Genomic DNA, 55735 nt, shown 5'->3' on the forward strand with positions numbered 1-55735 from the left:
CTTAAACCCCTTACCCCCACTCCCTGTTGTGTTTTGGTTGTGGGGGGTTCTTTTTTGTTTACACCCCCCCGCGGTGGGGGTTTCGGGGCCGGGCGGGGGGGGCGCCCCCCCCTCAGTGAGGGCGCGCGGCTGCCTCCCGGCCGTCAGGGCCGGGGAGGAGTCACTTGACGGTGACCTTGGCGCCAGCGGCCTCAAGGGCAGCCTTGGCCTTCTCGGCAACGTCCTTGGCAACCTTCTCCAGGACCTTGGCACCAGCGGTGTCAACGAGGTCCTTGGCCTCCTTCAGGCCGAGGGAGGTCAGGGTGCGCACCTCCTTGATGACCTGGATCTTCTTGTCGCCCGCGCCATCGAGGATGACGTCGAACTCGTCCTGCTCCTCGACGGCCTCAACGGCGGCGGGGCCACCGGCGGCGGCAACGGCGACCGGAGCGGCAGCGGTGACGTCGAACTTCTCCTCGAACGCCTTCACGAAGGCGGCGAGCTCGATGAGGGTGAGCTCCTCGAACTGCGCGAGCAGCTCGTCCTGGGTCAGCTTCGCCATGATTGGCGTCCTTCCACTAATTCGGCAGGTGGTGCCGTATGTACGGGTTGGCGGGCGTACGGGCCCGCAGCGAGGCGTGAGCCTGCGGAATTACTCCGCGGCCTCGTCCTCGGCGGCGGGAGCCGGCGTACCGGCACCGCCCTGCTCGACCTTGTCGCGCAGCGCGTCCACAGTGCGGACGAGCTTCGACGGCAGGGCCTGGAAGAGCGCGGCAGCCTGCGACTGCTTGCCCTTCAGCGCGCCGGCCAGCTTGGCGAGCAGCACCTCGCGGGACTCAAGGTCCGCGAGCTTCTTGATCTCATCGGCGGTCAGCGCCTTACCGTCAAGGACACCGCCCTTGATGATGAGAGCGGGGTTCTCCTTGGCGAAGTCACGCAGAGCCTTCGCCGACTCCACCGGGTCACCGGTGACGAAGGCGACAGCCGTCGGACCGGCGAACAGGTCGTCGAGCTCCGTGATCCCGGCCTCGTTGGCCGCAATCTTGGTCAGCGTGTTCTTCACCACGGCGTACTGGGCGTTGTCACCCAGCGAGCGACGCAGGGTCTTAACCTGCTTCACCGTCAGACCGCGGTACTCGGTCAGCACGGCCGCGTTCGAGGCACGGAACTGCTCCGTGATCTCGGCGACGGCGGCAGCCTTGTCGGGCCTAGCCATAGGCTTACGCCTCCTTCCGTGATGTCGAAGTCAGGCCGACCGCGAAAGTCGACCATTCGAGCCTCGGACCACCGGACGGAAGGAAAGCTCCTGCGGGAAAGCAGATGAGCCCCGGTGCGCAGGCGCACGGGGCTCAGTTCGACCTCGACAGATCCACGTGCGAACACGGGACCCGGAAGTCCAAGCTCCAAACAATCCTGCGCGGGCTGCCTGCGACGAATCGCAGATCCTTCGGCCTCCGCGTCCCTTGCGAGCGCACGGCGACAACCAGCGGTCTTTGGCTTCGGTAACACTAGCCGGACTCCGCCGTCCGGGGCAAATCGCCCACGCCCGGCCTCGGCGGGCCGGGCCGGCGGGCACCCGGAAGCCCGGCGGGGCGGGCCTCAGCGCGCCAGTGGGGAGACGTCGCGGGTGCCCGCGTCGACGGTGTCCGCCTCGGCCGGGGCCTGCACCGAGAGGGTCCCGGCGAAGTCGCTGTAGAGCACCGCGTCGTCCGTCCGGCCGCTCGCCCCGGTGCCGGTCCGCTGCAGCCTGACCAGCTGGTCCTTGTCGTTGAGCCACAGGTCGAGGGTCAGCGAGACCGACCCGCCGGGGGCCAGCGCGGCGCGCAGGCCGTCCCGGCGGGTCTGGCCGAGCTGGGTCTGGGCGGCCGCGTACCGCTCGGCGTCGGTGGTGACCCGGTAGTGCTCGACCGCCGAGTCCTCGAACTTCTCCTCGCCGAGGTACTGCGCCTCGACCCCGTCGGCGGTCGCGGCGGCCAGCGCCTCGACCGGGTTGAGCAGGTCGATCAGCCCGGCGTACGGGATCTCCCGGTGGCCGTCCGCGCCCGGCGGCACGGAGAACCGCTCCCAGTGCCGGCCGCCCTGCCGGGCCGCGGTGGCCGCGTCACCACCCTGGTAGGCCACGGTGTCCACGACGATCAGCTGCTCGGCCTCGGTCGGGGTGGAACGTTTGACCTGGAGCGCGGTCTTCGGCTGCCAGAACAGCGGGCCGGAGCCGGCGTCCGCCCCCAGCCGATAGCTGACCTTGGCCCGGCGGGCGGTCTGCATGGCGAGCTGGGCGGAGAGCAGGACGCCGTGCGGCGACCGGTCGGTGGGCTTGGCCGGCCTGGTGGAGGAGAGAGCGGTCGGCGTCGGGCTGCCGGACGCCGCCGGCGGCGCGCCCCCGTCACTGCCGCAGGCCGTGAGACCGCTCGCCAGGAGCACCGCGGCCGTGATGGCCGCCAGTCGCTGCCGCACCGCCATGCCCCCTTCCCTTCCGTCCGGTCACCGTCGCGGCGGTCCCGCCGCGACGGTGACCGCCCTGTCATCGGCCGCCGGGTCCTCGGCCGCGCCGTACCGGCCACCTTGCCACCAGCACCCCGGTCAGCCGGCGGCGCCCCCCTTGGCCTGCTTGGCGATCTCGGCGAACTCCACCACGTCGGCCTGGTCGGGCGCGGTGGCGGACACCGCGGTCCCGTAGTCCGAATAGCCGACGGTGACCTTGAACGGGCCGGCCTTGGTGTCGGCCTGCTCGGTCCGCTTGACCACCAGGTTGTCCGCGTCGACCCAGACGTCGATCTGCTCGCTGCTGATCCCGGCGGTCTTCAGCTTCTTCTTCATCGCCTGGACCTGCTCGTCGGTCACCCCGCTGCCGGCCGCCGCGGTCATCTCGTCGACGGTGAGCTGCCCGGTGTAGTGCGTCGCCGGCTTGCCGTTCACGGTCTCCTGACCGGCCTCGGCGACCTTGCCGGAGGCGATCAGGGACCGCACGCCCTCGACCGGGTCGGCCTGCTTCAGCTGGTCGGCGGTGGCGCCGTTCATCGCGGCCATGTCGGCGTAGCTGTAGTGCAGCCAGTGGCGGCCGCCCACGGCCTCGACCACCTCGCCGCCGAGCCGCAGGTACATGCCGTCCTTGAGGTAGCGGATCGGCACGGTCTTGCTGCCGGTCAGCTTGGCCATCTGCTGCCCGACCGGCAGCTGCGACATGTCCATCGAGAGATCACCCTGGAGGCCGTCGGACCAGCCGATGGTCCCGGTCGCGGTGATCGTCGCGCCCCCGGTCAGGATCTCCTCGGTGATCTTGGCGGACTTCACCGAGCCGGTCTTCTCGGTGACCAGCTTGAGGTAGGCGGCCGGGGTCAGCTTGGCCGGCGCCTCCTTGGTCGGCTCCGGCGTGGCGCTGGGCGCGGCGGAGGTCGGCTGCGCGGCCGCGGCCGTGGTCGGCGCGGCGGACGCGGCGCCGGTGGACTTCTCGTCGTTGTTGCAGGCCGTCGCGGTCAGTGCCAGCGCGGCCACGACGACGGCGACGGCGGTCCTGCGGTTTACAGCCATGGTTCCCCCTCGAAGAAGACCGGGGCACGCGGTGCCCCGGGGTGATGAGCCGGTCTGCGCGGAGCCCGGTGGGCTCAGCTGTGGAACAGCCCGGCGAAGTCGGTGCCCGTGCCGACGTCGCTCGCGGCCGGTGCCTCGATCGTCGGCGCCGCGCCCAGGCCCGTGTAGGCGACGGTGACGGCCGATGCCTCGCCCGCCTTGTCGCCGTACTCCTTGAGCTGGACGAGCTGCCGGCCCTCGTTGATCCAGAAGTCCACGGTCAGCGTGGAGCCGCCGGAGTCGAGGGTCTGCCGGACGGCCGCGCGCTGGTCGGCGCCGAGCGCGGTCATGCCGTCGGCCAGCTTCGCGGCGTCCTCGACGGCGCGGTAGTGGGTGGCCCGGGCCCCGGCCACCGTCTCCGTACCGATCCTGGTGACCTTGCCGCTCTGGGCGGCCGCCCCCAGCTGGAGGACCGGGTTGGTCAGCTGCGCCATGGTCAGGAAGATCACGGACATCGAGCCGACGATCGGGTCCTTCGGGCCGATCCTGGCCCAGTGCCGCCCGCCCAGGGCGGCGGTCGTCTCGGTGCCGCCGCCGAGGTAGACCTCGTCGCCCAGCACCCGCGCCTTGGTGCTCGACTTCGTCGCGCCGGCCAGGTCGACGACGGTCCGCTGCCGCCACTCGCCGGCGCCGGTCAGGGTGTCGCCGCCGGTGGTCAGGGTGAGGGAGCCGTTGCCGGCCCGCTGCATCACCGCGGCCGACGCGGCCAGCGCCGCCCGGGGGTCCGGGTCCGCCGCCTTTCCGGCGATCGCGTCCCCGGCGGCCTTGACGTCCGCCGTCCCGCCCCCGCCGTGACCTCCACTGCCGCAGGCCGTCAGCCCGGCGGCCAGCACGGCCGCCGCGACACCGGCGGATACAAGGCGCGGAACGCGCATGAAGAGCCCCCCATTGACCGATCATCAGGAAATACCCAGCGGACTCTAATGGATCGCCGGGCCCTCCCCCACCGCATATCGGCGGCCCCGGTCACCCGGCCGGAGCCGGGCTCTCGGTGCTCGTCCCGGGGTCGGAGACGTCGGTCGTGGTGACCACGGTTCCGGCACTGCCCTCGGCGGTGGCCCGCAGCCGGAGCAGCCGGTCGCCGGGAGCGACCCAGAAGTCGTAGCCGATCGCGGTGACCCCGCGGTCTCGGTAGTACCCGAGCACCACCGCGAGCCGCTCGGGGGTGAGGCCCTGGTCGGCGCCGAAGAACTCGGCCACCGGCGCACTGCCCCGGTAGTGCGCCACCGTGGTGCCGGCCAGCTGTTCCCCGCCGAGCGAGCCGAGCCGGCCGGCCAGCGCCATGCTGTGCGCCGAGTCGGCCGGGTTGGAGACCAGCCTGCTCATCCAGCCGCCCGCGTAGCCGCCGGCGCCCGGCGCGGCGCGCGGGTCGAGCGACTCGACCTCGGCCCGCCCGGCCCGGAGCGGCGGAGCGCCCTCGTACCCGAGGTCGACCGTGCCGTCCTGGCTGTGCAGGCGACCGGTCCCCCGCTCGTCGGTGACGGTCAGCTCGGCCGCCTCGCGGGCACCCCAGAACACCGTGCCGGTGGCGGTGCGCCGGCCGGCCGGGCCCTCCTCGACCACCTCGACCCGCGCGCCGCCGGTGTCGTCCAGCGCCTGCACGGCCGAGAGCAGCACCTGCTTGGGCGCCCGCACGGTCGCCGGCGTGCCCTGCGGGGTGCGGTCCCCCGAGACGGCCAGCAGGCTGCACGCGGTGAGGCCGCTGGCGAGCACCAGGAGGGCCGCCCCCCAGGCGGCGGGGCGAAGGGCGGGCGGCACGGCACACTCCGGCGGGTCGGCTGCGGTCACGCCTCGATCGGATGATCGGACCGGCCGAGCGTACGACGACCCGCCCGGGAGTTCCCCACCGCCGGGATCTCGATCCGGACACGACGACGGGCCCGCACCCCCGGTGAGGGGGGTACGGGCCCGTCGTACGGACTACTGCTGCGCCCAGGACGCGGCTACCGGTCGGAGCTCAGGGCTCAGAGGGCGGCCGGGTCCTCCTCGACCAGGAGGTTGCGGGTGCGGTTCGGGTCCACCTGGATGCCGGGGCCGATCGTGGTGCTGACCGCGGTCTTCTTGATGTAACGACCCTTGGCCGCGGACGGCTTGGCGCGGAGCACCTCGTCCAGCGCGGCGGCGTAGTTCTCGACCAGCTGCTCGTCGGTGAAGGAGGCCTTACCGATGATGAAGTGCAGGTTCGAGTGCTTGTCGACGCGGAACTCGATCTTGCCGCCCTTGATCTCGTTCACGGCCTTGGCCACGTCCGGGGTCACGGTGCCGGTCTTCGGGTTCGGCATCAGGCCACGGGGACCGAGCACGCGGCCCAGGCGGCCGACCTTGCCCATGAGGTCCGGGGTGGCGACGACGGCGTCGAAGTCGAGGCGGCCCTTGGCGACCTCGTCGATGAGCTCGTCGGAGCCGACGATGTCGGCGCCCGCAGCACGCGCGGCCTCGGCACGCTCGCCGGTCGCGAAGACCAGGACCCGAGCGGTCTTACCGGTGCCGTGCGGGAGGATCACGGTGCTGCGGACCATCTGGTCGGCCTTGCGCGGGTCGACGCCCAGACGCATGGCGACCTCGACGGTGCCGTCGAACTTGCTGGTGCTGGTCGCCTTGGCGAGGCGGATGGCCTCGAGGGGGGCGTAAAGGCGCTCGCGGTCGACCTGTGCGTCCGCGGCCTTCAGAGCCTTGCTGCGCTTCACTGCTGCTCCTGAATGGGGAATGGAGTCGTGGTATGGACGGGCCGCGCAGGCCCTACCACATGGACGAGAAGGGTGATCAGCCCTCGACCGTGATGCCCATCGACCGGGCGGTGCCGGCGATGATCTTCGACGCGGCGTCCAGGTCGTTGGCGTTCAGGTCGGGGAGCTTGACCGTGGCGATCTCGCGGACCTGGGCGGCCGTGAGCTTGGCGACCTTGGTCTTGTGCGGCTCGGCCGAGCCCTTGTCCACGCCCGCGGCCTTCAGGATGAGGCGCGCGGCCGGCGGCGTCTTCGTGATGAAGGTGAAGGAACGGTCGTCGTAGACCGTGATCTCCACCGGCACGATCATGCCGCGCTGCGACTCGGTCGCGGCGTTGTAGGCCTTGCAGAACTCCATGATGTTGACGCCGTGCTGGCCCAGCGCGGGGCCGACCGGCGGCGCCGGGTTGGCCGCACCGGCGTTGATCTGGAGCTTGATAAGCCCCGTGACCTTCTTCTTCTTGGGAGGCATTTCTCTCCGGGTCCTTCCGAGAGGTGATTGCTGGTGTGTGCCGGGCCGGGGCGACACCCGACCGTCAACACACACATCGGACCAGGCTAACGCGGATGCGCCGCTGGACCAAAACGACTTCGGGGTGGGGCCGCGGCCCCACCCCGAAGTCGAAGACTCGTACGCGTTCTTCCGGCCGTACTAGTTCTTCTGGATCTGGTCGAAGGACAGCTCGACCGGGGTCTCGCGGCCGAAGATCTCGACCAGGCCCTTGACCTTCTTCGAGTCCGGGTTGATCTCGTTGATGGTCGCCTGCAGGGTGGCGAACGGGCCGTCGGTGACGGTGACCGAGTCGCCGACCTCGAAGTCCAGGACCTGGATCTCGCTCGGCTTGACCGGGGAGGGCTTGCCGGCCTCCTTGGCCGCCTGGCGCTCGACGTCCGGGGCGAGCATCTTGACGACCTCGTCCAGGGTCAGCGGGTACGGGTCGTAGGCGTTGCCGACGAAGCCGGTGACACCGGGGGTGTTGCGCACGACGCCCCAGGACTCCGGGGTGAGGTCCATGCGCACCAGGACGTAGCCGGGGAGCTTGTTCTGGCGGATGGTCTTGCGGTCGCCGTTCTTGATCTGGACGACCTCCTCCTGCGGCACCTCGGCCTGGAAGATGTACTCCTCGACGTTGAGGGAGACCGCGCGCTGCTCCAGGTTCTGCTTCACCCGGTTCTCGTAGCCGGCGTAGGTGTGGATCACGTACCACTCGCCGGGCATGAACCGCAGGTCCTCGCGGAACTTGGCGACCGGGTCGACCTCGGCGTCGTCCGCGGCCTCGTCCTCGGCGGCCTCGGCGTCGAGCTCCTCGTCGGACTCCACGTGCAGCGCGGCCTCCTCGGCGGGCTCGCCGGCCTCGGCCTCGTCGTCCGCCGCGACCTCGTCCTCGTCGCCGTCCGCGGCGTCCACGATCTGCTCGGCGGCCTCGGCTTCGTCAGCCAGCTCGGCCGCGTCCAGCTCGGCGGCGACATCCGCCTCGCGGACGGTCTCGTCGGCGTCGTACAGGGGGGAGTCAGACACGGTGGCTGCTTCTTTCCTGGAGATGGTGAAGGTGGCGCGCTCCGGGACCGCTCCGGCGCCGCTCCGCTTCACGCGGGCGCCAGGAGATGACTCGGAGACTTCAACAGTACCGAGTCAACGGTAGCGGCCTCGTACGTCCGGCGCCGACAGCTCGACCCGGACCGAAGAATCGGCCCGGGTCGGGAAGCTGTTTCGAAGGTGGACCGCTCGGTCAGCCGAAGACCCAGAGGCTGAGCTTCGAGAATCCGTAGTCGAGGCCGGCGACGAACGCCATCACGACCACGACGAACACGACCACCACGGTGGTGTAGTTGACCAGCTCGTTGCGGGAGGGCCAGACGACCTTGCGCAGCTCCGCGATGATCTGGCGGTAGAACAGCGCGAGCCGGGCGAAGACGCCCTTCTTGGCGCGCTTGCCGGACTTCTTGTCGGCGCGGCCCTTGCGGTCGCGGCGCGATCCCTTGTCCCCACCCTCGGCGGGCGTGGCCTCGTCGGCGCCGTCGGCACCCTCGGGGTTGCCGCTCTCAGGCGTTGCGGTGGAGCCCGTGGTCTCCGTCACTCGTCCTCACCTGAATCCGGGTCCTGCCGAGCATCACCTACGTACCCGACAGGGCACGAGCGGCCGGCTAAAAGGGTGCTGTTCGGTGCCCTCTCCGCATCAAGCCCGCTCGCTCTGTGGAGCGAACGGGCTGAATACGGATCAAGCAGCAGGGCAAGAGGGACTTGAACCCCCAACCGCCGGTTTTGGAGACCGGTGCTCTACCAATTGAGCTATTGCCCTACGGTGCCTTTCGGCCCCTGTAGCGACCACCAACCTACCGCATCTCCCGCCGCTGTATGCACAGGCGGTGGAAGCTGTGGCTTCTCGGTGGCCGTCGAGGAGTGAGTGTACGTGGTCGAGGGGCGTTTGGTCGAACCTCTTCTTTCACGACCGACCACGGACCGACCACGGACCGGCCACGGACCGGCACCGCTCCGGGCCGCCATGTGGACGAGCCCGTACATATGGTGAAACCCCCATGCCCGGTCCGTCCCGGTTCTGCGACCATGCAGGCATGAGCGCTTCCACCCCGCAGCCCGACAGTTCCGTCCGCCCCGCCGACCGCCGCGTCTCCGCCCGGATCGGCGCCATCGCCGAGTCCGCGACCCTCGCCGTGGACGCCAAGGCCAAGGCCCTCAAGGCGGCCGGCCGGCCGGTCATCGGCTTCGGCGCCGGCGAGCCGGACTTCCCCACCCCGGACTACATCGTCGAGGCGGCCGTCGAGGCCTGCCGCGACCCGAAGAACCACCGCTACACCCCGGCCGGCGGTCTGCCGGAGCTGAAGGCCGCGATCGCCGCCAAGACGCTGCGCGACTCCGGCTACCAGGTGGACGCCTCCCAGGTGCTGGTGACCAACGGCGGCAAGCAGGCGATCTACGAGGCCTTCGCCGCGATCCTCGACCCGGGCGACGAGGTCATCGTCCCGGCCCCGTACTGGACCACGTACCCGGAGTCGGTGCTGCTGGCCGGCGGTGTCCCGGTGGAGGTCGTGGCCGACGAGACCACCGGCTACAAGGTCTCGGTCGAGCAGCTGGAGGCCGCCCGCACCGAGAACACCAAGGTGGTGCTGTTCGTCTCGCCGTCCAACCCGACCGGCGCGGTGTACACCGAGGCCGAGGCCCGGGCCATCGGCGAGTGGGCGCTGGAGCACGGCCTCTGGGTGCTGACCGACGAGATCTACGAGCACCTGGTCTACGGCGACGCGACGTTCACCTCGCTGCCGGCCCTGCTGCCCGCGCTCGCGGACAAGACCATCGTGGTCAACGGCGTGGCCAAGACCTACGCCATGACCGGCTGGCGGGTGGGCTGGCTGATCGCCCCCAAGGACGTCGTCAAGGCCGCGACCAACCTGCAGTCGCACGCCACCTCGAACGTCTCCAACGTCGCGCAGCGCGCCGCGCTCGCCGCCGTCAGCGGTGACCTCTCCGCCGTGCACGAGATGCGCACCGCCTTCGACCGGCGCCGCCGGACCATCGTGAAGATGCTGAACGAGATCGAGGGCGTCGTCTGCCCCGAGCCCGAGGGCGCGTTCTACGTCTACCCGTCGGTCAAGGGCCTGCTGGGCAAGGAGATCCGCGGCAAGCGCCCGCAGAGCTCCGCCGAGCTGGCCACGCTGATCCTGGACGAGGTCGAGGTCGCGGTCGTTCCCGGCGAGGCCTTCGGCACCCCGGGCTACCTGCGGCTGTCCTACGCGCTGGGCGACGCCGACCTGGTCGAGGGCGTCGGCCGGATCCAGAAGCTGCTCGGCGAGGCGGCCGCCTGACGGCCCGCCTCACCGTGACCGCCCCCTTTTCACCCCTTCGGGGGACGTGAAGGGGGCGGTTCCCGTATCGGGGCCCGATGCGGCAGTATCGGCGAATGGAACGCCTGCCGAACCCGCGAGACGTCAGAGACCTCCCCAAGGCCCACCTCCACCTGCACTTCACCGGCTCGATGCGCCCGGCCACGCTGCTGGAGCTGGCCGACAAGCACGGCGTCCGGCTGCCGGAGGCGCTGAGCTCCGCCGAGCCGCCCAGACTGCGGGCGACCGACGAACGCGGCTGGTTCCGCTTCCAGCGCCTCTACGACACCGCCCGCTCGGTGCTGCGCGACGAGTCCGACATCCGCCGGCTGGTGCTGGAGACCGCCGAGGACGAACGGCGGGACGGCTCGCGCTGGCTGGAGATCCAGGTCGACCCGACCTCGTACGCGCCCCGGCTCGGCGGGCTGATCCCCGCCCTGGAACTGATCCTGGACGCGGTGGAGCACGCCGCCGAGGCCACCGGGGTGGGGATCCGGGTGCTGGTCGCGGCCAACCGGATGAAGTCCCCGATGGACGCCCGGACACTGGCCCGGCTCGCCGTCCGCTACGCCGACCGGGGGGTGGTCGGCTTCGGCCTCTCCAACGACGAACGGCGCGGCCTCGCCCGGGACTTCGACCGGGCCTTCGACATCGCCCGCAAGGGCGGACTGCTGGCCGCCCCGCACGGCGGCGAGCTGGCCGGGCCGGAGTCGGTCCGGGACTGCCTGGACGACCTGGGCGCGGGCCGGATCGGCCACGGCGTCCGCGCCGCCGAGGACCCCCGGTTGATGCAGCGGCTGGCCGACCGCCAGATCACCTGCGAGGTCTGCCCGTCGTCCAACGTCTCGCTGGGCGTCTACGAGCGGGCCGAGGACGTCCCGCTGCGCCGGCTGTTCGACGCGGGCGTCCCGCTGGCGCTGGGCGCCGACGACCCGCTGCTGTTCGGCACCCGGCTGGCCGCCCAGTACGACCTGGCCCGCGACGTGCTCGGCTTCTCCGACGCCGAACTCGCCGAGCTGGCCCGGCAGTCGGTGCGCGGCTCACGCGCGCCGGAGAGCGTGCGCAAGGAGCTGCTGGCGGACATCGACGGCTGGCTCGGGGACGGCGGCCCGGGCCCGGTGACCGCCTAGAGCGCGACGCCCACCATCACCGGCTCGTTGACCAGCTCCACGCCGAACGCCGCCCGGACACCGTCCCGGATCTCGCGGGCCAGCGCCAGCAGGTCCTCGGCGGTGGCCGCGCCGCGGTTGGTCAGGGCCAGGGTGTGCTTGGTGGAGAGGGTGGCCGGACCGCTGCCGTACCCCTTGCCGAAGCCGGCCCGGTCGATCAGCCAGGCCGCCGAGGTCTTGGTCCGGCCGTCCGGCGCCGGGTAGGCGGGGGCGGTGAGCTCGCGCTCGGCGGCCAGCGCCAGGAACACGGCGTACTGCTCGGCGGTCAGCACCGGGTTGGTGAAGAAGGAGCCCGCCGACCAGGTGTCGTGGTCGGCCGGGTCGAGCACCATGCCCTTGCCCGCGCGCAGCATCAGCACGGCGCTGCGGGCGCCGCGGACGTCGACCCGCTCGCCCTGCTCGACGCCCAGGTGGCGGGCCGTCTCGGCGTAGGCGACCGGGGTGGAGAGCCCTCCCTCGTCCCGCAGCCCGAAACGGACCCGCAGGACGACGTAGCGGTCCGGGTCGGCCTTGAAGCGGCTGTGCCGGTAGGAGAAGCCGCACTCGGCGTTGGAGAGGGTGACCACCTCGTCGGCCCGGCGGTCGTAGGCGACCACCTCGGTGATCGACTGCGCGACCTCCTGGCCGTACGCGCCGACGTTCTGCACCGGCGTCGCGCCGGCCGAGCCGGGGATGCCGGCCAGGAACTCGATCCCGGCCAGGCCGTGCTCCAGCACGGTGCGGGTCACCGCGTCGGCCCAGACCTCGCCGGCGGCGAGCTCCAGGGTGGTGCCGTCAAGCGCGAAGCCGGTGGTGGCGATCCGCAGCACCGTCCCGGCGAAGCCCGCGTCGCCGATCACCAGGTTGGAGCCGCCGCCGAGGACCAGCAGCGGCTCGCCGGCCGCGTCGGCCTCCCGGACGGTGGCGATCACGTCCTCGTCGGTCTGCGCGGTCACCAGCCGGCGGGCGGGGCCGCCGAGCCGCAGGGTGGTCAGCGGGGCGAGGGGGGCGTCGAGTTCTACCAGCACGCCCCCAGCGTACGGGGAGGGGGCGGTCCGCCCCGCCCCGCCGCCCTCCACCGGGACGGGCCCGCGGCCTCAGGCCAGCCGGACGACGGCGCGGGACATGCCCAGCACCTTCTGGCCGCCGAAGGTCGCCAGCAGGTCGACCTGCACCTTGCGGTCGTCGAGCAGCTTGGCGACCTTGGCGGTGACCTCGATCACGGAGCCGACGCCGTCGTTGGGCACCGTCACCGGCCGGGTGAAGCGCACGCCGTACTCGATCACCGCGCCCGGGTCGCCGACCCAGTCGGTGACCACCCGGATCGCCTCGGCCATGGTGAACATGCCGTGCGCAATGACGTCCGGCAGGCCGACCTCCAGCGCGAACTTCTCGTTCCAGTGGATCGGGTTGAAGTCACCGGAGGCACCCGCGTACTGCACCAGGGTGGCGCGGGTCACCGGGAAGGAGCGCGCCGGGAGCTCGGTGCCGACCTCGACCTCGTCGTAGCTGATCGCCATCGCGTTACTCCCCCGCCTCGTCGGCGGCCCGGGCCACCAGGGTCATGACCGACGTCACCACGTGCTCGCCGCTCTCGTCCGTCACCTCGCCGCGCACCGTCAGCACGTCGTTGCCCGCGAGCGACTTGATGTTGTCGATGCTCACCGCGACCGAGAGCCGGTCACCGGCCCGCACCGGGCGGGTGTAGGCGAACTTCTGGTCGCCGTGCACCACCCGGCTGTAGTCCAGACCCAGCTGCGGGTCCTCGACCACCTGGCCGGCGGCCCGGTAGGTGAGGACGAAGGGGAAGGTCGGCGGGGCGATGACGTCCGGGTGCCCGAACGCCTTGGCGGCCTCCGGGTCCGTGTACGCCGGGTTGGCGTCACCCACGGCGACGGCGAACTCGCGGATCTTCTCCCGGCCGACCTCGTACGGGTCGGTGGGCGGGTAGGTCCGCCCGATGAAGGAGGGGTCGAGCGCCATGGCAGCTCCTCAAGAGCACGGTGAATGACGAAAAGACTCCGGGCCGCACCCTGTGAGGGGTACGGCCCGGAGTCGTAGACCTGTAGTCACACAGGCCCGCGGACACCTGACAGGGTCAGCGGGTCTCGCGGTGCGCGGTGTGCGAGTTGCAGCGGGGGCAGTGCTTCTTCATCTCAAGACGGTCCGGGTCGTTACGCCGGTTCTTCTTGGTGATGTAGTTCCGCTCCTTGCACTCCACGCAGGCCAGCGTGATCTTCGGGCGGACATCGGTGGCAGCCACGGGAGTGCCTTCCTTGGACATTGAATAAGAACACAACAAGAGTAGCCGACCGGGAGTGCGATCTCCCGACCGACTACGCGGGGTAGCGGTGACCGGACTTGAACCGGTGACACAGCGATTATGAGCCGCTTGCTCTACCAACTGAGCTACACCGCCACAGTGATCCGGAGCACAGCCGAAGCCGACTCCTTCTCACCAGAGCCCCCATGCGGAATCGAACCGCAGACCTTCTCCTTACCATGGAGACGCTCTACCGACTGAGCTATAGGGGCGAACGAGGAAGAGATTACACGTTCCGCGCCCAGAGGTGAAATCCGTATCCCGACGCGAAGACCGCAGGTGGGCGAGGTGCACGGGCGAGCGATCGAAGGCCGGGCGTTCGAGCGGCCCGTACGGGGCGCGGCCCGACCCGATACGACTATTGCCCGCCTCCCCGCACCCCGCGCCCCCGCGCCATAGGCTCGTCGCTCATTGATCGGGACGGGCCGGGGATCTGGACGGGCCAGCGCGAGGAGGAACCGGGCGATGGACAGCGCACCCTCCGACGGGCCGCAGCCGGGATCCGGCCCGGCCGCGAACCCGCTGGGGCACGGCCCCGTCCTGCTGCTCACCGACGCCCGGCTCGCCGACGGCCGGGTGGTGGACGTGCGGATCAGCGGCGACCGGATCCAGGCCGTCGGCACCAGCGGCGGCCTCGGCCCGCTGCCCGCCCTGCCCGGCGCCCCCACGGCCACCACCGGCGCCCGGATCGACCTCAAGGGCTACCTGCTGCTGCCGGCCCCCGCCGAGGCGCACGCCCACTACGACGTCGCCTTCTCCGCCGCGCTGCCGGCACCTCCGCCGGAGACCTCCGCCGACCTCACCCGCCGGGTCACCGAGGCCGCGCTCACCTCGCTCGGGTACGGCGCCACCGCGCAACGCACCCATGTGCGGATCGGCGACGTGCACGGGCTGCGCCGGCTGGAGGCGGTGCTCACCGCCCGGCAGGCACTGCGCGGTCTGGCCGAGCTGCAGGCGGTCGCGATGCCGCGGCTGCTCACCGGCCGGGCCGGCGCGGACGGCCGGGCCCAGCTGCGCGACGCGCTCAAGCTCGGCGCCACCGCGGCCGGCGGCTGCCCGGAGCTGGACCCGGACCCGGCCGGGTACGTCCAGGTGCTGCTGGAGGCGGCCCGGGAGGCGGACTGCCCGGTGGACCTGCACACCGCCGGGGCCGACGCGGCCCAGCTGGCCCGGCTGGCGGGCGCGCTCGCCCCGCTGCGGCCCCGGGTGGTGCTGGGCCCGTGCGGGGCGCTGGCCCCGGGCGGTGCGGCGGCGCTGGCCAGCAGTGGCGTCCGGGTGGTCTGTCTGCCGCAGAACGGCTGCTGCAGCGGGTTGGAGGGCCGGCCCACCGGGATGCGGGCGGGGCTGGCGCGGGAGCTGGCGCAGGCCGGGGTCCCGCTCTCGGCGGGCAGCGGCTCGCTGCGCGACCCGGCCAACCCGGTGGGGCGGGCCGATCCGCTGGAGGCCGCCTACCTGCTGGCGGCGAGCGGGGCACTGGACGTGGAGGCGGCCTACGACGCGGTGGCCAACCAGGCCCGGGCGGCGCTCGGGCTGCCACCGGTCCGGGTGGACGCCGGGTTCCCGGCGGAGCTGCTGGCGGTGCGCGGGGACAGTCTGGCCGGGGCGCTCGCGGGCGGGCACAGCCGGCTGGTGGTGCACAGCGGGCGGATCGTCAGCCGGACCAGTGCCGTCCGGGAGTTCGCCGACACGGTGGCACTGGCGCTGCCGCGGCAGTCGGGGAGCACCGGCGGGGGGTGAGCGCCGCAAGCTCGCGGGCGCGGGCCGGCGCGGGGCCGATCGGGTGATAGGGGCGCGCGTCGTTGGTCGCGCGCCCCTCCCCCACCAGTCGGCCGCCGGGGCGGCGGAGCGGCCCCGGCATCCCCCACATGGAGCGGGGCCGCTCTCTCAGCACGGACGCTACGCCCACCGACGCCCCGGTCCGGCCGGCCTTGACGCCCTCCTGTCGTCCGGCGGGCCGCCCTTGACGACTCGTTGACGCCGGCCCGGCCCGACCCCCGCCCCGACCCCCGGCCCGACCCCCGGCCCGGCGGGAGGCCGGGAAGCCGGGAAGCCGGGAAGCCCGGGTTCCAGGACGTCAGGGCTCGTACCGGTAGCCGATACCGGGCTCGGTGATCAGATGGCGCGGCCGGGCCGGGTCGCGTTCCAGCTTGCGGCGCAGCCCGGCCAGGTAGACCCGCAGGTAGTTGCCACGCTCCTCCTGCGCGGGGCCCCAGACCTCGCGCAGGATCTGCCGCCCGGGCACCAGGCGGCCGGGGTTGGCGAGCAGCAGGGCGAGGATGCGCCACTCGGTGGGGGTGAGCCGGACCGGCCCGTCCGGGCCGGTGACGGTGGTGGCGGCGATGTCGACGGTGTGGGCGCCGATCACCGGCGGGGCCGGGGCGCGCCCGCCCGGCGGCCGGCGCAGGACGGCCCGCAGCCGGGCGAGCAGTTCCTCCATCAGGAACGGCTTGGTGAGGTAGTCGTCGGCGCCGGCGTCGAGCGCGCCCACCTTGTCGGCGGCGCCGGTGCGGCCGGAGAGCACGATGATCGGCACCGCGCTGCGGCTGCGCAGGCCCCGGATGACGTCCATGCCGTCCAGGTCGGGCAGCCCCAGGTCGAGCAGCACGGCGTCGGGCGAGGTGTGGGCGGCCCGGTCCAGGGCCTCGCCGCCGCTGGCGGCCGTCCGGACGGCGTACTGGCGGGCGCTCAGATTGATCCGCAGGGTGCGCAGCAGCGCCGGTTCGTCGTCGACGACGAGGATCTCGCTCATGCGGGCGCTTCTCCCGGGTGGGCGGCGGGCAGGGTGAGCAGCATGGTGGTGCCGCCGCCGGGGGTGTCCTCGACCTCCAGGCCGCCGCCCATGGCCTCGGCGAGGCCGCGGGAGAGGGCGAGGCCGAGGCCGACGCCGGTGGTGTTGTCGGTGTCGCCCAGGCGCTGGAAGGGCAGGAAGACGCGGTCGCGGTCCTCGGGGGCGATGCCGGGGCCGCGGTCGATGACGCGGATCTCGACCTGGTCCCGGTGGTGGCTGGCGGTGACCAGGACGGGGGCGCCGGGCGCGTTGTGCCGCAGCGCGTTGGCGATCACGTTGGCCAGGACGCGTTCCAGCAGCGGCGGGTCCACCAGCACCGCCGGCACGGTGTCCAGGTCGAGCGGCTGAACCGGTGCGTAGGGGTCGGGGAGGGTGTCGAGCGCCCGGGGCAGGATCTCGTCCAGGTGGGTCTCGGCGAGGTGGAGGGTGAGGGCGCCGGCCTGCAGGCGGCTCATGTCGAGCAGGTTGTCCACCAGCCGGGTGAGCTTGACCAGGGACTCGTCGGCGGTGGCCAGGAGTTCGGCCTGGTCCTCGGCGGAGAACTCGACGTCGGGGCTGCGCAGCGAGCCGACCGAGGCGAGGGCGGCGGCCAGCGGGGTGCGCAGGTCGTGGCTGACGGCCGCGAGCAGGGCGGTGCGCATCCGGTCGGCGGCCTTGATCGGTTCGACCTCGGCGGCGACCACGGCGAGCCGGTCGCGTTCCAGGGCGGCGGCGACGTGGGCGGCGAAGGCGGTGAGGACGCGCTGGTCGGCGGCGGGCAGCCGGCGGCCGGTGAGCGCCAGCAGGGCGTCGGCGCCGACCGGGATCTCGGTGGTCTCCACCGGCCCGGTGGGCTCGCCCCCGCCGTCGCAGCGGGCCAGCACCGTGCCGCCGGTGCGTTCCAGCAGGGCGACGGAGTCCATGCCGAAGGCCGTCCGGGACTTCTCCAGCAGGGCGGGCAGGGCGTCGGCGCCGCGCAGCACGCTGCCGGCGAGGGTGGACAGGGTCTCGGCCTCGGCGGTGGCCCGGGCGGCCCGGGTGGTGAGCCGGCTCGCGTGGTCGACCACGGTGGAGACGGTGAGGGCGACGGCGGCGAAGACCACCAGGGCGACGATGTTGTTGGTCTCGCCGATGGTCAGGGTGTGGACGGGCGGGATGAAGAAGTAGTTCAGCAGCGCCGAGGCGACCAGCGAGGCCAGCAACGCCGAGGTGGCGCCGCCGAGCAACGCCACCACCACCACGCCGAGTTGGAAGATCAGCGCGTCGGTGGTCAGGTTCACCGCCTCGTGGAACTGGGAGAGCACCAGGGTGAGCAGCCAGGGCATCACCAGCCCGGCGGCGAACCCGGCGACGGTGCGGCGCCGGGAGTGGCGGCGGCCGAGCGAGGGCAGCCGGCCGCGTCCGGTGAACTCGTGGGTGACCATGTGGACGTCGATGTCCTCGGAGGCGTCCACGGTGGTCTCGCCGATGCCCGGGCCGGTCAGCAGCCGGGTGATCCGGCCGCGCCGGCTGGTGCCGAGCACGAGCTGGGTGGCGTCGTGGGCGCGGGCGAAGGCCAGCAGCGCGGTGGGGATGTCGTCGCCGACCACCACGTGGTAGCTGCCGCCCAGCGCCTCCACCAGCCGGCGCTGCTGGGCGAGCGCGCCCGAGGAGGCGCCGGCCAGGCCGTCGCTGCGGCTGACGTGCACGGCGAGCAGGTCGCCGCCCGCGGTGCGGTCGGAGATCCGGGCGGCGCGGCGGATCAGCGTCTCGCCCTCCGGGCCGCCGGTGAGGGCGACCACCACCCGCTCGCGGGTCTCCCAGACGCGGTCGATGTTGTGGCTGGCCCGGTAGTCGCGCAGCCCCTCGTCGACCCGCCCGGCCACCCAGAGCAGGGCGAGCTCGCGCAGGGCCGTGAGGTTGCCGACCCGGAAGTAGTTCGAGAGCGCGGCGTCCACCTTCTCCGCCCTGTAGACGTTGCCGTGGGCCATCCGGCGGCGCAGCGCCTGGGGGGCCATGTCGACGAGTTCGATCTGGTCGGCCCGGCGGACCACCTCGTCCGGGACGGTCTCGCGCTGGGGGATGCCGGTGATCTTCTGGACCACGTCGTTCAGCGATTCCAGGTGCTGGATGTTGACGGTGGTGATGACGTCGATCCCGGCGTCCAGCAGTTCCTCGACGTCCTGCCAGCGCTTGGCGTGCCGGCCGCCCGGGACGTTGGTGTGCGCGAGCTCGTCCACCAGGACCACCGCGGGCCCGCGCCGCAGCACCGCGTCGAGGTCCATCTCCTCGAACTCGGCGTCCCGGTAGGAGCGGCGGACCCTGGGGAGGACCTCCAGCGCGCCCAGCATGGACTCGGTGTGGCGGCGGCCGTGGCACTCCAGGTAGCCGACCACGACGTCCGCGCCGCGGGCCTGTCTGCGCCCGGCCTCGTCCAGCATCCGGTAGGTCTTGCCGACACCGGGGGCGGAACCGAGGTACACCCTCAGCCGGCCTCGGCGGAGGCCGATGCCGGGAGTGAGGTCGCGGGCCATGGGCGCTGCTCTTTCGTCTTCGTACGAGGGTCGGGACGAACGGCGGCCGACCCGGGCACGGGGTGGTACCCCGGCCCGGGTCGGCCTGTCTCACGGAGCCGGCCGGTCGGCCGTCACTTCTGCTCCGCCACTGCGGTGTTGAGGAGGACGACGTTGACGCCCGGCTGGCCGAGGAAGCCCAGTGAGCGGCCCTCGGTGTACTTCTCGACCAGCTTGTTCAGCGTGTCCACCGGCAGGTCGCGGGCCTTGGCGACCCGGTCGACCTGCTCCTTGGCGTAGGCCACCGAGATGTGCGGGTCGAGGCCGGAGCCGGAGGCGGTGACCGCGTCCACCGGGACGTTCGCCGGGTCGACGCCGTCGAACGCGGCGACGGCCTGGCGGCGGTCCTCGATCGTCGTGGTGAGGTCCTCGTTGTTCGGCCCCAGGTTCGAGGCGCCGGAGACCGTCCCGCCGTAGCCGTTGGCCGAGGGGCGGGGCTGGAACCACTTCGGGTCCGGAAGGGCGGCCTCGGCCGCGTCGTCCGGGTTCTTCTTCGGCAGGTCGTAGCTCTGGCCCAGCAGGCTGGAGCCGATCTCCTTGCCGTCGGCCGTCTTCACGATCGAGCCGTTGGCCTTGTCGCTGAACACGGCCTGGCCGAGGCCGGTGACCAGCAGCGGGTAGGCGAGGCCGAGGATCACCGTCATCACCAGCAGCATCCGCAGGGCGGTGAAGTGCGTGCGCACGGTGGTGGGCAGGGGCTTGGACATCCGGATTCTCCTCTCTCAGCTCAGGCCGGGGATGAACTGGACGACGAGGTCGATCAGCTTGATCCCGACGAAGGGGACGATCAGACCACCGAAGCCGTAGACCCCGATGTTGCGACGCAGCAGCGAACTCGCGTCGGAAGGACGGTACTTGACACCGCGCAGGGCGAGCGGGATCAGGCCGACGATGACCAGGGCGTTGAAGACGATCGCCGAGGTGATCGCGGACTGCGGACTGTGCAGGCCCATGATGTTGAGCTTGTCCAGGCCCGGGTAGACCGCCGCGAACATCGCCGGGATGATCGCGAAGTACTTCGCGACGTCGTTGGCGATCGAGAAGGTGGTCAGCGCGCCGCGGGTGATCAGGAGCTGCTTGCCGATCTCGACGATCTCGATCAGCTTGGTCGGGTTGGAGTCCAGGTCGACCATGTTGCCGGCCTCCTTGGCCGCCATGGTCCCGGTGTTCATCGCCACACCGACGTCGGCCTGGGCCAGCGCCGGGGCGTCGTTGGTGCCGTCCCCCGTCATCGCGACCAGCTTGCCGCCGGCCTGCTCCTTCTTGATCAGGGCCATCTTGTCCTCGGGGGTGGCCTCGGCGAGGAAGTCGTCCACGCCCGCCTCCTCCGCGATCGCCTTGGCGGTCAGCGGATTGTCCCCCGTGATCATGATGGTCTTGATGCCCATCCGGCGCAGCTCGTCGAACCGCTCCCGCATGCCCTCCTTGACCACGTCCTTGAGGTGGATGACCCCCAGGACCTTGGCCGGCTCGGAGGCCTTCCTGGTCGCCACCACCAGGGGCGTGCCGCCGGCCGCGGAGATCCCGTCCACCAGGGTGGAGACCTCGTCGGTGACCGTGCCACCGTTGTCGACGACCCAGTTGGTGACGGCGGCGGCCGCACCCTTGCGGACCTGGTGGACGCCGCCCGCCCGTCGCCCGCCGCCACCCTTGTCCGAGTCGCTGCGCTCCGCACCTTCCGATTCGTCGAGGTCGACACCGGACATCCGGGTCTGCGCGGTGAACGGCACCCAGGTGGCGTGCTCCAACTCGCCCTGGGCGCGGGCGCGCAGGCCGTACCCGGTCTTGGCGAGGACGACGATGGAGCGGCCCTCCGGGGTCTCGTCGGCCAGCGAGGAGAGCTGCGCGGCGTCCGCGAGCTCCTCGGTGGAGACGCCGGTGGCGGAAAGGAACTCGGCGGCCTGGCGGTTGCCGAGGGTGATGGTGCCGGTCTTGTCGAGCAGCAGGGTGTTGACGTCGCCGGCGGCCTCGACGGCCCGCCCGGACATCGCCAGCACGTTGCGCTGGACCAGCCGGTCCATGCCCGCGATGCCGATCGCCGAGAGCAGCGCGCCGATGGTGGTCGGGATGAGCGCCACGATCAGGGCGACCAGCACGATCATCGACTGCGGCGCACCCGCGTAGGTGGCCATCGGCTGGAGCGTGACGACCGCGACCAGGAAGACGATCGTCAGCGAGGCCAGCAGGATGTTGAGCGCGATCTCGTTCGGCGTCTTCTGCCGGGCCGCGCCCTCGACCAGGGCGATCATCCGGTCGATGAAGGACTTGCCGGGCTCCGAGGCGATCTTCACCACGATCCGGTCGGAGAGCACCTTGGTGCCACCGGTCACCGCGCTGCGGTCACCGCCCGACTCGCGGATCACCGGCGCGGACTCACCCGTGATCGCCGACTCGTCCACCGAGGCGACGCCCTCGACGACGTCACCGTCGCCGGGGATGATCTGCCCGGCCTCGACCACCACGTGGTCGCCCAGCCGCAGCGCCGTCCCCGGCACCTCCTCCTCGGCCCGGCCCTTCGGCCAGTCGGTGAGCCGGCGCGCCATCGTGTCGGTCTTGGTCTTGCGCAGGGTGTCCGCCTGCGCCTTGCCGCGGCCCTCGGCCACCGCCTCGGCCAGGTTCGCGAAGATCGTGGTCAGCCAGAGCCACACCGTGATCGCCCAGGCGAAGACGCTCGGGTCCGCTATCGCGGCCACGGTGGTGACCACCGAGCCGACCTCGACCACGAACATCACCGGGTTCTTGACCATCACCCGGGGGTCGAGCTTCTTCACCGCGTCCGGCAGCGAGGAGACGATCAGCTTCGGGTCCAGCAGCCCGCCGGAGACTCTGTGCGGCGCCGCGGGCGCCTCCGGCTGCGTGGCCGGCTTGTCGGTAAGGGTGGACGACATCAGGAGAGACCTTCCGCGATCGGCCCGAGAGCGAGGGCCGGGAAGTAGGTGAGACCGACGACGATCAGGACGACGCCCGACAGCAGGCCCACGAACAGCGGCTTGTGGGTGGGCAGGGTGCCCGGAGTGGCGGGGACGGGCTGCTGCCGCGCGAGCGAGCCGGCCAGCGCCAGGACGAAGACCATCGGCAGGAACCGGCCGAACACCATCGCCAGACCGATCGCGGTGTCGTACCAGTCGGTGTTCACCGTGATGCCGGCGAACGCCGAACCGTTGTTGTTCGCGCCCGAGGTGAACGCGTACAGCACCTCGGAGAAGCCGTGCGCGCCGGAGTTGAGCATCCCGGCCCGCTCACCGGGCAGCGCCATCGCCACCCCCGTGCCGATCAGCACGATCGTCGGCGTGGTCAGGATGTAGAGGGAGGCGAACTTCATCTCCCGCCCGCCCAGCTTCTTGCCCAGGTACTCCGGCGTGCGGCCGACCATCAGACCCGCCACGAAGACCGCGACGATCGCCAGCACCAGCATCCCGTACAGGCCCGAACCGGTACCGCCGGGCGCGATCTCGCCCAGCATCATGTTGAACATCGTCAGCCCGCCGCCGAACGGCGAGTACGAGTCGTGGAAGGAGTTCACCGCGCCCGTCGAGGTCAGCGTCGTCGACGCCGCGAACAGGCCGGACGCCGCGATGCCGAACCGCTGCTCCTTGCCCTCCATCGCCCCGCCGGCCGCCTGCATCGCCGCACCGGAGTGCTGCGACTCGAAGAAGGTGATCAGCGTGACCGAGGCCACCCAGAACAGGCCCATCACCGCGACGATCGCGTAGCCCTGCCGGTGGTCACCCACCATCTTCCCGAAGGCGCGCGGCAGCGCGAACGGGATCAGCAGGATCAGGAAGACCTGCAGCAGGTTGGTGAACCCGGTGGGGTTCTCGAACGGGTGCGCCGAGTTGGCGTTGTAGAAGCCGCCGCCGTTGGTCCCCAGCAGCTTGATGACCTCCTGCGAGGCCACCGGCCCGCCCGGCACCGCCTGCGGGTCGCCCGCCAGGGTCGCCACCTCGTGGAACCCGTGGAAGTTCTGCACCACGCCGTTCGCCACCAGGACCAGGGCGAACACGATCGAGATCGGCAGCAGCAGCCGCAGGACGATCCGGGTCAGGTCGACCCAGAAGTTGCCCAGCCGGTCCGTCCGGTTGCGCGTGAACCCCCGGATCAGCGCCGCCACGACCGCGATGCCCACCGCGGCGGACACGAAGTTCTGCACCGCCAGGCCCGCCATCTGCGCCAGGTGCCCCATCGCGGACTCACCGCTGTAGGACTGCCAGTTGGTGTTGGCGGTGAACGAGATCGCGGTGTTCCAGGCCTGGTGCCCCGACATCTGCTCGACGCCGAGGTTCAGCAGCAGGTAGCCCTGCAGGCGGATCAGGCCGTAGAGGAAGAGCACCGAGACGGCCGAGAAGGCGAGCACCGAGCGCAGGTACACCGGCCAGCGCTGGTCGGCGTCACCGTCCACCCCGATCACCTTGTACAGGCCGCGTTCGACTCTGAGGTGCTTGGACGTGGTGAGGATGCGGGCGATGTGGTCGCCCAGCGGCCGGTAGCACAGGGCCAGGGCGCCCACCAGGGCGATGACCTGCAGCCAGCCCGCGAGAGTGGAGCTCATGTCAGAACTTCTCCGGGTAGATCAGCGCGACGACGAGGTAGCCGACGAGGGCGACGGCCACGATGAGACCTGCGATGTTCTCGGCGCTCACAGCTTCTCCACCCCCCGCGCGATCAGGGCGATGACGGCGAACACGGCGACCGTGACACCGACGTAGATGAGATCGGACATGGGCTCCACCACAGTGGTTCGGAGGTGGCCGCGGCCTGGCCCTGCGGGCGGTCGACGCGGCACCGGCGGCGGGCCGGCAAGAGCCAGCCAACCGCCCCTACGGACCGTTACCGGCGTTCTTGACGCCCTCCATACGGCGGCCGTTCGATTGTTGACGGGCTCCATACGGCGGCTCGGCGGGGTGGCGGACGGACGGGCTCCGGGGCGGGTCCGGGCGGGCTCGGGCCGGGCTTCCGGGCCGGCTCCGGGCGCCTCCCGGGGGCGGCTCGCCGGGTACGCCGAGAGCCCCGGACCGGTGCGGGTCCGGGGCTCTCGGCGGCTCTCGGCGGCCCTCGGCGGCTCGGTGACGAGGCCTCGGGCGTGCTCAGGCGTTCTCGGGCGCCGGCAGCTTCTCGTACTCCGACCGCGCCGCCGGCTCACCGCGGCGGACCGCGCCGGGAGCCCGGCGGGACGGGTGGTACGCCTTGGTGGAGGAGGTGAGCTGCCACGGCACGCTGATCACCATCACCCCCGAGGTGAACAGCAACCTGCTCTTCAGCCAGAGCGCCGACTGGTTGTGCAGCAGGTGCTCCCACCAGTGCCCGACCACGTACTCGGGGATGAACACCGCCACCGCGTCCCGGGGGCTGGTCCGGCGGTACTCGCGGACGTAGGCCACCACCGGCCGGGTGATCTCCCGGTACGGCGAGTCCAGCACCTTCAGCGGCACCTGGACGTCCAGGTCCTGCCACTGCCGCGCCAGCTCGCCGGTGGCCTCCTGCTCCACCGCCACGGTCAGCGCCTCCAGCGAGTCCGGCCGGAACGCCTGGGCGTAGCCGAGCGCCCGCAGCGTGGGCTTGTGCAGCTTGGAGACCAGCACGATCCCGTGCACCTGGGAGGGCCGCACCGAGTCGGCGTGCGGGTCGTCCACCGCCAGTTCCTCGGCGACGCTGTCGTAGTGCCGGCGGATGCCCCGCATCATCACCCAGAGCACCACCGCCGCGACCACGGCCAGCCAGGCGCCCTGGGTGAACTTGGTGAGCAGCACGATGACCAGGACCAGCGCGGTGGTGACCGCGCCGAAGGCGTTGATCACCCGCGAACGCTGGGCCGAGCCGCGCACGGCCGGGTCGGTCTCGGTGCGCAGCACGCGGTTCCAGTGCTTCACCATCCCGATCTGGGACAGCGTGAAGGAGGTGAAGACGCCCAGGATGTAGAGGTGGATCAGGCTGGTGACGTCCGCGTCGTACAGCCAGAGCAGCCCGCCGGCCACCACCGCGAGCGCGATGATGCCGTTGGAGAAGGCGAGGCGGTCGCCGCGGGTGTGCATCTGCCGGGGCAGGTAGCGGTGCTCGGCCAGGATGGAGGCCAGCAGCGGGAAGCCGTTGAAGGCGGTGTTGGCCGCCAGGATCAGCACCAGCGCGGTGACGGCCTGGATGAAGTAGAAGAGGAAGCTCTGGTCGCCGCCGAAGACCGCGGCCGCCAGCTGGGCGATCACGGTCTGCTGCGGTGCGGTGTGACAGTCCCCGGCGAAGCCGGTCAGCGTGCAGGCGTCGTCGGCGATGTGCACCTTGGACATCAGCGCCAGCGCGGTGATGCCGACGAACATGACCACGGCCGTGGTGCCCATCACGGCCATCGTGGCGGCGGCGTTCCTCGACTTGGGGGCCCGGAAGGCCGGGACCCCGTTGGAGATCGCCTCCACGCCGGTCAGCGCCGTGCAGCCGGAGGCGAACGCCCGCAGGCCCAGCATCAGCAGGCCGAGGCCGGCGAGGGTGTCCTTGCCGTCCACCGGCAGGATCCCGTAGGAGGCGCTGGCCGCCACCGGGGTGTCCCCGAAGACCGCCTTGATCAGCCCGGTGACGATCATCAGCAGCATGCCGCCGATGAACAGGTACGTCGGCGCGGCGAAGGCCTTGCCGGACTCCCGCACCCCGCGCAGGTTCATCGCCGCGAGCAGCACGACGAAGGCGACCGCCAGCTCGACCCGGTAGTCGGCCAGCGAGGGCAGCGCCGAGATGATGTTGTCGACGCCCGACGCCACCGACACCGCGACCGTCATCACGTAGTCGACCAGCAGCGAAGCCGCCACCACCAGGCCCGAGTTGGCGCCGAGGTTGCGGGACACCACCTCGTAGGAGCCGCCGCCGCTCGGGTAGGCGTGCACGACCTGGCGGTACGACATCACCACGACCGCCATCAGCGCGACCACACCGGCCGCGACCCACGGGGTCAGGTAGAGGAACGCGGTACCACCGACGGTGAGCACCAGCAGGATCTCCTGGGTCGCGTAGGCGACCGAGGAGAGCGGGTCGGAAGCGAAGATCGGCAGCGCCAGCCGCTTGGGGAGCAGCGTCTCGCCCAGCTCCTCGCTGCGCATGGCTTTGCCGATCACTAGGCGCTTGAGCGCCTGGGGCACGTTGAACACATGGGCGAGCGTAAGGGCCTGGAACGGGCCGGCAATGGGCCCGAGCGGAGTGTCCGGAGCGCCCGGCACGCCCTTCGGGAGGGATGTTCCCGCAGGTGGAAGCCGCTATGTGCGACACGTGCCGGGCGGATCGGAGGCGTTTCGAGGGCGTCAAGGGGGGCCGTTAAGACATCGTCAAGATATGACGATCGGATAGAACATTTCCGGCATAAGGTGGCGAATTGACCAAGTGCGTCGGATCCGACATCACCGCGAAACCGCCCACACCCGTCGCCGCCCGCACCCGCTCCCGCCGCCTCCCCCGGCCCACTACATCCGCATCCGCAGCCGGCAGACCACCGCGTCGGTGTGCCGGCGCAGGGCCCGGTCGATCACGGCGCCGCGCCGGTTCTGCAGCGCGCGCTGCCACGGGCGGACCGGCTCGACCTCGGGGATCAGCACGGTGAGGCGGTCGTAGGCGTGCTCGGTGGCGAGCCGGTTGACGAAACCGGCGATCGGCGGCCCGAGCCGGCGGTGGTCGTCCGGGACCTCCACCAGGGGCACGCCCGGCTGCCAGAGCTCCCAGTCCCGGCGCAGCGCCTCGGCCTCGGCGGGTTCGTGGACCACGGTGACGGCCATCACCTCGTCGCCGAGCGAGAGCGCGGCGGAGAGGGCGTCACGGGTGAGGCGGGTGATCGCGGTCACCGGGACGACGACCAGGCTGCGCTGCGGGGTGAGCGGGCCGGGGACGCGCCCGAGCTCCAGGCGCTCGCCGATCCGGGCGTAGCCGCGGTGGATCGCCTCGAAGAGCAGCACCAGCAGCGGCAGGGCCAGGCAGATCCCCCAGGCGCCCTCGGTGAACTTGGTGCCGGTGACCACGATGGCCGCCACTCCGGTGAGGAGCGCGCCGAAGCCGTTCAGGGCGGCCTTGGCCCGCCAGCGCGCCGGCCGCTCCAGGAACCAGTGGCGCACCATGCCGACCTGGCAGATCGTGAAGCCGACGAACACCCCGATCGCGAACAGCGGGACGAGGCTGTTGACGTCGCCGCCCGAACCGACCAGCAGCACCGCCGAGACGCCGGCGAGGAAGAGCACGCCGTGACGGTGGACCTGGCGGTCGGCGCGCAGCGCGAAGACGTGCGGCAGGTGGTTGTCCCGGGCGAGCAGGTGGAGCAGGACGGGCAGTCCGCCGAAGGAGGTGTTGGCGGCGAGCCCGAGCAGGACGACGGTCGCGAACTGGACCAGGTAGAAGCCGGCGCCGTGGCCCAGCGAGGCGTCGGCGAGCTGGGCGAGAACGGTGACGCCCTCGACCGGCTGGAGGTGGAAGCGGCCGATCAGCACGGCCAGTCCGATCAGCATCACGCCCAACAGCGCGCCGAGGGCGACCTCGGTGCGCTGGGCGCGCTTCACGCCCGGCGTGCGGAAGGACGGGACGGCGTTCGCCACCGCCTCCACGCCGGTCAGTGCCGAGCAGCCGGCCGCGAAGGCCTTGAGCAGCAGCAGCGCGCCCACCGCGGTCGCGTTGCCGGCCAGCACCGACGCGTGCCCGGCGGCGGCCTCGGTGCTCGCCGGCGTGTCCCGGAACAGGCCGACCACGACGATCGCCAGGATCGACAGCACGAACACCGCGGTCGGCGCCAGGAACCAGCGTGCCGACTCCGCGATCCCGCGCAGGTTCACCGCGGTCACCAGGGCGAGCACGCCGAGGCAGAGCCAGACCCGGTCGTCGTACAGGCCCGGCACCGCCGAGGTCAGCGCCGCCACCCCGGCCGTCACCGACACCGCCACGTTCAGCACGTAGTCGACGACGAGCGAGGCCGCGGCCGTCAGCGCGGTCCGCCGCCCCAGGTGCGCCTTGGCCACCGCGTACGAGCCGCCGCCGTCCGGGAACGCCGCGATCACCTGCCGGTAGGAGGCCACCAGCACCGCCAGCAGCACCGCGATCGCCGCCGTCACCGGCAGTGTGAAGCCCAGCCCGTACGCCCCGGCCGCCGCCAGCACCAGCACGATCGACTCGGGCCCGTACGCCACCGATGCCATCGCGTCCAACGACAACGCCGCCAGCCCGCCCAGCGCGGTCAACCGGTGACGGTCCTCCGGGGCCGCGCCGGTATCCGGGGGCTCGGGCTCGGTGGTGACAACCGGGGTGGTGGCGCTGGACATCGAACGGGACCTCCGCAGTCGGGTACTGCTCCGATCCTGCGGGCACGGGGCCGTTCTCCCCCGGCCTCCCTACGCGTTCCTGACGCGCCGCCGGGCCTCCTTGACGCCTCGTTGACGCCTCGTCGACTCCGCGCCGGCGCTCGTCGGCACGTCAGGGACGGTCGCCCGGCGGGGAGGGATGGCGGGGGGTGGGTGGGCCGATGTCCCGGCGGGCGCCGGTTGGGAAGACGATCAGCTCGGACGGAGGACTCCCGGCGCGCCTGAGCGGGCCCGGAACTTCTCGACGGGGAGGCTGAACGGCCCACCCCACCCCTCGCGGACCACTTTGCTGCCTGGATCCGGCAATTGCAAGTAATGCGCAATAGTGGCACCCCTTTCCCCTGCGCTACGCTCCGCACATGATCCATCACCCTCGGCCTCCGGATCGCCCGGCCGGCTCCGGCCCGCTCCTCCTCATCGACCTCGACCACACCCTGGTCGAGCGCGACGGCGCCGCGAACGCTTGGACCCCCGCCTTCTGCGCCACCCACGGCCTCCCGCCCGACGCCGCCGACGACATCTTCACGCTGCTGCGCGCCGACCGCTCCCCCACGGGCTTCGCCCGGATCGCCGACCGCTACGGCCTCCCGCAGTCCGGCGAGACCCTCTGGGAGGAGCACGTCGCCGGCGAGGCCGCCCGCACCCACCTGATCCCCGGCGTCCCCGCCGCGCTCGCCGCCCTGCGCGAGGCCGGCTGGACCATCGGCGTCGTCACCAACGGCTGCACCGACGTCCAGCGCGCCAAACTCGCCCGGACCGGCCTGCTCCCCGCCGTCGACACCGTCTGCGTCTCCCAGGAGGCCGGCGCCCGCAAGCCCGACCCCGAGATCTTCCGGCTGGCCGCCGGCCGCCTCGGTCGCACCCTGACCCCCGACACCTGGATGATCGGCAACAACCCCGCCACCGACCTCCGGGGCGCCCACGCCGCCGGCATCCGCTCCATCTGGATCACCCCCACCCCGCCCCCGCCCCTCCCGTCGGGCCACCCCGCCCCCACCCGCACCGCCCCCGACACCCCCGCCGCCACCGCGCTGCTCCTGGCGGCCCCCTGAGTCGCCCCGGACCGGCCCGCCCGCCGATGTCAGCCCCCTCGGGCAGGCTGTCCCCATGCGCGCACCCCGGGTCCAGTGCCCCGCCTGCGGCCGAGCGGTCGCCCTGATGCCCACCCGCCGGGCCGGCTACGGCGTCATCCACGACCACAAGCGGGACCGCCGCGCCCTCGTCCTCTGCGAGGCGAGCATGCGTCCGCTTCCGCTCGCCCAGGCCACCGCCTGGCAGGACGCGCTCCCCGGAGTCGCCCCCGCGCCGGCGGCACCCACGCTCTTCTGACGCCCCGGCAAACCCCCGAGCCGGACCGGCGCGCGTGGGAGCCCACAAACAGAACCGGCCCCGAACCGCGTTTCCGCAGTTCAGGGCCGGTCTGGTAATCCAGTGGCTGGTGCAGGGTTCGAACCTGCGTAGCTTACGCGGCAGATTTACAGTCTGCTCCCTTTGGCCGCTCGGGCAACCAGCCAGGATTGGTGTCCCCCGGGGGCTTGCCCCGTTCGACTCCGTAAACGATACCCGATGCCGGGGGGTGCTTCGCCACTTTGTCGGTCACGTGATGATCAAGGGACGTGGCGTGGCTGTCGGGGGCGGGTGCGGGGTGGTGCTGGATAGGCTGGGGCAGCGGGCGTCCGGTGGGACGGGCCGTGTCAGTGAAGCCAGAGCATCAAGGAGACCAACACCCATGGCCGACTCCAGTTTCGACATCGTCTCGAAGGTCGAGTGGCAGGAGGTCGACAACGCGATCAACCAGACCTCCCGTGAGATCGCCACCCGCTTCGACTTCAAGAACGTCGGCGCCGAGATCAGCCGCTCCGGCGAAACGATCGAGATGAAGGCCAGCGGCGAGGAGCGGGTGAAGGCCATTCTGGACGTGCTGCAGAGCAAGTTCATCAAGCGTGGCCTGTCGCTGAAGGCGCTGGACGCCAAGGAGCCGCAGCTGTCCGGCAAGGAGTACAAGATCTTCGCGGACGTGAAGGAGGGCATCTCCCAGGACGATGCCAAGAAGGTCGCGAAGATCATCCGCGACGAGGGCCCGAAGGGCGTGAAGGCCCAGGTCCAGGGTGACGAGCTCCGTGTGACCTCGAAGAGCCGCGACGACCTGCAGACCGTCCAGGCCCTGCTCAAGGGCAAGGACCTCGACTTCGCGCTGCAGTACGTGAACTACCGCTGACCCCGCGGGGTGTGCGTGGAGAGGCCCCGGTCCCGGGTTCGGGACCGGGGCCTCTGCTGTCGGCCGGACGCGGGTCAGCCGACGGTGGGGCGGGCCCGCAGGGCGGCCGCGGCGTCCGTGAGGGACCGGCTCTGCACCTTGAGCGAGGCCAACTGCTCCGAGAGGGCCGGGGCGGTGCCGCCGGGGACGGCCGGCGGGGCCGGGACGGTCACCGGCGGCGTCGGCAGCTGGCCGAGCAGCCCCTGCACGATGGTCTGCAGGGAGGCGAGCAGCTGCTGGAGGCCGAGGTCCGGCAGGGCGGACAGCAGGGACGGGATCAGCCCGGTGACGGTGCCGACCAGGTCACCGACCGTTCCGAGCACCGCGCCCGGGTCGGGGACGGCGGACAGGTCGGGGGCGGCCGGCGCGGCGGGGAGGCCGGGCACCGGCGCACTGACCGGGGGAACCGCGACGGGCAGCGGCGCGTCGGCGGCCGGACGCGCGGGGGCCGCCGGGGCGGCGACGGCCGCCGGGAAGCCCGGCAGGCCCGGGACGATGGCGGAGAAGGGGAACGTTCGGGGGGCCGCGGCTTCTTGGCCGGCGGCGGTGGCGGACGCCGTGGCGACCGGGGTCAGCACAATGGCTGCGGTCAGCGCGGCGGCCATCCAGGTGGCACGCATGGGTGTTGCTTCCTCTCGATGCGAGTCAGGCGAGATGCCTGATTCACACGTTGGGGCAAGGCAGTTGACCCAGCCACCGCACGTACGCCGAACGGTTCACGCCCCGTCGGGGGCGGCCCAGCGGTCCGTCGTGCGGTGGGCGGGCAGGCCCACCGCCTCGAACTCGTCGAGGTGGTGGGCGTCCACGACCCGGGCGCCGATCCGCCGCAGGGCGCGGGAGATCGGACTGCCCTCGGGCGGGCTGGGCTCGAACTCGCCGCTGACCAGCGGACCGAGGTCGAGCCGGCCGTCGGCCCAGACGGCGGCGCGCTGGGTGCCGCTGCCGCCGAAGTAGTCGGCCTCGACGCAGGCGATCGGACCGGCCTTGGACCAGGCGGCGAGCCGGCGTTCGAGGCCGTCCGGGAACCAGTCGAAACCGGACGCGCCGCCGAACCCCGGTTCACCGCGGCCGAACTGGAGCGCGGACAGGAAGGCGGGGGTGGCCGGTATCAGGGCCAGCCCCTGGGCCAGCGGCCTGAGATGGGCGGCCGGGACCTCGGCGGCGGCCACCGCGAGCAGCTCCGCCGAACCGATCAGCGCCTGAAGTTCGTACGACATTCAGTCATCCTGAACCACCGCACTGACACCGCGCCCGGCATTTACCATTCCGTACCCGGACGGGTACCAGCGGACGGCGCGGGTCCGCACCCGGGCGGCCCCGGAGCGGCCCCGGAGCGGGTCTCACCCGGCCGCGGCGCCGTCCGGGAGGGGCCCGCCCGGCCCGTCGGCCCCGCCGCGCAGGCCGTAGAGCAGGGTGAAGACGGTGATGTCCACCGCGTCCTCCGCGTCGCTCACTCCATCCTCGTTCAACTCGTCGAACACTGCGGCGAGTTGACTGCGCAGTCGGATCAGCCTGGCCGGGCTGACCCGCAGCGTCGAGTGGGCGAACAGACCGGGCGGGCCGCCCGAACCGTCCTTCGGGGCGCTGAAGTCGATCCGGCCGGCGAGCAGTTGGGCACCGAAGTCACTACGGACGCTGTCGATGGCGGCGAACATCGCGTCGTACGCCTCGGAGCGGGCCGGGGAGTCCGCGGAGAAGATCTCCGGGGAGAGCCGCACCGACTCCTGCGCGGCGGCGTAGCGGCTCTCGACGATGCCGGAGACGAGCCGGGTGCCGGCGACCCGGATCAGCCCGGCCTTCTCCAGCTGCTTGATGTGGCGGTACAGCTTGGTCTGCGGCTCGCCGAGGGCAGCCGCGATCTCCTTGGCGGTGAGCGGTCCGCCGCCCGCCGCCCCCATCAGGGACCCGAGGATGGACAGCCGCAGCGGGTCGGCCAGCGCCTTCAGCGTGGCCGCGTCGTCGACCCGGCGTTCCCTGACCCACTCCCCGACGGACGGCCCCCCGGGGGATTCGTCGGTTCGACCGGACTCCTGCTCAGCGTTTTCCACCACGCCCCCACCCTGGCAGATCGGGACTCGGTCCGGCAATCACCCTTGCACCAACACTCATTCATGCGCAACCATTCACGAAGCCGTAAATGGTTGCGCGAACGCAAGGGGTGGACATGGCAAGGAACACGGCACCGACACCGGCGGGGGCGCCACCGAAGCCGCCCGCGACGGACACGGCGGCGACCGGTACCGCGGCGACCGGCACGACGGCGACCGGCACCGCGGCGACGGGCCCGGCCGCGCCGAAGCCGGTACCGCTGCGCCGCAACCGGCGCTTCCAGACGCTCTGGGCCGGTCAGGCCTCGGCGACCCTCGGCCTGCAGATCACCGACACCGCCTACCCGCTGCTGCTGCTCGCGCTCACCGGGTCGTCCACCCTCGCCGGCGCCTTCGGCGCCCTGCAGATCGGCACGGCCGTGCTGTGCGGCGTCCACGGTGGCTCGATCGCCGACCGGTACGACCGCCGCCGGATCCTCATCGCCGCGGACTCCGCCCGGCTGCTCGCCTCCGCGAGCGTCCCGGCGGCGATGGCCTTCGACCGGCTCACCGTGCTCCACGCGCTGCTGGTCGCCGTCGTGGTCGGCGCCACCATCGCGTACAGCGGGCCGGTCCGGCTGATGGCGGTGCGCTCGGTCGTCCCGCCCGAGCAACTGCGCCAGGCGCTGGCCCAGGACGAGGCGCGGATGAGCGGCGCCGGGCTGATCGGGCCGCCGCTGGCCGGGTACCTGTTCGGCGTCGGCCGGGCGGCGCCCTTCCTCGGCACGGCCGTCGCCTCGGCCCTGTCGCTGGCCGCCGCGCTGACGGTGCGCTTCCCCGGTCGGCCCCAGGACCCGACGGGCCGGCCCCAGCACCCGACGGACCGGCCCCAGCACCCGGCCGACCGGCCCGCGGCCACCGGCGACGACCGTCCGGCGGGCGACGGCGGCGCGTTGGCCGGCTACCGGCACCTGCTCGCCGACCCCCTGCTGCGGCCCACCCTCGCCGTCGTCCTGGTGACCAACCTGGCGGGCGCCGCGATGCTGCTGCCGGTGATGGTGCTGCTGCGCGGCAACGGCGCGTCGAGCGGCGGGATCGGCCTGGCCCTGGCCGGCGAGGCGGTCGGGGCCCTGGCGGGCGCCCTCCTGGTCTCCCGGCTGCACCGGCTCGCCGGGCCCGGGGTACTGCTGCTCGCGGTGGCCTGGCTCTGCGTCCCGGTCACCCTGGTGCCGCTGCTGCCGGGCGGTCCGGCGGTCGTCTTCGCCGGCCTCTTCGTGGTCGGCCTGGGGGTGCCGACACTGCGGGTGATGATCGACATCCTGGTGTTCCGCCAGGTCGAGGACGCGCTCCGCGGGCGGGTGATCGCCGCGACCATGACGCTCTTCACCCTCGGCATGCCCGCCGGGATGCTCGGCAGCGGCCTGTTGCTCGACCACCTCTCCCCCGGTGCGGCACTGGCCGCGATCGCCGGGCTGCTCACCGCCGCCCTGCTGCCCGCGACGGCCGGCCGGACACTGCGCCGCTCGGCCTGGCCGGTGGCGGCCCGACCGGACGCGGGCTGAGCCCCGCGCGCCCCACCCGACGCGAGCCGGCGCCCGGAGCGACCCACCGCCCGGACCGACCCACGCCCCCGGACCGAACCGCCCCCGCGCGGCCCAAACCCCCGACGCGCACCCCCGGCAGTCGATCACCCGGGCGGACGCACGCCGCATGCGACGCCCCCGGCAACCGGGTGAACTGGCCGGGTACGGCCCTGCCCCGGGGCACTCCCGGACCGAACGCACCCAGGGCCGCATCCGAGGAGGACGCATGAGCTCGATGGAGGCACCCTCACCCGGCCGGGGAAGCCCGGGGACGGACGCCGCCCGCAAGGCCGGTGGCTCGGTCGCGGCGCGGATGGCCGGCGCACCGCGGATGTCCTGGCTGACCCTGGCGCTGATGACGACCAGCTCCGTGGCCAGCCTCCGGGCCGCCCCGACCATGGCGGTGTACGGCCTGGCCTGCGTCTTCCTCTACCTCGTCCCCGCGATCGTCTTCCTGCTGCCGACCGCGCTGGTCTCCGCCGAGCTGGCGTCCGGCTGGGAGGGCGGGGTCTACCGCTGGGTGTCGGAGGGCCTGTCGAAGCCGCTCGGCTTCCTCGCGGTCTGGTGCCAGTTCGCGATGACGATCTTCTACTACCCGTCCCTGCTCGCGTACGTGGCCTCGACCATCGCCTACGTGGTCAACCCGGCGCTGGCCAGCAACGGCCCGTACACCGCCGTGGTGATCATGGTCCTGTACTGGAGCGGCGTCTGGGTCTCCTCGCGCGGCACCAAGGCCGTGGCCGGTCTCTCCTCCTGGGGCCTGGTGATCGGCACCCTGGTCCCCGGCACGCTGCTGGTGGTGCTCGGCGCGGTCTTCCTCGGCCAGGGCAACGGCTCGGCGGCCCCGATGAACGCCGCGCACCTGTTCCCGCAGTGGACCGGCCTGGCCAGCCTGGTGCTGATCGTCAACAACTTCCTCAGCTACTCCGGCATGGAGATGAACGCGGTGCACGTCTCCTCGCTGCGCGACCCGGCCCGCGAGTTCCCGCGGTCGATGTTCACGGCCTCCGGGATGGTGCTGCTGATCTTCATCCTGCCCGCGCTGGCGATCAGCTGGGTGGTGCCGTCCAGCGAGCTGAGCCTGACGGCCGGCGTGATGCAGGCCTTCGACGCCTTCTTCCAGTACTTCCACATCGGCTGGCTCACCCCGGTGATCGCGGTGGCTCTGGTGGCCGCCGCCCTCGGCGGCATGCTGACCTGGCTGGCCGGGCCCTCCAAGGGGCTGCTGATGATCTCCCGGCAGGAGGGCTACCTCCCGCCGTTCCTGCAACGGCTGAACAAGGAGGGCATCCAGCAGAACCTGCTGGTCACCCAGGGTGTGGTCACCACGGTCATCGCCCTCGCGTACGCGCTGATCCCGAACGTCTCCAGCGCCTACTGGATCTTCTCCGTGATCACCACGCAGGTGTACCTGATCGTCTACCTGCTGATGTTCCTCGCGGCGATCCGGCTGCGCCGCACCCAGCCGGACCACCCGCGCGGCTACCGCGCCCCGGCGCTGGTCCCGGTGTGCGTGACCGGCTTCCTGGCCTCGGCGGCGGCGATGGCGATCGGCTTCGTGCCGTCCTCGCAGTTCGGCAGCGGCAGCGTCTGGTCGTACGTCGCGATCGTCGCCGGCGGCCTGGTGCTGCTCGGCCTGGTGATCCCCTACCTGTTCCTGCGACTGCGCAAGCCCTCCTGGCGCTCCCCCGAGGCCCAGGCCGAGCTGGCCGCGCAGGAGGCCGCGGAGCAGCGCGACGGCACCGGAGGTGCCCGATGAGCGGCACGATGATGGCCTCCCGCCACCGCTGGATCTACGTGGGCGCGATCGTCCTGCTGGTCGGGATGCTGATCACCGGCCTGCTGACGTACTCCCAGCTGCACAACACCAACAAGGCCAACGACAAGGCCAAGCAGCTCTCCTCGGCGCTGGGGGCGGCCGGCTACCCGGTGCCCAGCCAGAGCCAGATCGTGCACACCCTGGGCGAGGACGGCGGCGCCGTCTGCGAGAACCCGGCGAACGCGCTGACCCAGGCGCAGTGGACGTACGGAATGTCCAACGGCGCGGGCGGGCCCGGGCAGCGGCCGGTGCTGTCCGACCGCGAGGTGGTGCTCGCGGAGACGATCGTGCTCTCGGTGTACTGCCCGGACAAGCTGGCCGACATCAAGGAGAAGATCGACGACCTCAAGCTCCACGACACCGTCCGGAACTGACGCCCCGCCCCGCCCGGCCGCCCCGCCGCGGCCCGGCCCACACCCCCGCGCGTCACCCACACCCCCACGTCCCGTCACCCCCCTCGACCCCAGCCGAACGATCGATCGCCCAGGAGTCGTACCCATGACCGACGAACTCGCCCGCCGGATCGCCGCCCTGATGCCCCGGGCCAAGGCCGACCTGGCCGAGCTGGTCGCCATCCCGTCCGTCGCCGACCCCCGCCAGTACCCGCCGGAGAAGTGCCGCGAGGCCGCCGAGTGGGTCGCCGCCGCCTTCACCCAGGCCGGGCTGCGCGACGTCCACCTGGAGGAGACCCCGGACGGCAGCCACGCCGTGATCGGCCACCGCCCGCCGCCGCCCGGCGCGCCGACCGTCCTGCTCTACTGCCACTACGACGTCCAGCCCCCGTTGGACGACGCCGCCTGGACCTCCCCGCCGTTCGAGCTCACCGAGCGCGACGGCCGGTGGTACGGGCGCGGCACCGCCGACTGCAAGGGCAACATCGTCATGCACCTCACCGCGCTGCGGGCGCTCGGTGACGACCTCCCGGTCGGCATCAAGTTCGTCGCCGAGGGTTCGGAGGAGCAGGGCACCGGCGGGCTGGAGGCCTACGTGCCCCCGCACGCGGGCGAGTTGCACTCCGACGCGCTGCTGGTCTGCGACACCGGGAACGCCGCCGTCGGCGTGCCCACCGCCACCACCTCGCTGCGCGGGGTCACCAATGTGGTGATCAGCGTCTCGACGCTCGCCGGTGACATGCACTCCGGGATGTTCGGCGGCGCCGCCCCCGACGCCCTGGCCGCGCTGATCCGCGCCCTCGACTCGCTGCGCGACGCCGACGGCGGCACCCGGATCGACGGGCTGGACTGCACCGGCCGCTGGAGCGGGGTCGGCTACGACGAGCAGCAGTTCCGCACCGACGCCGGGGTCCTGGAGGGCGTCCGGCTGACCGGTTCCGGCACCGTCGCCGACCGGCTCTGGGCCAGGCCCGCCGTCACCGTGCTCGGCATCGACTGCCCTCCGGTGGTCGGCTCGGCCGCCGCCGTCCCGGCCACCGCCCGCGCCCGGGTCAGCCTGCGGGTGCCACCCGGCACCGACGCGCGGACCGCCCAGGACGCGCTCACCGCGCACCTGCGGGCCGCCGTGCCGTGGGGCGCGCGGGTCGCGGTCGAGCCGGAGAGCGTCGGCTCGCCGTTCCAGGCCTCCACCGGCGGGCCGGCGTACGCGGCGCTCGACAAGGCCATGCAGGAGGTCTACGGCAAGCCGATCTCCTTCCTCGGCCAGGGCGGCTCGATCCCGCTCTGCAACGTGTTCGCCCGCACCTACCCGGAGGCCGAGATCATCCTGATGGGCGTCGAGGAGCCGCGCTGCCTGATCCACGCGCCCAACGAGAGCGTCGACCCCGGCGAGATCGAGCACATGGCCCATGTCGAGGCGCTGTTCCTGCGGCACTACGCCGACTCCGCCCGGACGTGATGGAGTTCGGGACACGCGACAGCGGCCCGCGCCCGGCGGCCGGCCCGACCCGGACGGCCGCCGGACCGGGACCGATTCCGGTACGGGACAGACGCAGAGAGGACCCCTCATGCCACGACCGTTCACCACCGAGGACTACGCCGCCCGGATGGCCCGGGCCACCGCCGCCGCGGCCGCCGCCGGGCTCAGCGGCCTGGTCGTCGCCCCCGGCCCCGACCTGGTCTACCTCTGCGGCTACCAGCCGACCGCGATCACCGAGCGGCTGACCGCGCTGCTGCTCACCGACGGGAACGAACCCGCCCTGATCGTCCCCAAGTTGGAGCGCCCGGACGCCGAACGGGCCACCGGCGCCCCCGGCCTGCGGCTGCTCGACTGGACCGACGGCGAGAGCCCGTACGCCACCGCCGTCCCGCTGCTGGACCCCGCCGGCCGCTACGGCGTCTCGGACAACGCCTGGGCCATGCACCTGCTCGGCCTCCAGGCCGCCCTGCCGGGCACCGGCTGGACCTCGCTCACCGAGGCGCTGCCGATGCTCCGCGCGGTCAAGGGCCCCGACGAGCTGGAGCGGCTGGCCGCGGCCGGCGGCGCCGCCGACGCCGCCTACCGGGGCATCCTGGAGGTGCGGTTCGCCGGGCGGCCGGAGACCGACGTGGCCGCCGACCTCAGCGCCCTGCTGATCCAGTACGGCCACAGCCAGGTCGACTTCACCGTGGTCGGCTCCGGCCCGAACGGCGCCAACCCGCACCACGAGGCGGGCGAGCGGGTCATCCGGCCCGGCGACACCGTCGTCCTGGACTTCGGCGGTCTCAAGGACGGCTACGGCTCCGACACCACCCGGACCGTGCACGTCGGCCCGGACGTCCCCGCCGAGGTGCAGAAGGTGCACGACGTGGTCCGCGAGGCGCAGCAGACCGCGTTCGAGGCCGTCCGGCCCGGGGTCACCTGCCAGGACATCGACCGGATCGCCCGCCGGGTGATCACGGAGGCCGGGTACGGCGAGTACTTCATCCACCGCACCGGGCACGGCATCGGCATCACCACGCACGAGCCGCCCTACCTGGTCGAGGGCGAGGAGCAGCCGCTCGTCCCCGGGATGTGCTTCTCGATCGAGCCCGGGGTCTACCTGCCCGGCCGGTTCGGGGTGCGGATCGAGGACATCGTGACGGTGACCGAGCAGGGCGGGCGGCGACTGAACAACACGCCCCACGAGTTGGGTTCCGTCTCCTAGGTCCGGTGCCGGCCGGTCCCGGCCCCGCTCCCGCACCCGCCGCGCGTTCCGCTGTCCGGTGTCTTTCTGAGTCTTTGCTGGACGACAGGCCGTTCGCGTGAAGAGTTCTCAAAGAATGCCTTGCTAGCTTCGGCTGGCATGACCAAACTGCTCCGCCCGGCGCCGCCCCCACCCGCGAGCGCCGGGCGGCTGCGTCCGGTGACCCGGCCGCTGCCCGGAGCGCCTGCCGGCGCACTGGCCCGGCTGCGACTGCTGGCGTGGCCCACCTATGTCGTCGCCCTGCTCTGGTACGTGCGTGCCTACGGCCTGCCGTACTCCAACGACGTGGTCTTCTGCTGGTTGATCGGCGCCCTGCTGGCCGCCGCCGTGCACAGTGGCCACGGGCCGCGCGGCTTCCTGCTGGTGCTGCGCGACTGGGTGCCGGTGATGGCCGTCGTCTGGGCGTACTCGCTGCTGCGCGGGTACGGCGCGCACACCCCGTGGGCCCCGCACTGGCGACCGCAGCTGCGGGCCGACGAACTGCTCGGCTTCGGTGAGACCCTGACGGTCCGGCTGCAGTACGGGCTGTACACCCCCGGTTCGCCGCACTGGTACGACTACGCGGCGGTCGCCGTCTACATGTCGCACTTCTTCATGATCTTCGTGGTGCTGGCCGTGCTCTGGCGGCGCCGCCACGACCGCTTCCGGCACCTGCTCACCTGCTACCTCGTACTGACCTTCGCCGGCTTCGTGACGTACATCCTCTTCCCGGCCGACCCGCCGTGGCTCACCGCGCAGGAGGGCCACATGCCGGCGCTCACCCGGGTGGTGTCGGACGTGCTGACCCAGAGCGGGCTGCCGCGGGCCGGATCGGTCTTCGAGAACGGCAGCCGGTTCGCCAACGACGTCGCCGCGATGCCGTCGTTGCACTCCGCCTATCCGGCGATGCTGCTGTTCTTCTTCTGGCCGACGGCCGCCCGGTGGCTCCGGGTGCTGCTGGTCGGGTACCCGCTCGCGATGGCGTTCGCCCTGGTCTACGGGGCGGAGCACTTCATCGTCGACGTCTTCGCGGGCTGGGCGTACGCGGCGGTGGTGGTCTACGGCGTGGCCCGGCTGCGCGAGCGGCGCCGGACCAGGCTGCTGGCGGCGGCCGCGCCCGGGTAGCCGGGGCGCCCGGCCGGGAAGGCCGGTGCGGGCCGCCACACCGGTACCGGGACCACCCCCGTACCGGACCGGCGGGCGGCACCGGCAGACTGGGGCGGGTGACCGAGACGCCCATGAAGCCCACCCCGGACCAGCTGCTCGCCGCCCGCGACAGCACCATCGCGGACATCGTCGCCCCCGGGCTGCGGGTGCTGTTCTGCGGCATCAATCCCGGCCTCTGGTCGGGTGCCACCGGCCATCACTTCGCCCGGCCGGGCAACCGGTTCTGGCCCGCCCTGTACCGCTCCGGCTTCACCCCGCGACTGTTCCGCCCGGACGAGCAGGGCGAGCTGCCCGACCTCGGCCTCGGCATCACCAACGTCGCCCCGCGCGCCACCGCCAAGGCGGACGAGCTCACCTCCGACGAACTGCGCGAGGGCGGCGAGGCGCTCACCGCGCGCGTCCTGGCGCTGCGCCCGCGGGCCTTGGCCGTGCTCGGCATCGGCGCCTACCGGACGGCCTTCGGACGACGGACGGCGGCGGTCGGCCGGCAGCCGGAGGGCCTGGGGGAGACCGAGGTCTGGGTGCTGCCCAACCCGAGCGGACTCAACGCCCACTACACCCTGGACGCACTGGCAGGGGAGTTCCGGCAGCTGCGGGAGGCCCTGGAGAGGACCTAGACCGACGGGCGACGGAGGACGGGCGACGGGCGACGGGCGACGGGTCAGCGCCCGCCGAACCGCTCGTCCGTCGACACGACCTCGCGCCCCAGCGGCATCAGCGAGATCGGGATCATCTTCAGGTTGGCCCAGCCGAACGGGATCCCGATGATCGACAGGAACAGCGGAATGCTGGTCGCGATGTGCGCCAGCGCCAGCCACCACCCGGCGAACACCAGCCAGATCACGTTGCCGACGCAGGACGGCGCCCCGGCGTCCGGCTTCTCCACCGTCGTCCGCCCGAACGGCCAGATCACGAAGCCGGCGATCCGGAACGAGGCGATGCCGAAGGGGATCGTTTCCCGGTGATCAGCTTCGCGCAGCAAGCCCGCTGCGGTTCCGGCTCTCGGTCAGCGCAACCTCGGAACAGCGCTATCTCCGGTAAGTCGGATGCCGGGGCTCCCGGCATCGGCGCACGCCTTGCCACGAGCCCCGGCTCAGCGACCGCCGAACTTCTCGTCGGTGGAGACGACCTCGCGGCCCAGCGGCACGAGGGAGATCGGGATCATCTTCAGATTCGCCCAGCCGAACGGAATGCCGATGATCGACAGGAACAGCGGGATGCTGGTCACGATGTGGGCCAGCGCCAGCCACCAGCCGGCGAAGATGAACCAGATCACGTTGCCGATGAAGGACGGCGCACCGGCATCCGGCTTCTCCACTGTCGTCCGCCCGAACGGCCACAGGACGTAACCGGCGATCCGGAAGGCCGCAACACCAAATGGAATGGTGATAATAAGGACACAACAGATGATTCCGGCGATCACATATCCGATGGCCATCCAGATGCCGCAGAAGAGTAGCCAGAGCACGTTGAGGACAAAACCAAGCACCTTCATGCTCCCAGCCTCGCATGGTCTACCTTCGGCGTCTCGCGGCCGGACCCAACCGCCTCACGGACGCTGTCGGCGCTCGAGTGGCACGAATGACGAGCAGCATCCTCCGGCTGCACCGGAGCCCTCGGCTCCGAAGATGGCAAGGCGCCGATCTGGCTGATCGACGACGGGCTCGCTCCATCTCCAGGTGGTAGCTGTCTGGGGGAAACGGTGGCGCGACAGGGCGCCTATTTGGCTCAATGGGTCCGTGGAGATCGGTGAGAACTGGGCCTATCGCGCCCAGCCCAAGATGCTTGGCGGCGCGGTCCGCCGCGTAGAGATCGTCCGAGACGGCGGCCCGCGTCGGTCAGCTCAGGTGCACGTCCGGTTCCTCGATGGGGAGGAAGCCGGTCTGCAGGAGTGGGTGGCGCAGGCATCACTGGTCGCCCGGTGGGTTGACGTGGAGGTCTTCCGTGCTGACGACGCCGCGGAAGTGAGGCTGACGGAAGCGTCCCGGCAGGTGCGCAAGAGCGCCGAGTTCGAGGCGGCCCGGACGGTCCTGGGGTTCGTCCGCCCGAGGAGCCAGATCCGGCTGCGCAAGGGTGTGGCTGACGCCGGCGTGGTGGAGCTGGCCGATCTCGATGCCACGGCGCGTCGCCTGGGCCTTGATCCGGCCGAGCTGCGCGCTGATCCGATGGTCTACGAGAACCGGTCCGGGCTGTGCCTGGCGGGCTGGCCAGTCGTCGAGCAGATCGCCCGGCGCGCCGCGGAGGCGCTGGCCGAGGAAATCCTGCCGGAGGTCGACCGCCGGCAGGAATCCGTGGACCGCGAGCGGGCCCTTCCGTCATGGCACTCCTGGGAACGCCGCCGGGATGACGGGAAGCTGAAGGCCGAGGACGACGCCCTCCGCACGATCCGCGAGTGGTGCGGCCAGGAGCGGGTGGACCGCTATGACGAGCTGCTCGCGCTTCGCGATGAGGTGGAGCGGCTGAACACCCTGATCGAGCGAGCCGTGAAGGCGTTGCGCGAGCGCGGGCACGGCGTCATCGCCTCCGCCATTGAGCGCGACCTTGGGGTCCGTGTTTCCAACCTTGGTCCCGAGGTGAGGCGCTGAGGTCGCGCCAGGGGTCTGCCTGGCGGGGTGGTTGGGCGGGCTCGGCCAGCGGCGCCTCCTTGACGGGTCGGTTCGGGCTCCAGCCGTTGAGGAAGGGGCGCAGAGCCTCGTCAGTGGGTTCGGTCTCGAAGTCCTCGACGCCGAGCCCGCGGCCGGGGGATGTCGGGTCGATCCGGTCGGCCTCTTCCTGGCCCCACTTGGCCCACTGGAGGAGGCGCTCGGCCTCCGTGGCAGACGTGGCACGGGATACGGATTCCTCCAGCTCCGCGCAGAACCGACGGATCTCAGCCGCAGTGCGCCACCGGTCCAGGGCCGCCCCGAAGGTCTCCGCCCGCTCAGCCTCGGCAGCGTGGATCTTGGCGACGGCGACGGCTTTCTCCCACGTCCGCTGCTTGCGCTCCTTCTCCTCGGCCTCCAGTCGTCGCCGCTCGGCCTCCGCTCGGTCCCGCTCCTCCTTGAGCCGTCGTTGCTCGGCCTCGTACGCCAGACGGCGCTTCTCCTGCTCCTCAGCACGTGTCCGCAGGGCCCGGAAGGCAGCGCCGATCTGTTCCTCCAGCTGCTGGCTGGGTGTGTCGCGGCACTCCTTCTTCCAGGCGCTGGCGTGGTTGTGGCCGTAGGGGTGAGGTTCGACCAGGTAAAGATCGAGCTCGCCGGACGGCTCGGATCGATGAGCAGGCGTGACCCGCTGCCAGTCGTACGTCTTTCGCCGCCCCTTGGAGGCAGGCACGTACTTGACTTGCCTCTGCCGTTCCTTGAAGCCGATCTCCCATGTCTTGCCGTGGACATTGAGCAGCGGCCTGACCTGGCGCCGCTTCTTCAAGATCGCCACGTCCCCGTGCCTCGACAGGGCTTCCTCAGCGATCAGACGGACGATCGACAGCACTCGCGGGAGCACGTCCTCGGAGATCTCGAACGCACTGTGGTCGGCTTTGATCGCAGCGATGATGTCGTCAACGTCGGTGATGACCCTGCTTCGCTGCAGGCGGATCCGGTTCCACTCGGTCTCGTCGAGCCCGTTGGTCCGCAGCAGGCCGAGGAAGAAATCGCCCTTCTCCCGTCCGCTGTACTTCAGCTGGTAACCGTCCGGCGCATATTCGCGGGCGGCATCGAAGGCCCGCCGCAACCGCGCCCGTTCCTCGGGCGGCGGATCCGAGATACGCAGGATGCGCCCTGCCTGCTGAACTTGCTCGATCAATGCCGGGCCAGTTACTGAGCGGGGAGGCGGAAGCAGGTGAGCTGGGCGGGTAGGAGTCGGCTGCTTCGGGCTCACCGCCCCTTCGTCCGGCTGGGTGTCCTGCCGGATGACCTTCGCAGCGGGTTCCCGAACTCGGCCCCGCCCCGCAGACCGACCGACTTTCTTGGCCGGCTGGTCCGGGTGATGGCCGTGCTCCAGATAGAAGCGTCCGACGTCGGTGATCTCCGCCAGCCACTTCTTGTCAGCGGCCTTCGGCATGAGGACGAGGCCCCGGTCCTTCAGTGCCCGTGCCGTGTGGGCGAGTGCAGGTTCGCCCGAGGTGACGGGGTTGGCGCCCTCACCGATACGAGTCAGGAGTGCGAGCTGACGCTCGTTGAGAGGAGTCCAGCGGTGCATACCGCCGTCGTATCCCCTCGCTCCTGTCCAGCACAAGCCAATTGATCAAACCCATTGGCGGAAACCCCGCTGGCGCCGGCACCGATGGTGGCGCGCGATGGCCCACACTCCGAATCAGCGACGCTTGATCTTCCGCAGCACCCTCTGCTCCGGCAGGTACTCATCCGGCAGGCTGCGATCACTGCGCAGAACTCCGAGCACCGGCCGCCCTGCCTCACGGCTGAAGTAGTCGTCGATCCCGACTCGCGTGATGCGGGCCGTCCGATAGTTGCCGTACGTCGACTCGATCAGGATCGTGTCGCCTTCGCGGAGCTCACTCGCCGGCACGCTCTCCGTGTTCCGAAGTACTGGCGCATTTCGCTGGTCCCGCTCAAGCTGCCGCTCCTGAAGTACGGCCTCCATCGCTTCGGTCCCCCGGCGAAGCTGGTCCAGGACGTTGCGCTCGTCCTCAATGGCTCGACGGGCCTCGGCGACCAGCATCTCGATCGTGGTTGGTTCCGGCCAGCCAGCCGGACGGCTGGGGTTTCCGAGCTCCCGCTCTAGGTGATCAACGACAGAGGCCATGAGGTCAAGGCGATCATCTTCGCGACTCATGCCGAAGAGTCTGCCCGACGCGCGGCCCGGATTGCCAAAGGCCAAGGGCGGCGACCCCGTGGAACAGGACACCGCGACCACGCTCTACCAGGTCACCATGGACTACGGCGCTCCGGTGTGGACCTTCTGCAACGTGCCGCGCGCCTTCGACGGGGACGGCGCAGGCCGGCTGGGGTCCAAGTACACCCGTTGGGATGCGAAGCCCTCCGTCTTTTCCGACCAAAAGGAGGAGCGACGCAAGGGCGAGATGCCCCAGAACTGGTACTCCCTGACGGCCAACGAAATCTACCCGCTCGCATGTGCGGAGGGTGTCTCCGAAGAGGCTCTCGCCATCTCCACGGCGAAGCTCTCCCACCAAGTCCAGTTCTGGGACGGACGCTCCCGCTTCCCCCTCCCCCTTCACGCCGCGAAGCAGATGGACCTCGCCCCCCGCAGTACCGGCGCACCGCCGCGCCGGAGGAGAAGCCACTCGCGGAACCCGGTGCCGAGGACGCATCGGCTGAAGAAGCTGAGGATTACAGGGAGTAGGACCAGATGCGGTGGCCTGTGGGCGCAGTATCGCGAAGCCCTGCGGAACTGCCCCCACGGCTGGTCTAACGGCCCTCGCTACCTCATTGATCCACTCAAGCGAGTCGTCACGGTCAGCCTTGAGTAGATGAAGGTCGTCGACGCGATTCCGTCACTCGACGTCACAGGCGTGATGCGGTGCTCGTGCGGTGAGACAGAGTTCGCCTAGAGCGTCGGCACATCATTCCGAGAGGACCTCGCCTCGGCGAGGTCCTCTCCATCCACTGACAGAGGAACGTCCCGGTACAAGATCACGTCGAAGCCCTCTTCCCCATCGACATCCTGACTGTTTCGGAGCTGAAAGCCGAAGCCCAGTGTGCGCGCAGCTTGCACGAGGCCCAACGCTTCCTCGAACGTGCCCGTGTAGAGCTCTCTGATAATCGACGCATTCGCCTCGCCGCCCGGCTCCTCCTTGTGGTTTTCCTGCTTCGCTGCCTCATCTGCCGAGCGCTGTGCAGTAGATGGACTAGTGAGCTTCGCAGTTGGGCCAGGCCCGGCGGCCCGTGGTGATGAGTCACGTGGGGAGATCTGCTCCGCCCTGGATGAGCGTGGGCGCCGGTCTTCATGCGGTTCGAGCACCTGACTTCCCCCCATCCAAGTCGTTCCGCAGATGTGGCACTTCACGTACCACTCGTCGCCTGCTGCGCTGAAGTCAAGAAGCCCGTTCTGACCGGTAGCGGGACACAAGTCCGCCGGATCGATCCGGTTCAATGGCATGGTCTATCCCCCTGGCACGTAGATGGTCAGGCCACGCTGTCGGCGGCGACGGCGGTGGAACGGATCGAGTGGATGGTGGTCACCATGGCGTCCACGTCCGACTCCTGGAAGATCGCTTCAGGACCGGTCGGAGCGATGGCTGTGAAGGGGGACTCATAAAGCGCGGCCACATCGATCGTGCCGTTGCGCGCCAGGTAGTCGATCAGCTCATTGACGAAGCGGAGCTGGTTGGCCGTGAGGGCTTTCCCCTGCTGGAACTCGTCGAAGGCCAATGCTGCGGCGTCCCGCTCCAGGCCAGTCAGGGAGCGCAAGAAAAGGCCGAGACCGCCGTTGGTGTCCTTGGCGTGGTCAATGTCGGCGGTGGTGGCAAGACCGGCCTCGATGAAGATCTCCTCCAGCCCCGACAGGTCTAGGGCGGTGATCTGCTTGTTGCGCCGGATTTTCTGGACGGCGAGCTGGTCCTGGTGTGTGTTGAGGTAGATGCGGACCTTCTGCTCGAAGCGGGTGAGGTCCGTGCCGACCGCCATGCCGTTCAGGGAGGCAGCGGTCAACTCGCCGAGTTCGTCCTCGAAGTCGGTGTAGACAACGTTACGCTTGGTTTTCTCGATCAGGCGGACGAGACCACGCAGGCGGCGGCGCATGGTCTCCAGCATGGGCAGGGTGACGTCCTGCCACCACTCGTCTCCCGCAACTTCGTCGAGCAGGAGCTGTTGGGCCTTGATTGTGGGGATCATCAGCCGGTCGAGCATGGCCGAAGCGATCTCCTGAACCTGGCCCCGCATGCGGGTGAAGCCCGGATCCCCCTCCACGACAGCGAGCTGGAGGCGGAGTGCGAGCAGGTCGAAGCGCTTGGCATCCTCGCCAGCGTCATCCTTCTCGCGGAAGCCTGTCGGGAGCCCGGCCAGGTGGTCGACGACCTGGGAGTGGGCATCCGGTGTGAAGCTGAGCCACACGTCGAAGTCGGTGAACGTATCGACGAACTCACGCTGCGGGCGCACCAGGAAGTTCTCCGGGTTCATTGCTGTGACCTCGTCGTGCAGCCGGGTGGCGAGGTCCCAACGCAGGCCGACCTCAGTGGCCGTGCCGTCAGACTCCGGGCGCATGGCCGGCCCTGAGCCCGAGTCCTGGCCAGACTCCGATGCACCGTCGAGGGCAAGGAGCAGGTCGGCTCGGCGTTCGAAGATCCTCTGGCTGAGCGAGGGAGAGAGCTTGCCTTCGGCACGCATCAGGTTCTGGTTGAAGAACTCGATGTTCTGGCAAAGGTCGAAGACCAGGAAGCCGTCCTTGCTCTTGTTGGAGCCGAAGAGATCGGGCGCGAGGCGAGTGCCGCGGCCGATCATCTGCCAGAACTTGGTCTTGGATCGCACCAGCTTGAAGAAGACAAGGTTGACTACTTCGGGAACGTCGATGCCGGTGTCCAGCATGTCGACGGAGATGGCTATCTGGGGGGCCTTCGAGGAGACGGAGAAATCATCGATCATGCTCTGCGCGTACTCCTTGCGGTAGGTGATGACCTGCGCGAAGGCACCCTTGAGGTGTGGGTAGTTCTTGTCGAAGCGCTCAGCAATGAACTCGGCGTGCGTGTTGTTGGCGGCGAAGATGATGGTCTTGCCGAGAGTGTCACCACCGTCGACCTTGAGGCCGTGGGTCATCAGCACCTGAAGGGCCTTGTCGACGGTGTCATCGTTGAAGAGGTACTTGTTGAGCTCGTCGGTCGTAATCTCGTCGGGGATGTCGCCGTCCTCGCTCCACTCCGTCTCGTCCCACTTCTCCTTGTCCTCGTCGGACAGGTCGTCGTACTTGATCCCGCCGCGCTGGAACTTCAATGGGACTTCGACGGTGCACGGGGCGACCAGGTAACCCTCTGCCACGGCCTCATCCAGGCTGTAGACGTCGGTGGGAACGCCGTCCTCCAGCTCGAAACGGCGGTAGGTGTTACGGTCGATCTCGTCCTTGGGCGTGGCAGTCAAGCCGACCAGCAGCGCGTCGAAGTAGTCGAAGATCGTGCCGTACTTCTGGTAGATCGAGCGGTGTGCCTCGTCGATGACGATCAGGTCGAAGAAGCCAGGACCGAAGAGGCGACGGCCTGCTGCATCGGTCTGGTTGATCAGGTTCATCATCGTCGGGTAGGTCGAGACGAAGACTCGCGCGTTGGGGTCCTTCTCGTTCAGCAGGTCAACAACAGGTGCCCCGCGCAGGTGTTCCTTGAATGCGTTGGTGGCCTGCTTCACCAGCGCCTTACGGTCGGCGAGGAAGAGCACGCGCTTGGCCCAGTTGGCGCGCATCATCAGGTCACTCAGGGCGATCACGGTGCGGGTCTTACCGGAACCGGTCGCCATAACAAGCAGGGCCTGGCGCAGCGAGTCCTTCTCGAACGAGTCGGCGATCCGGCGGATGGCTCGCGCCTGGTAGTGGCGGCCGGCGATCTGCTCGTTGATCGGAAGCTGCGCGAGGACGCGGCGGCTGGCGCGGCGCTGCACCAGTAGACGCAGCTCGTCCTTGGTGTAGAAGCCCTGGACCTCCCGGGGCGGGTAACTCAGGTCATCCCAGAGGTAAGTGTGGTAGCCATTGGTATAGAAGATCACCGGCCGCAGCTTGAACTGCGTCTCCAAGGCGTCCGCATAGACCTTGGCCTGGTGCTTGCCCTGCTTCGGGTCGCGGGTGGTGCGTTTGGCCTCGACGAGGGCGAGGGGCTTCCCGTCGTCGTCCCACAGGACGTAGTCGACCTTGCCCTTTCCGGAGGAGGCGGCCGACTCCGGCAGCCCAGTAACCGAGTACTCACGGTCCTGTGGCTGGTCCAGCGCCCAGCCAGCCTCCTTCAGGAGGAGGTCGATGATCAGGGCCCGGGTCTCGGCCTCGTTGTAGTCGTGGGTGTCCGGGTGGGCCTCGTTCGCTGCCTTGGCTGCCTTGATCTGCGCCCGCAGTTCGACGATCTCGGCGTCGAGGTCCTGGTTCTTCTTCCGCTCGACTGCCAGAGTGGCGTCCTGCGTGCCGTACTTCTCTGCCAATGCCTTCAGCTCGACCTGCTTGGCGATCCGCACCTCGGCCGGGACCGGGCGGGGTATCAGCGCCGTGTCGAACGCAAGGGCAGGTGCGGGGAGGTTGGCCTGGTCGAGCGTGTAGGTGTGGGCCATCCAGTACATGACGTGGAACAGCTCTGCGACCGTGCTCACCGCGTCCTTCGGCGCAACGGGCGTCTTGCGGTGTACGGCGACGTTGCCCTGACGGCGGATCACATCCATCTTCGCCCGAATCGCCGGGCCGGCCGCCCTGACCAGCGTCGGCTCAGCGATTAACGCGGCCAGGTCGGTCTGGTACGGCAGCTTCAGCGCGTCGTCTGCCTCGAACAACCACGTCAGCGCAAGCTCCAGCACCCGCCGCGCGTAGAACGCAGACGCCCGCGGGTCGGCGTGTGCCAGCCGCTCAGCGCGGAGTGCCTCGCTGTGCAACTCTGGCCATTCAGCCTGGAGGAACCCAAAATTGCTCACGCTGGTGACCTTTCGCTGTTGCGGTAGGGATAAGCGGGTGCGGCGTTGCGGCGTGCGTGGTGCGGTAACAATCAGGTGCCCGACGAGGGAGCGTCCGGCCATAGCTCACCGCGGAACCCAAGGTGTTGCAGCGATGCGAAGAGTGTGTCGAGTTCTACGAGGTGTTTCTCGTACAGAGACCTGCGCCGCTCAATCTGCTTCAGATTAGCCGAGAAATTCTTCTGCAACTCGATAGGCGGAGCCAGTAGTGGAAAATTCCTCAATTGCGTGGCATTGATCGAAGCGATCCCAGTCGTCTGCTTTGCCGAGCGCAAGAAGTAGCGCCGACCCCGGTCTGACGCAACAAGCCAATTTAGGAAAACTGGATCGATTCCAGAGTCCTCACGCAGTCGAACGCGAAAAATATGGTTCTGGTGAATACAGTCGGGGATTTCGTTATGCCAAAGCGTTCCACGGCCAAGCTTGTCCGGGTCGCCACCCTCGGTGAGCAGTAGATCATTTTCCAAGAGGCGATAGCGGTCGACCTCATCCTCTGTTGCCTCGATCTCCTTGACTACAGAAAGATCAAGACGCCTCTCTTGGACGTTGACCACCGCCATATAAGGGACGCTGCGCATGGGCCGATCGGCCAACTTGCGACCCTTTGTGATTCCGGACCCAATGAACGCCACTTCGCCCAATGTGCGGGAATCATCCCAGCCGTAATTATTGGCCGCCACGTCGCCGAACATGTCGAAAAAGACGGATCCAGCGAGATCATCAAGAAGGGCGCTGGCCTCGCGGCGCTTGGCGCGCAGCGCGTCCACGCGGTCAAGCACCCGCGCGATGCGACGCTGCCCCTCCAGCGCAATGAGCGGGATCTCAAGGCCAGCGAGAAACGCCTCCGGCACTCGCCTCTGGCCGCCACTACCCGTCATCCGCAACTCGCCCGCAGCTCGAATATGAGGCTGGCGCAGAAAATGCAACATAAACCGATCATCAAATCGCGTACGATCTGGCCGAATTACATGGAACTCAGTCGAACCTGCCCCATGAGGATTCCCAAGGGTCGCCTGCGCAATTTTCCCATTCTCGAAGCACGGCGTGATCTTCGCCACCAGGAGATCACGGTCGGCAAACTGGGTGTAGCCCTTTGATACTTCACCAAACATGCGACTTGACCCGGGCGGCGTGGTTCCACTTTCCGCGTCGATATCAGCCATTCCGAGGAATGACACAGTCGTCTCACTGCCAGGTCGCTCGATCAGGCGAGGATTAATATCAGCCGCCTGGCCAAGGCCAACTGTGGCGAGCTTCATCCCAGAATCCCCTTCAGCTCGCTCATCCCCTGCTGGATCTCCGCCTCGATCCGCGCCAGCTCTTCCATGATGTCGCTCGGAGCGCGGTACTCGACTGCCTCGTGGACGATCTCCTTATATCTGTTAAGGCTCAGATCGTACTCCTGACCGGCAATGTCAGCCCTGGGAACGCAGAAGCTTTGCTCGGTTCGCTCCCGCTCCTGCTCGCTACCATTGCGGCGACGCCAACGGGTCAGCACATCGGGCAGGTTATTCCTCGCGTGCTCATCGTCATTCAGCTCACCATCGGCGACCAGCGGCCCGAGCTTGTCCTCCGCCAGCAATGGCGCGCGCTTGTCGTCGAGGCTCCAACCATCCGCCGTGACCTCGTAGAACCAGACATTGTCCGTGCCGCCGCTGTTGGTCTTAGTGAAGAACAGGATCGCCGTGGAGACCCCCGCATACGGTTTGAAGACACCACCCGGCAGCTTCACCACTGCGTCCAGCTTGTGCCCCTCGACCAGCAGCTTCCGCAGGTCCTTGTGAGCCTTGCTGGACCCGAACAGCACTCCCTCCGGCACGATGACCGCCGCCCGGCCGCCCGGCTTGAGTAGACGGAGGAACAGGGCGAGGAATAGCAGCTCGGTCTTCTTGGTCTTGACGACCTTCTGAAGATCGGTCGCCGTTGCGTCGTAGTCAAGGCTGCCAGCGAAAGGTGGGTTGGCGAGGATAAGCGTGTAGCGGTCGGCCTCGCCCGCCGCGCTCTGGGCGAGCGAGTCACGGTAACGGATGTCGGGGTTCTCGACTGAGTGGAGCAGCATGTTCATGCTGCCGATGCGGAGCATGGTGCTGTCGAAGTCGAAGCCGTGGAACATGCTCTCGTTGAAGTGCTGTCGCTGGGCCGGCTCGAACAGTGCCTCACGGTGCGTGCGCTCGACGTACTCTGCGGAGGCGACCAGGAAGCCGGCCGTGCCGCACGCCGGGTCGCAGATCTCGTCGCCCGGAGCCGGGGCCATCATCTCGACGATCAGCTGGATAATGTGCCTGGGCGTGCGGAACTGGCCGTTCTGTCCGGCAGTAGCGATCTTGCCGAGCATGTACTCGTACAGGTCACCCTTGGTGTCCTTGTCGCCCATGTCGATGTCGTTCAGCATGTCGACGGCCTTGGCGAGCAGGTTCGAGGTGGTGATGGTGAAGCGGGCGTCCTTCATGTGGTGCGCATAGGTGGAGTCATCACCACCCAGCGTGCGCAGCCAGGGAAAGACGCCGTCGCCCACCCGGCTGAGCATGTTCTCGGGGGCCTCGTTCACGAACCGTGACCAGCGCAAGACCTGCGTCTCGTCGGTGTAGATCGGGTTCTCGACCGAGCGTCCCGTGCGGCTGGCCTTGTTCTCCTTGGCCTGCTCCAGCAGGTCAAGGCGCCGGATGAACATCAGGTAGGTGATCTGCTCGATCACCTCCAGCGGGTTGGAGATCCCTCCGGACCAGAAGGCGTCCCACAGTCGGTCGATCTTGCTCTTCAACTCACCCGTAATCACAGGAAGCAGGCTAGCCGAGTCCACCAACATCGTGGCGCCAAGATCCACTAATCGATGGCTGGCCAACCGCCTACAGCTCAGCCGAAGCAGGTGCGGGACCAGCGAGATGGTGTATGGACCCAGCACTGTGCTCGACTACCAAGCCTTCAGGGCATGCCCGACCGGTCAGGTATCCCTCGGCCAGAACAGCCGGACCGGTCTTACCGGATCCAAAGGGCCGCTCGGGTACCTCTCGAACCGACCGCATCGGCGTCTCTGCAACGCTAGCCCTTTGGGTGACGGATAGGTCTTTCGACAGCCCAAGCGGTGCTCGGTACAGCAAGATCGCGCAGGATCTGGCAGTTCTCGGCGAGGCCTTCAGGCTGGGAGAGGTCCAGGAGTGGCGCTTCCTGTCTGCTGGCTTGATGAACGGGAACTGGCGGCTGGATACGGTCAAGGGCTCGTTCGCATTGAAGCGGGTCATGGACGTTCCGTTGCCCGTAGCGCGGCGCAACCTTGCTGCGCTGACGACGGCCTGCCAGTGGGCAGGGCACGGGTCTCCTCGGCCGGGGACGCGGTGGTCGAGGTCGCCAACTGCGGGTACTGCCTAATTCCATGGTTGGAGGGGAGCCATCTACCGGGTACAGCAACTTCGGTTGCGCAGGCCGGTGACCTCGGCGTTCTCCTCGGTCGGAATCCATCGGAGCTTGAACCGTGAGCGGCTGGCCGGCCTGCTGCCGCCTGGGCCGGAGCAGATGGCCGTCTCGGTGACCACGCCCGCTGCGGCTCGCGAGGAGGCGGACCGGCTACTCGGGCTGATCGCGGGATTGGAGAGCTGGACGGCGTTCGACGCCGAGGCGGCGTCGGCCTTGGCCGCGCGCAAGGTGCAGTTGGAGAAGTACGGGAGCGAGCGCCCGGCCGATGACGTGGCGATCGGGCCTGTGGGGTGGAAGCACGGTGACGTGCAGCACCGGAATGTGCCGTGGCGCGATGGCGAGATCGCCGGGGTGATCGACTGGGACCGGATCCGGGTCCGGCCGTTCGGCGAGGAGGTCGCCCGCACCGCCACGGTGCAGTTCGGCAGTGAGGACGGCTTCCTCGACTTGGAACGGACCTCCGCGTTCGTGCCCGGCTACCGGTCGGTGGTGCCGATCGCGGTGCCGGCGCTGGCGGACGCGGTGGAGCGGTTGTGGTGGAAGCGCATGTCGGACTACTGGCAGCTGGTCTTTCACTACGACCGCGACGATCACTCCTGCGATCACCTGTTTCTGCCCACCGAGCGCTTCCTGGCCTGGTGGACGGAACGGCGCGGGGACGTACAGGAGGCGTTCGCGGGTATGCCATGAGCACAGTGCGGGACAGGACGGCAGCTAGGGCTTCAGCCACCTGCTCGATGTAGTCCGGGGAAGGGACCTGCGGCACCTTGAGGACGATCATCTACCGCAGGGCCTTGTAGTAGGCAGGGCGTCCCTGCTCGGCGGCTGGTAGGGGCTGTCGGCGAGGTGGGGCCCGTAGCGGGCGCCGGGTCGAGGCGCTGCAGCAGTGGGGCCTGAGTCCAGTCCTCGTACAGGGAGCGGCCGGGGATGCCAGCGACCCAGCACGGCTCGTGGAGCGTCTTCGGTTCAGGGACGCGGACGTTGATCGTCAACGGGTGCCGTACCAGCCGCGGACGGAGAGTTCACCGATCTCCGGCCAGGCGACGGGCGCGTCGTACTGCTCCAGGGCCTGGCGGAGGGTGGCCAGGCCCTGTTCGCCGGCAACGCCAGCAATGGCTCTATCGGGTGGCCCGGGCAGGCACGCGTCCAGCTTCGGCCGCCCGTCGGCACAGACCGCGACCCGAAGTTCTGACCACGTATCGAACGAGATGGCAGCCTCAGCCCTTGCCGCGTCGTGCGGCAAAGAGAATGTGTGTGCCACCGTCTCGGCTGCCGAGGCTTGAACAGGCCGCAGTCTCGTAAGCGAGGAACCGTGCCCAAAGCTCAGGGTCGTCTTCGATTCTCTCAAGGACAGTGGGGTCTTCGAGGCTTGCCCAGTTGCTGGCGGATCCCGCCAGAATCTCGCCGCCGCATTCGGGGACGAGGATGGCGAGCTGTTCCCAGGTGAACATGCGGCAGACGTGGACCATGCCGGGTACGTGGCGCAGATCGCCGGTCCGGATGACGGCGTCGGTGACGTCGGTGCCGTATCGGACGGCGAGCTGGGCGGCTCCGGGGAGGCGGGCCCGCCAACTGCCCCAGAGGGACATGACCGAGGCGACCAGGATGCCACCAGGCTTCAGGATGCGGAGGAGGCCAGCGAGGGCTTGGCGTTCCAGTTCGAAGGCATACGAGAGCGGGCCGCCGTAGGCGAGGACGAGATCGAACGAAGCATCGGGGAAGCGGCTGGCGTCCCGGACGTCGAGGGTGTGGCGCGCCTCGACGGCGGGCTCGGCCCCCGCGGCAGTGACGTTGGCCTCGTTCAGCTGGAGCTGAACGAGGGAGATGTCGGTGACGACGATGCGGGCACCCTGCTCGGCCAGCACGGTGGTGAAGCGGCCGGGGCCGGCGCCGACCTCAAGAACTCTCTGACCGTCTTTCAGGTAGCGGTCCATGAAACGACGATGGATCTCGAAGGACACTCGGCCCGCTACATCCTTGGCGAGCCGGTCCTGCTCCTGCTCGGCGAAGTCGTCGTAGTAGCGGCGGATGGCGTCGACGGAGCGGTCACTGCTGGGCGTGCCGTTCGTGGTGTCTGCCAACATGCCTCCGTCCGTTCGCCGAACGCGGATGCGACCTGTCCACGTGCTCTGGCCTGGGCTTCTCAAAACGGAGCGATTCGGGCAGGGCTCCGCCACTAGAATGCGTCTCCCGTCGTGATGTCGGCGTGAGCGCCGCCGCGACACTCCGCAGTTCCACCGAGAGGACGGTCTCCGGTCCCATGCGTTGGTCCCAGCTGTACGTGCCCACACTCCGGGAAGACCCGGCGGACGCGGATGCGGTGAGTCACCGCCTGCTGGTGAGAGGAGGGTTCGTCCGGCAGCTCATGGCCGGCCACTACTCCCTGCTGCCGCTGGCCGTGCGCGTCCGCGCCAAGATCGTGGACATCGTCCGCGAGGAGATGGCCGCGATCGGCGCCCAGGAGTTCATCCTGCCCGCCATGCACCCGGCCGAGATCTGGCAGCGCAGCGGTCGCTGGGAGGTGATGGGCGAGGAGATGTTCCGGCTCAAGGACCGCAAGGGCGCGGACCTTGCGCTCGGCAT

Annotated in this window: 52 protein-coding genes and 4 tRNA genes (1 of these 56 cut by a window edge); 17 read left to right on the forward strand and 39 right to left on the reverse strand. The window is 70.4% G+C overall.

Annotated elements, in window-relative coordinates:
* Nucleotides 1-160: 160 nt before the first annotated feature.
* From rplL to ACFXHB_RS21460, 11 genes are all read right to left on the reverse strand, one after another.
* Nucleotides 161-541, reverse strand: coding sequence for a 50S ribosomal protein L7/L12 (rplL, locus tag ACFXHB_RS21410; RefSeq protein WP_380576185.1), 381 nt, complete (start codon nucleotides 539-541; stop codon nucleotides 161-163).
* 90 nt (nucleotides 542-631) lie between these two features.
* Nucleotides 632-1195: a 50S ribosomal protein L10 gene (gene rplJ, locus ACFXHB_RS21415; protein ID WP_359803449.1), complete on the reverse strand. Its 564-nt coding sequence runs from the start codon at nucleotides 1193-1195 to the stop codon at nucleotides 632-634.
* 383 nt (nucleotides 1196-1578) lie between these two features.
* Nucleotides 1579-2439 (reverse strand): hypothetical protein, encoded by an 861-nt coding sequence (locus ACFXHB_RS21420; protein ID WP_380576186.1) that lies wholly within the window; start codon nucleotides 2437-2439, stop codon nucleotides 1579-1581.
* A gap of 120 nt (nucleotides 2440-2559) precedes the next feature.
* Nucleotides 2560-3507, reverse strand: coding sequence for a hypothetical protein (locus ACFXHB_RS21425; protein ID WP_380576187.1), 948 nt, complete (start codon nucleotides 3505-3507; stop codon nucleotides 2560-2562).
* A 74-nt stretch (nucleotides 3508-3581) separates the two neighbouring features.
* Complete coding sequence (locus tag ACFXHB_RS21430) at nucleotides 3582-4421, reverse strand: hypothetical protein (RefSeq protein ID WP_380576188.1); 840 nt, start codon at nucleotides 4419-4421, stop codon at nucleotides 3582-3584.
* Between the two features lie 91 nt (nucleotides 4422-4512).
* Nucleotides 4513-5334, reverse strand: a complete 822-nt coding sequence (locus ACFXHB_RS21435) for a hypothetical protein (RefSeq protein ID WP_380576189.1) — start codon at nucleotides 5332-5334, stop codon at nucleotides 4513-4515.
* 176 nt (nucleotides 5335-5510) lie between these two features.
* Nucleotides 5511-6233: a 50S ribosomal protein L1 gene (gene rplA, locus ACFXHB_RS21440; RefSeq protein WP_380576190.1), complete on the reverse strand. Its 723-nt coding sequence runs from the start codon at nucleotides 6231-6233 to the stop codon at nucleotides 5511-5513.
* Nucleotides 6234-6309: 76 nt separating this feature from the next.
* Complete coding sequence (rplK, locus tag ACFXHB_RS21445) at nucleotides 6310-6744, reverse strand: 50S ribosomal protein L11 (RefSeq protein ID WP_148644356.1); 435 nt, start codon at nucleotides 6742-6744, stop codon at nucleotides 6310-6312.
* Nucleotides 6745-6924: 180 nt separating this feature from the next.
* Nucleotides 6925-7791 carry a transcription termination/antitermination protein NusG gene (gene nusG / locus ACFXHB_RS21450; RefSeq protein WP_380576191.1) on the reverse strand — a complete coding sequence of 289 codons (867 nt, stop codon included), beginning with the start codon at nucleotides 7789-7791 and terminating at the stop codon, nucleotides 6925-6927.
* 211 nt (nucleotides 7792-8002) lie between these two features.
* Nucleotides 8003-8350: a preprotein translocase subunit SecE gene (gene secE / locus ACFXHB_RS21455; RefSeq protein WP_380576192.1), complete on the reverse strand. Its 348-nt coding sequence runs from the start codon at nucleotides 8348-8350 to the stop codon at nucleotides 8003-8005.
* 149 nt (nucleotides 8351-8499) lie between these two features.
* Nucleotides 8500-8572: transfer RNA gene (locus ACFXHB_RS21460), tRNA-Trp, on the reverse strand.
* A 274-nt stretch (nucleotides 8573-8846) separates the two neighbouring features.
* On the opposite strand from ACFXHB_RS21460, the gene ACFXHB_RS21465 reads away from it, so the two are divergent.
* A complete protein-coding gene (locus tag ACFXHB_RS21465; RefSeq protein WP_380576193.1) occupies nucleotides 8847-10094 on the forward strand; it encodes a pyridoxal phosphate-dependent aminotransferase in 1248 nt (415 codons plus the stop codon).
* A gap of 95 nt (nucleotides 10095-10189) precedes the next feature.
* Nucleotides 10190-11242: an adenosine deaminase gene (locus ACFXHB_RS21470; RefSeq protein ID WP_380576194.1), complete on the forward strand. Its 1053-nt coding sequence runs from the start codon at nucleotides 10190-10192 to the stop codon at nucleotides 11240-11242.
* On the opposite strand, the gene ACFXHB_RS21475 is transcribed toward ACFXHB_RS21470, so the two are convergent.
* The 6 genes from ACFXHB_RS21475 to ACFXHB_RS21500 form a co-directional block, all read right to left on the reverse strand.
* Entirely contained in the window at nucleotides 11239-12285 is a 1047-nt protein-coding gene (locus tag ACFXHB_RS21475; protein ID WP_380576255.1) for a UDP-N-acetylmuramate dehydrogenase, read from the reverse strand. The genes ACFXHB_RS21470 and ACFXHB_RS21475 overlap by 4 nt on opposite strands.
* A 72-nt stretch (nucleotides 12286-12357) precedes the next feature.
* The gene (locus ACFXHB_RS21480; protein WP_380576195.1) at nucleotides 12358-12780 is read right to left on the reverse strand and encodes a MaoC family dehydratase; all 423 of its coding nucleotides are present in this window, start codon (nucleotides 12778-12780) and stop codon (nucleotides 12358-12360) included.
* Between the two features lie 4 nt (nucleotides 12781-12784).
* Nucleotides 12785-13243, reverse strand: a complete 459-nt coding sequence (locus ACFXHB_RS21485; RefSeq protein WP_380576196.1) for a MaoC family dehydratase N-terminal domain-containing protein — start codon at nucleotides 13241-13243, stop codon at nucleotides 12785-12787.
* Nucleotides 13244-13358: 115 nt separating this feature from the next.
* Nucleotides 13359-13523 carry a 50S ribosomal protein L33 gene (gene rpmG, locus ACFXHB_RS21490; protein WP_006604855.1) on the reverse strand — a complete coding sequence of 55 codons (165 nt, stop codon included), beginning with the start codon at nucleotides 13521-13523 and terminating at the stop codon, nucleotides 13359-13361.
* Nucleotides 13524-13606: 83 nt separating this feature from the next.
* A tRNA-Met gene (locus tag ACFXHB_RS21495) sits at nucleotides 13607-13679 on the reverse strand.
* Nucleotides 13680-13722: 43 nt separating this feature from the next.
* Nucleotides 13723-13795: transfer RNA gene (locus tag ACFXHB_RS21500), tRNA-Thr, on the reverse strand.
* Between the two features lie 253 nt (nucleotides 13796-14048).
* On the opposite strand from ACFXHB_RS21500, the gene ACFXHB_RS21505 reads away from it, so the two are divergent.
* Nucleotides 14049-15320 (forward strand): hydrolase, encoded by a 1272-nt coding sequence (locus tag ACFXHB_RS21505; RefSeq protein WP_380576197.1) that lies wholly within the window; start codon nucleotides 14049-14051, stop codon nucleotides 15318-15320.
* A gap of 337 nt (nucleotides 15321-15657) precedes the next feature.
* On the opposite strand, the gene ACFXHB_RS21510 is transcribed toward ACFXHB_RS21505, so the two are convergent.
* The 8 genes from ACFXHB_RS21510 to ACFXHB_RS21545 all read right to left on the reverse strand — a co-directional run bounded on the left by ACFXHB_RS21510 (nucleotide 15658) and on the right by ACFXHB_RS21545 (nucleotide 28171).
* Nucleotides 15658-16332, reverse strand: a complete 675-nt coding sequence (locus ACFXHB_RS21510) for a response regulator (protein ID WP_380576198.1) — start codon at nucleotides 16330-16332, stop codon at nucleotides 15658-15660.
* A complete protein-coding gene (locus ACFXHB_RS21515; protein WP_380576199.1) occupies nucleotides 16329-18863 on the reverse strand; it encodes an ATP-binding protein in 2535 nt (844 codons plus the stop codon). Before ACFXHB_RS21515 ends, ACFXHB_RS21510 begins: the two co-directional genes overlap by 4 nt.
* A 113-nt stretch (nucleotides 18864-18976) precedes the next feature.
* On the reverse strand, nucleotides 18977-19609 hold the full coding sequence (gene kdpC, locus ACFXHB_RS21520; RefSeq protein ID WP_380576200.1) for a potassium-transporting ATPase subunit KdpC: 633 nt from the start codon (nucleotides 19607-19609) through the stop codon (nucleotides 18977-18979).
* A 15-nt stretch (nucleotides 19610-19624) separates the two neighbouring features.
* The gene (gene kdpB / locus ACFXHB_RS21525) at nucleotides 19625-21790 is read right to left on the reverse strand and encodes a potassium-transporting ATPase subunit KdpB (RefSeq protein ID WP_380576201.1); all 2166 of its coding nucleotides are present in this window, start codon (nucleotides 21788-21790) and stop codon (nucleotides 19625-19627) included.
* Nucleotides 21790-23451, reverse strand: a complete 1662-nt coding sequence (gene kdpA / locus ACFXHB_RS21530) for a potassium-transporting ATPase subunit KdpA (RefSeq protein WP_380576202.1) — start codon at nucleotides 23449-23451, stop codon at nucleotides 21790-21792. Before kdpA ends, kdpB begins: the two co-directional genes overlap by 1 nt.
* A gap of 1 nt (nucleotide 23452) precedes the next feature.
* Entirely contained in the window at nucleotides 23453-23542 is a 90-nt protein-coding gene (kdpF, locus tag ACFXHB_RS21535; protein WP_097237446.1) for a K(+)-transporting ATPase subunit F, read from the reverse strand.
* Between the two features lie 444 nt (nucleotides 23543-23986).
* On the reverse strand, nucleotides 23987-25981 hold the full coding sequence (locus ACFXHB_RS21540) for an APC family permease (protein WP_380576256.1): 1995 nt from the start codon (nucleotides 25979-25981) through the stop codon (nucleotides 23987-23989).
* Nucleotides 25982-26338: 357 nt separating this feature from the next.
* Nucleotides 26339-28171, reverse strand: a complete 1833-nt coding sequence (locus ACFXHB_RS21545; RefSeq protein WP_380576203.1) for an APC family permease — start codon at nucleotides 28169-28171, stop codon at nucleotides 26339-26341.
* A gap of 398 nt (nucleotides 28172-28569) precedes the next feature.
* On the opposite strand from ACFXHB_RS21545, the gene ACFXHB_RS21550 reads away from it, so the two are divergent.
* Nucleotides 28570-29262, forward strand: coding sequence for an HAD family hydrolase (locus tag ACFXHB_RS21550; protein ID WP_380576204.1), 693 nt, complete (start codon nucleotides 28570-28572; stop codon nucleotides 29260-29262).
* Between the two features lie 55 nt (nucleotides 29263-29317).
* Entirely contained in the window at nucleotides 29318-29539 is a 222-nt protein-coding gene (locus tag ACFXHB_RS21555; RefSeq protein WP_380576205.1) for a hypothetical protein, read from the forward strand.
* Between the two features lie 103 nt (nucleotides 29540-29642).
* Here the strand turns inward: ACFXHB_RS21555 and ACFXHB_RS21560 are convergent.
* A tRNA-Tyr gene (locus tag ACFXHB_RS21560) sits at nucleotides 29643-29723 on the reverse strand.
* A 216-nt stretch (nucleotides 29724-29939) separates the two neighbouring features.
* Here ACFXHB_RS21560 and ACFXHB_RS21565 point away from each other — a divergent pair.
* Nucleotides 29940-30428: a YajQ family cyclic di-GMP-binding protein gene (locus ACFXHB_RS21565; RefSeq protein ID WP_329488198.1), complete on the forward strand. Its 489-nt coding sequence runs from the start codon at nucleotides 29940-29942 to the stop codon at nucleotides 30426-30428.
* Nucleotides 30429-30502: 74 nt separating this feature from the next.
* Here ACFXHB_RS21565 and ACFXHB_RS21570 read toward each other — a convergent pair whose 3' ends face one another.
* The 3 genes from ACFXHB_RS21570 to ACFXHB_RS21580 form a co-directional block, all read right to left on the reverse strand.
* The gene (locus tag ACFXHB_RS21570) at nucleotides 30503-31087 is read right to left on the reverse strand and encodes a hypothetical protein (RefSeq protein ID WP_380576206.1); all 585 of its coding nucleotides are present in this window, start codon (nucleotides 31085-31087) and stop codon (nucleotides 30503-30505) included.
* A 96-nt stretch (nucleotides 31088-31183) separates the two neighbouring features.
* On the reverse strand, nucleotides 31184-31684 hold the full coding sequence (locus tag ACFXHB_RS21575; RefSeq protein WP_380576207.1) for a hypothetical protein: 501 nt from the start codon (nucleotides 31682-31684) through the stop codon (nucleotides 31184-31186).
* A gap of 123 nt (nucleotides 31685-31807) precedes the next feature.
* Nucleotides 31808-32518, reverse strand: a complete 711-nt coding sequence (locus ACFXHB_RS21580; protein ID WP_380576208.1) for an ArsR/SmtB family transcription factor — start codon at nucleotides 32516-32518, stop codon at nucleotides 31808-31810.
* Nucleotides 32519-32631: 113 nt separating this feature from the next.
* Here ACFXHB_RS21580 and ACFXHB_RS21585 point away from each other — a divergent pair, with 113 nt between their 5' ends.
* From ACFXHB_RS21585 to mug, 7 genes are all read left to right on the forward strand, one after another.
* Nucleotides 32632-34056: an MFS transporter gene (locus ACFXHB_RS21585; RefSeq protein WP_380576209.1), complete on the forward strand. Its 1425-nt coding sequence runs from the start codon at nucleotides 32632-32634 to the stop codon at nucleotides 34054-34056.
* 247 nt (nucleotides 34057-34303) lie between these two features.
* Entirely contained in the window at nucleotides 34304-35836 is a 1533-nt protein-coding gene (locus ACFXHB_RS21590; protein ID WP_380576210.1) for an APC family permease, read from the forward strand.
* Complete coding sequence (locus ACFXHB_RS21595) at nucleotides 35833-36270, forward strand: hypothetical protein (protein WP_380576211.1); 438 nt, start codon at nucleotides 35833-35835, stop codon at nucleotides 36268-36270. Before ACFXHB_RS21590 ends, ACFXHB_RS21595 begins: the two co-directional genes overlap by 4 nt.
* A gap of 124 nt (nucleotides 36271-36394) precedes the next feature.
* Nucleotides 36395-37747: a dipeptidase gene (locus ACFXHB_RS21600; RefSeq protein ID WP_380576212.1), complete on the forward strand. Its 1353-nt coding sequence runs from the start codon at nucleotides 36395-36397 to the stop codon at nucleotides 37745-37747.
* A 109-nt stretch (nucleotides 37748-37856) separates the two neighbouring features.
* Complete coding sequence (locus ACFXHB_RS21605) at nucleotides 37857-38975, forward strand: aminopeptidase P family protein (RefSeq protein ID WP_380576213.1); 1119 nt, start codon at nucleotides 37857-37859, stop codon at nucleotides 38973-38975.
* A 138-nt stretch (nucleotides 38976-39113) separates the two neighbouring features.
* Nucleotides 39114-40118: a phosphatase PAP2 family protein gene (locus ACFXHB_RS21610; RefSeq protein WP_380576214.1), complete on the forward strand. Its 1005-nt coding sequence runs from the start codon at nucleotides 39114-39116 to the stop codon at nucleotides 40116-40118.
* Between the two features lie 113 nt (nucleotides 40119-40231).
* Nucleotides 40232-40777, forward strand: coding sequence for a G/U mismatch-specific DNA glycosylase (gene mug, locus ACFXHB_RS21615; protein WP_380576257.1), 546 nt, complete (start codon nucleotides 40232-40234; stop codon nucleotides 40775-40777).
* 44 nt (nucleotides 40778-40821) lie between these two features.
* Here the strand turns inward: mug and ACFXHB_RS21620 are convergent, their stop codons facing one another.
* Both ACFXHB_RS21620 and ACFXHB_RS21625 read right to left on the reverse strand, forming a co-directional pair.
* A complete protein-coding gene (locus ACFXHB_RS21620) occupies nucleotides 40822-41142 on the reverse strand; it encodes a YccF domain-containing protein (RefSeq protein ID WP_380576215.1) in 321 nt (106 codons plus the stop codon).
* Between the two features lie 111 nt (nucleotides 41143-41253).
* Complete coding sequence (locus tag ACFXHB_RS21625) at nucleotides 41254-41655, reverse strand: YccF domain-containing protein (protein WP_380576216.1); 402 nt, start codon at nucleotides 41653-41655, stop codon at nucleotides 41254-41256.
* 244 nt (nucleotides 41656-41899) lie between these two features.
* Here ACFXHB_RS21625 and ACFXHB_RS21630 point away from each other — a divergent pair, with 244 nt between their 5' ends.
* Nucleotides 41900-42745, forward strand: coding sequence for a PE-PGRS family protein (locus ACFXHB_RS21630; protein WP_380576217.1), 846 nt, complete (start codon nucleotides 41900-41902; stop codon nucleotides 42743-42745).
* Here the strand turns inward: ACFXHB_RS21630 and ACFXHB_RS21635 are convergent.
* The gene (locus ACFXHB_RS21635; protein WP_380576218.1) at nucleotides 42675-44336 is read right to left on the reverse strand and encodes a PE-PGRS family protein; all 1662 of its coding nucleotides are present in this window, start codon (nucleotides 44334-44336) and stop codon (nucleotides 42675-42677) included. The genes ACFXHB_RS21630 and ACFXHB_RS21635 overlap by 71 nt on opposite strands.
* 114 nt (nucleotides 44337-44450) lie before the next feature.
* Nucleotides 44451-44930: a hypothetical protein gene (locus tag ACFXHB_RS21640; RefSeq protein ID WP_380576219.1), complete on the reverse strand. Its 480-nt coding sequence runs from the start codon at nucleotides 44928-44930 to the stop codon at nucleotides 44451-44453.
* Between ACFXHB_RS21640 and ACFXHB_RS21645 the strand changes: the two genes are divergently transcribed.
* A complete protein-coding gene (locus ACFXHB_RS21645) occupies nucleotides 44929-45585 on the forward strand; it encodes an RNaseH domain-containing protein (RefSeq protein ID WP_380576220.1) in 657 nt (218 codons plus the stop codon). The genes ACFXHB_RS21640 and ACFXHB_RS21645 overlap by 2 nt on opposite strands.
* Nucleotides 45586-45662: 77 nt before the next feature.
* Here the strand turns inward: ACFXHB_RS21645 and ACFXHB_RS21650 are convergent, their stop codons facing one another.
* From ACFXHB_RS21650 to ACFXHB_RS21665, 4 genes are all read right to left on the reverse strand, one after another.
* Entirely contained in the window at nucleotides 45663-46208 is a 546-nt protein-coding gene (locus tag ACFXHB_RS21650; protein WP_380576221.1) for a hypothetical protein, read from the reverse strand.
* A 32-nt stretch (nucleotides 46209-46240) separates the two neighbouring features.
* A complete protein-coding gene (locus tag ACFXHB_RS21655; protein WP_380576222.1) occupies nucleotides 46241-49702 on the reverse strand; it encodes a DEAD/DEAH box helicase family protein in 3462 nt (1153 codons plus the stop codon).
* 71 nt (nucleotides 49703-49773) lie between these two features.
* The gene (locus tag ACFXHB_RS21660) at nucleotides 49774-51000 is read right to left on the reverse strand and encodes a hypothetical protein (RefSeq protein ID WP_380576223.1); all 1227 of its coding nucleotides are present in this window, start codon (nucleotides 50998-51000) and stop codon (nucleotides 49774-49776) included.
* Nucleotides 50997-52502, reverse strand: coding sequence for an N-6 DNA methylase (locus ACFXHB_RS21665; protein WP_380576224.1), 1506 nt, complete (start codon nucleotides 52500-52502; stop codon nucleotides 50997-50999). The genes ACFXHB_RS21660 and ACFXHB_RS21665 overlap by 4 nt, the downstream gene beginning before the upstream one ends.
* 701 nt (nucleotides 52503-53203) lie before the next feature.
* Here ACFXHB_RS21665 and ACFXHB_RS21670 point away from each other — a divergent pair.
* Entirely contained in the window at nucleotides 53204-53842 is a 639-nt protein-coding gene (locus ACFXHB_RS21670; protein ID WP_380576225.1) for a phosphotransferase, read from the forward strand.
* Between the two features lie 298 nt (nucleotides 53843-54140).
* Here the strand turns inward: ACFXHB_RS21670 and ACFXHB_RS21675 are convergent, their stop codons facing one another.
* Nucleotides 54141-54395: a hypothetical protein gene (locus tag ACFXHB_RS21675; RefSeq protein WP_380576260.1), complete on the reverse strand. Its 255-nt coding sequence runs from the start codon at nucleotides 54393-54395 to the stop codon at nucleotides 54141-54143.
* Nucleotides 54370-55236 (reverse strand): class I SAM-dependent methyltransferase, encoded by an 867-nt coding sequence (locus ACFXHB_RS21680; RefSeq protein ID WP_380576226.1) that lies wholly within the window; start codon nucleotides 55234-55236, stop codon nucleotides 54370-54372. Before ACFXHB_RS21680 ends, ACFXHB_RS21675 begins: the two co-directional genes overlap by 26 nt.
* A gap of 176 nt (nucleotides 55237-55412) precedes the next feature.
* On the opposite strand from ACFXHB_RS21680, the gene ACFXHB_RS21685 reads away from it, so the two are divergent.
* Nucleotides 55413-55735, forward strand: the 5' end (the start) of a protein-coding gene (locus tag ACFXHB_RS21685; RefSeq protein ID WP_380576227.1) for a proline--tRNA ligase. It continues 1384 nt past the right edge of the window; 323 of the gene's 1707 nt are visible here — the first part of the coding sequence; it begins with the start codon at nucleotides 55413-55415; its stop codon lies off the right edge, out of view.

The organism is Kitasatospora sp. NPDC059327 (genome assembly GCF_042752535.1).
GTDB lineage: Bacteria > Actinomycetota > Actinomycetes > Streptomycetales > Streptomycetaceae > Kitasatospora.

What these genes read in the sequence shown, in the direction of transcription:
- ACFXHB_RS21430 (WP_380576188.1), bottom strand. Translation starts at nt 4,421, where the DNA reads ATGCGCGTTCCGCGCCTTGTATCCGCCGGTGTCGCGGCGGCCGTGCTG.
- ACFXHB_RS21465 (WP_380576193.1), top strand. Translation starts at nt 8,847, where the DNA reads ATGAGCGCTTCCACCCCGCAGCCCGACAGTTCCGTCCGCCCCGCCGAC.
- ACFXHB_RS21470 (WP_380576194.1), top strand. Translation starts at nt 10,190, where the DNA reads ATGGAACGCCTGCCGAACCCGCGAGACGTCAGAGACCTCCCCAAGGCC.
- mug (WP_380576257.1), top strand. Translation starts at nt 40,232, where the DNA reads ATGAAGCCCACCCCGGACCAGCTGCTCGCCGCCCGCGACAGCACCATC.
- ACFXHB_RS21550 (WP_380576204.1), top strand. Translation starts at nt 28,570, where the DNA reads ATGATCCATCACCCTCGGCCTCCGGATCGCCCGGCCGGCTCCGGCCCG.
- ACFXHB_RS21605 (WP_380576213.1), top strand. Translation starts at nt 37,857, where the DNA reads ATGCCACGACCGTTCACCACCGAGGACTACGCCGCCCGGATGGCCCGG.
- ACFXHB_RS21590 (WP_380576210.1), top strand. Translation starts at nt 34,304, where the DNA reads ATGAGCTCGATGGAGGCACCCTCACCCGGCCGGGGAAGCCCGGGGACG.
- ACFXHB_RS21595 (WP_380576211.1), top strand. Translation starts at nt 35,833, where the DNA reads ATGAGCGGCACGATGATGGCCTCCCGCCACCGCTGGATCTACGTGGGC.
- ACFXHB_RS21570 (WP_380576206.1), bottom strand. Translation starts at nt 31,087, where the DNA reads ATGCGTGCCACCTGGATGGCCGCCGCGCTGACCGCAGCCATTGTGCTG.
- rplL (WP_380576185.1), bottom strand. Translation starts at nt 541, where the DNA reads ATGGCGAAGCTGACCCAGGACGAGCTGCTCGCGCAGTTCGAGGAGCTC.
- ACFXHB_RS21485 (WP_380576196.1), bottom strand. Translation starts at nt 13,243, where the DNA reads ATGGCGCTCGACCCCTCCTTCATCGGGCGGACCTACCCGCCCACCGAC.
- ACFXHB_RS21645 (WP_380576220.1), top strand. Translation starts at nt 44,929, where the DNA reads ATGCCGAAGAGTCTGCCCGACGCGCGGCCCGGATTGCCAAAGGCCAAG.
- ACFXHB_RS21585 (WP_380576209.1), top strand. Translation starts at nt 32,632, where the DNA reads ATGGCAAGGAACACGGCACCGACACCGGCGGGGGCGCCACCGAAGCCG.
- ACFXHB_RS21660 (WP_380576223.1), bottom strand. Translation starts at nt 51,000, where the DNA reads ATGAAGCTCGCCACAGTTGGCCTTGGCCAGGCGGCTGATATTAATCCT.
- kdpB (WP_380576201.1), bottom strand. Translation starts at nt 21,790, where the DNA reads ATGTCGTCCACCCTTACCGACAAGCCGGCCACGCAGCCGGAGGCGCCC.
- ACFXHB_RS21510 (WP_380576198.1), bottom strand. Translation starts at nt 16,332, where the DNA reads ATGAGCGAGATCCTCGTCGTCGACGACGAACCGGCGCTGCTGCGCACC.
- ACFXHB_RS21515 (WP_380576199.1), bottom strand. Translation starts at nt 18,863, where the DNA reads ATGGCCCGCGACCTCACTCCCGGCATCGGCCTCCGCCGAGGCCGGCTG.
- ACFXHB_RS21480 (WP_380576195.1), bottom strand. Translation starts at nt 12,780, where the DNA reads ATGGCGATCAGCTACGACGAGGTCGAGGTCGGCACCGAGCTCCCGGCG.
- ACFXHB_RS21425 (WP_380576187.1), bottom strand. Translation starts at nt 3,507, where the DNA reads ATGGCTGTAAACCGCAGGACCGCCGTCGCCGTCGTCGTGGCCGCGCTG.
- rplK (WP_148644356.1), bottom strand. Translation starts at nt 6,744, where the DNA reads ATGCCTCCCAAGAAGAAGAAGGTCACGGGGCTTATCAAGCTCCAGATC.
- kdpC (WP_380576200.1), bottom strand. Translation starts at nt 19,609, where the DNA reads ATGTCCAAGCCCCTGCCCACCACCGTGCGCACGCACTTCACCGCCCTG.
- ACFXHB_RS21540 (WP_380576256.1), bottom strand. Translation starts at nt 25,981, where the DNA reads ATGCGCAGCGAGGAGCTGGGCGAGACGCTGCTCCCCAAGCGGCTGGCG.
- ACFXHB_RS21640 (WP_380576219.1), bottom strand. Translation starts at nt 44,930, where the DNA reads ATGAGTCGCGAAGATGATCGCCTTGACCTCATGGCCTCTGTCGTTGAT.
- ACFXHB_RS21420 (WP_380576186.1), bottom strand. Translation starts at nt 2,439, where the DNA reads ATGGCGGTGCGGCAGCGACTGGCGGCCATCACGGCCGCGGTGCTCCTG.
- ACFXHB_RS21545 (WP_380576203.1), bottom strand. Translation starts at nt 28,171, where the DNA reads ATGTCCAGCGCCACCACCCCGGTTGTCACCACCGAGCCCGAGCCCCCG.
- kdpA (WP_380576202.1), bottom strand. Translation starts at nt 23,451, where the DNA reads ATGAGCTCCACTCTCGCGGGCTGGCTGCAGGTCATCGCCCTGGTGGGC.
- ACFXHB_RS21600 (WP_380576212.1), top strand. Translation starts at nt 36,395, where the DNA reads ATGACCGACGAACTCGCCCGCCGGATCGCCGCCCTGATGCCCCGGGCC.
- rplJ (WP_359803449.1), bottom strand. Translation starts at nt 1,195, where the DNA reads ATGGCTAGGCCCGACAAGGCTGCCGCCGTCGCCGAGATCACGGAGCAG.
- ACFXHB_RS21680 (WP_380576226.1), bottom strand. Translation starts at nt 55,236, where the DNA reads ATGTTGGCAGACACCACGAACGGCACGCCCAGCAGTGACCGCTCCGTC.
- ACFXHB_RS21635 (WP_380576218.1), bottom strand. Translation starts at nt 44,336, where the DNA reads ATGCACCGCTGGACTCCTCTCAACGAGCGTCAGCTCGCACTCCTGACT.
- ACFXHB_RS21555 (WP_380576205.1), top strand. Translation starts at nt 29,318, where the DNA reads ATGCGCGCACCCCGGGTCCAGTGCCCCGCCTGCGGCCGAGCGGTCGCC.
- ACFXHB_RS21610 (WP_380576214.1), top strand. Translation starts at nt 39,114, where the DNA reads ATGACCAAACTGCTCCGCCCGGCGCCGCCCCCACCCGCGAGCGCCGGG.
- ACFXHB_RS21505 (WP_380576197.1), top strand. Translation starts at nt 14,049, where the DNA reads ATGGACAGCGCACCCTCCGACGGGCCGCAGCCGGGATCCGGCCCGGCC.
- ACFXHB_RS21575 (WP_380576207.1), bottom strand. Translation starts at nt 31,684, where the DNA reads ATGTCGTACGAACTTCAGGCGCTGATCGGTTCGGCGGAGCTGCTCGCG.
- ACFXHB_RS21625 (WP_380576216.1), bottom strand. Translation starts at nt 41,655, where the DNA reads ATGAAGGTGCTTGGTTTTGTCCTCAACGTGCTCTGGCTACTCTTCTGC.
- ACFXHB_RS21565 (WP_329488198.1), top strand. Translation starts at nt 29,940, where the DNA reads ATGGCCGACTCCAGTTTCGACATCGTCTCGAAGGTCGAGTGGCAGGAG.